Origin of the sequence: Pengzhenrongella phosphoraccumulans, from assembly GCF_045689905.1 — a bacterium.
GTDB lineage: Bacteria > Actinomycetota > Actinomycetes > Actinomycetales > Cellulomonadaceae > Pengzhenrongella > Pengzhenrongella phosphoraccumulans.
This window is the reverse complement of sequence record NZ_CP144210.1, coordinates 3,084,613-3,141,565: the sequence shown is the minus strand read 5'-3', so window position 1 is coordinate 3,141,565 and position 56,953 is coordinate 3,084,613. Positions and strand designations below refer to the sequence as shown.

Sequence of the window (56,953 nt, the reverse complement as noted above, 5' to 3'; positions counted from 1 at the left end):
GCCGACTACCTCGAGAAGTACGGCGACGACATGGAGCAGCTCGGCTCCTGGTACGACAAGGCTCAGCTCACGATCGCCGTGAACGAGGACTCGCCGCTGAAGTCGATCGCCGACCTCAAGACGCAGGGCGACGTCGTCGGCAACCGGCTCGTCGGCATCGAGTCCGGCGCGGGCCTGACCCGCATCACGAAGGACGAGGTGATCCCGACCTACGGCCTGGACAACATCGAGTTCGTCGAGTCCTCGACGTCGGCGATGCTCGCGGAGCTGAGCGGCGCGGTCGACGAGGGCCGCGACATCGCCGTCACGCTGTGGAGCCCGCACTGGGCCTACGACGCGTACCCGATCCGCAACCTCGAGGACCCCGAGGGTGCGCTCGGCGGTGCGGAGAAGATCGAGATGGTCGGCCGCACCGACTTCGGCAAGGACTACCCGCAGCTGACCGCGTGGCTCGCGAAGTTCACGCTGACGGACGAGCAGCTGTTCTCGCTCGAGAACCTCATGTTCAACGAGAACAAGGGCAAGGACAACGAGGGTTCCGCGACGAAGTGGCTCGCAGACAACCCGGCGTTCGTCACGGACCTCAAGGCAGCAGCCGACAAGGCCTGACCGCAGTCGATCTACCGCCTGTCGGTCGAGCGCGAGGGATTCCTCGAGCCCGGCCGACAGGTCTTTGTGCGCCCGCGGCAACCCGGCTCGGGTCCGCGCGCGGAACCGGTCGTCGCTAGCGGGGTTCGCGGGCCGAGCGGGCGATCAGGTCGAGCGCGACGTCCGCGGAACGGGCCGCGGCGACGTCCAGCTCGACGTGGAAGTCCTGGCCCGCTTGCGGGCCGCACAGGTCCGAGATCGCCCGGAGCGTCAGGAACGGCACCTCGAACAGGTGGCAGGTCTGGGCGATCGCCGCCGACTCCATCTCGGTCGCCAGCGCCTCGGGGAACCGTGCGCGCGCCCCGGCCACGGACGTGCCGTCGATGAAGGCGTCACCGGAAGTGATCTGACCGCGCAGCAGACGGCCGCCAGTCAGGTCCTGCGCCCGCGCCAGCAGGTCGGGGTCGCCGGCGTAGCTCACGGGCATCCCGGGGACCTGCCCGAGCGCGTACCCGAACAGCTGGGCGTCGGCGCCACCGAAGACGCACGTCGTCCCGGCGACGACGTCGCCCACCTGGACGTCGGCATGCAGCCCGCCCGCCGTACCGGCGCTCAGGACGAAGCCCGGCCGGCACCGCGTGAGCGCCAGCGTGGTCGCCACGGCCGCATTCACCAGACCGATCCCGCTGGTCACCAGCAGCACGTGGCTCGACCCGAACGCGGCGAGGCGCCACGTGGCCTTGCCGAGCGCGCTCGCCCGCCCGAGGGAGTCGGCGCGTTCCTCGAACGGCGCCAGCTCCTGCGGCATGGCGGTCAGGACGACGGCGTCGACCCCGATCAGATCGGGAGAGATCATGCGGTGACCTGGCTCCATCCGGCCCGGGCGTCCAGGAACACCTGCGAGGCCGCCTGGGCGCCCGCCAGCGTGTGGCTCGCCGCCCAGCCGCACTGGACCTCGTTCGCGGCGGGAACCTCGGTCGCGTGCGTCACGTCGACCAGGGTCGCCGCGAGCAGGTCGAGGAACTCGTCGTAGGTGTGCTCGCCCGACATCAGGACGTAGAAGCCGGTCTGGCAGCCCATCGGAGACACGTCGATGACGGCGCCCGAGTGGTTGCGGATGTGCTCGGCCATGAGGTGCTCGAGCGAGTGGACCGTCGGCATCGGCAGGCGGTCCGCGTTCGGCTGGCAGAACCGCACGTCGTACTTGGTCAGCACGTCGCCGTGCGGCAGCGTCTTGGTGTCCGCGACCCGCACGAACGGCGCGACGACGGTGCGGTGGTCGAGGTTGAAGCTCTCGACGTTCATCCTGGCTTCAGTCATGGTGCTGCTCCCCTGTGGGTGTGCCGGCGGTGGGTGTGCCGGCGGTGGGTGGCGTGACGAGAGACCGGCGCAGGTCCGGCTCGAGGTAGATCAGGGTGGCGAGGGGCTCGGCGGTCCGCACGCGCCGCTCGGCGTCGTCGATGGCCGTGGTGATCCCCTGCGCGGTCGCCCCCGCGGAGATCTCGATCTTCGCCGCCACGAGCAGCTCGTCGGGTCCCAGGTGCATCGTGCGCAGGTGGATGACCGACTCCACACCGGGGCCCACCAGCGCGGCGGCGATCGCCGCGACAACGGCCGGGTTCGCGGACTCGCCCAGCAGCATCGACCGCGTCTCGATCGACAGGATGCCGGCGATCGTCACCAGCAGGAGCCCGATGCACGCGGTACCGGCCGCGTCCCAGCGACCGTCACCGGTCGCGACGGTCATCCCGACGCCGCCGAGGGCGAACACCAGCCCGACGAGCGCCCCGGCGTCCTCCAGGAGCACCACCGGCAGCTCGGGCGCCTTGGCGGTGCGCACGAACGACACCCAGGACTGCGCACCGCGCACGTGGTTGGACTCGTGCACCGCCGTCCGGAACGAGTAGCCCTCCATCCCGATGGCCGCGATCAGCACGACGAACGGGACCCATACCCAGGTGTCGATCGGGTGCGGGTCGGCGAACTTGTGCCACGCCTCGTACAGCGCGAACATCCCGCCCATGCTGAACAGCACGATCGACACGATGAACGCGTACAGGTACCGCTCGCGTCCGTAGCCGAACGGGTGCGCCTCGTCCGGGGCCTGGCGCGAGCGCTTGCCCCCGACGAGGAGGAGGGCCTGGTTGCCCGAGTCGGCGAGCGAGTGCACCGATTCCGCGAGCATCGAGCTCGAGGACGTCAGCAGGAAGGCGATGAACTTCGTGATCGCGATCCCGACGTTCGCCCCGAGCGCCGCGATGATCGCGCGGTTGCTCCCGCCCGCCGACATCAGGCGCCGGCCGGGTGGACCGGCCGCGCGTCGTCCACCAGCAGGACCGGGATGCCGTCACGCACGGGGTAGGCGAGCGGGTTGACCGGGTCGGTCGAGACCAGCTCGGGCTGACCGTCCGGGCCGACGCCGTCCACGAGCGTCGCGCCCGTGGCCGGGCAGCGCAGGATGGCGCGGAGCCAGGGCTCCAGGGTCGGGGCGGACACGGTCGAGGCGTCGGACATCGTCACTCCTTCTCGTCGGAACCGGTGCCACCGGAGCGGATCAGGCTCAGCACGTCGTCGCGCACCTTCTCCATGACATCCTCGTCCGCCGCCTCGACGTTCAGGCGCAGCAGCGGTTCGGTGTTGGAGGCGCGCAGGTTGAACCACCAGCGCGGCTGGGACTCCCAGTGGCTGATCGTGAGGCCGTCGAGCTCGTCGACCGTGACGGGCCCGGCGCCGTGCTCGGTCACGTAGGCCTTCACGACGCGGGCCCGCGCGGCCGGGACGTCGTCGACCAGCGAATTGATCTCGCCGGACTCCGCGTACGGCTGGTACGCGTCGGCCAGCGCCGACAGCGGCGCCGCCTGGTGGCCCAGCGCGGCGAGCACGTGCATCGCGGCGAGCATGCCGGTGTCCGCGAAGAAGAAGTCGCGGAAGTAGTAGTGCGCGCTGTGCTCGCCGCCGAATACGGCGCCGTACTCGGCCATCTCGGCCTTGATGAACGAGTGGCCCACGCGCGTGCGCACGACCGTCGCCCCGGCGCGGGTCAGCAGGTCCGGGACGACCTTCGAGGTGATGAGGTTGTAGATGACCGTGGGCTGGCGGCCCGCGGCCTGCTCGCGGGCGGCCTCGCGGAGTCCCACCAGGGCGGTGATGGCCGACGGCGTGACGGCGTCGCCGTTCTCGTCGATGACGAAGCACCGGTCGGCGTCACCGTCGAACGCGATCCCGAGGTCGGCGCCGTGCGCGACGACGGCAGCCTGCAGGTCGACCAGGTTCTTCGGGTCGAGCGGGTTGGCCTCGTGGTTCGGGAAGTTGCCGTCGAGCTCGAAGTACAGCGGCACGATCTCGAGCGGGAGCGCCGACAGCCCGGCGCCCGTCCCGAGCACCGCGGGGACCGTGTGGCCGCCCATGCCGTTGCCCGCGTCGATGACCACCTTGAGCGGGCGGATGCCGCTGAGGTCGACGAGCGAACGCAGGAACGCCGCGTAGTCGCCGAGCAGGTCGCGCTTCGTCACGACACCGCGTGTCGCGGCGTCGACCTGCGGGACCTCGTGCGCGAGGTACCAACCGGTGAGCTCGCGCACCGCGGCCAGCCCGGTGTCCTGGCCGACCGGACGCGCACCTGCGCGGCACAGCTTGATGCCGTTGTACTTGGCCGGGTTGTGGCTCGCCGTGAACATCGCGCCGGGCACGTCGAGCGCGCCGGCCGCGTAGTAGAGCCCGTCGGTCGAGCACAGCCCGATCAGGACGACGTCGACCCCGCGTGCGGTGAGCCCGTCCGCGAACGCCGCGACGAGCGCGGGCCCGGACTCGCGCATGTCGTTGCCGATCACGACGACGGGCCGGGTGACGTCGTGCGGCGACGCGCCGGAGGCCGCCTGGGCGGCGTCGGGCAGGACGACCGCATCGGCGTAGGCGGCGCCGATAGCGCGCGCGATGCGCGGGTTGAGCTGGTCGGGGACCACGCCCCGCACGTCGTAGGCCTTGATGAGCGCGTTCAGGTCGGGGGTCACGCTGTCGACTGGCACGCCGGACAGTTTACCGATCCGGCGGCCATGCTGATTCGGGTGCGTCAGACCTTTGCGGTCATCTTCGTCGCGCTGCCGAGAACGGCGTCCAGCGACATCGGCGTGCCGTCGCCGTCGACCTCGAACCAACCCTTGTGCTCGCACGTGTGACACGACACGAAGACCACCGGGGTGCCGTCGGTCAGCGTCATCTCGAGGTGGGTCAGCGCGGTGCCGGCGCACACGCCGCAGCACGTCGTGCCGGGCGCGGTGCGCGGCGCCACCGTGGCGATCGAGCCGAGCGGGAGCGCGGCGACCTGCGCGCGACGACCGCGGGCACGCTGCGTGGGGATGCCTCGCGCAGTGGAGCGCGCGGTGCGGGCGGCGGCGACGGCGCCGTCGGGCGTCGCAAACGTCGTGGGGAGGGTCGGTGCGCCGGAGCGATCCGTGGCGGGAGTAGACATGTTTCTCCTAGATTCCATCCCCGCGCAGCACGCGGAGATGCCCACGACGGCCGACTTCGGCCAGGACTGGTTCCGGGGCGACGCGGTGACGCGGCCTCCCCGCCTCGCGCACGGCATCCGCCAGCGCAAGAAGGTCGTCGTGGCTCGGCCCGACCTCGACGAAGTCGGGGGTCAGACGCACGACCTCCCACCCCCGAGGCGCAGTCAGCCGCTCCGCGTGATCCGCACAAAGGTCATAGGAATGAGGTTCGGCGAGATGGGCCAGCGGCCCGAGCACCGCGGTCGAGTCCGCGTAGACATACGTCAGCGTCGCCACAGCACCTCGGGTGCATGCTGGGCGTGAACACTGCCGGACGGATATCACATCAATAGCGTACTCGCCTGAGGGGTTCACCCAGTCCGCCGCCTCGGGTGAATGCCCAGGTCCGGCGAACCGCACCCGCACTAGGCTTGAGGCCATGAATCCCCTGCCCGCTCCGCGTGAGCCGGCGCGCCCCGTGCGGCGCCGCGACCGGCGTGGCCGCGGTCCGCGCGGCCCGCTGCTGCCGGCGGGCGTTCCCGCCCATCGCACGCGCGCAGAACGGTTCGACCACCTCGTCCTGCAGGCCGTCGCGCGCCTCGAGAAGCGTTGGGCGCAGCAGCTGGACGGCACCGAGTTCGCGGTCGAGGACGTGCCGCCGTCGAACCCCGCGCCGTGGGAGCACGGCGGGGTGCCGCTCGGTCGCTACTTCCCGGCCGACGTCGGCCTGCCCCCGCGGATCGTCGTCTACCGGCGCCCGGTGGAGACCCGAGCGATGGACCTGGCCGACCTCGAGGACCTGGTGCGCGACGTCGTCGTCGAGCAGGTCGCGCACCTGCTCGCCCGCAGCCCGGACGAGGTCGACCCGGACTACCACGAGGGGCGCTGATTTCTTCTCTTGGGAGCTTCGGCGCGACAGTTCTGACGATACTGCCCGAGGACTTGACCTAAGAACTGGCGCCCGCCGTCGATCGGGACTGGTGTCAGCGTTCGACCCTGAGGCGATCGGCAGCGTAGACATGTCACGCGTATCAGGGCCGCTCGACACCCGAGCACCGTCACCGTCACCGGCTGGGCCGCCAACCCCAACACCACCGATCCCATCGCCGTCCACGTCGACCTCGAATGCAACGGCCAAGCAGTCACCGCCAACTTCCCCGACCCGACTCAGGAACGGAATCGTCGAGATCGCAGCCCAGTACGTTGGTGTGCCATATCTCTGGGGCGGTTCAACTCCCGCAGGCTTCGACTGCTCTGGGCTCACGTCCTACGTCTACGCACAGTCCGGCGTGCACCTGCCTCGGACCTCCGAGCTCCAGCACTACGCCGGGACCGTCATCCCGCGCGCTCAGGCGATCCCCGGCGACCTGATCTGGAGCCCCGGGCACGTGGCCATCTTTGCTGGTGGCAACCTGCAGATCGATGCGCAATCGGGCCGAGGAGTGACCTTTCGCGCGATCTACAGGCAAGCCCGGTGTTCATTCACATCGGCTGAACGGGCGAACTCCTCGTTTACCAAACGCGTCCGGACAGGCTCATTCCGCGCCGCGCCGCGCAGCGTGGAGGTGCAGGGGCCTTCCGAATGGGGGAACCGCGATGAAGTGGACGCGGACCACCACGAGGGGGCGCGCAACCTCTTCAGCGCGGTCGCGGTGCCCCGACGTCGGCGCCATGTGGTGTCCGGTCAAATCGCCGGACGGAGCCCGTGCCCGGTACGAGGACGTGGCGCAGCAGGGTTCGTGCGGCACCGGATCTCCCTGCGAGCAGCGCAGCCGGGAGCAGGGTCAGGGCATGGAGCCGAGATGTGGGATGCAGCCGTGCGGCGCGCTCTGCTCGCCGCCAACCCCGTGCCCTCGCCTGCGATGCGGCGAGATCGAAATAGGCGCGCTCACCCACAAAGCGTGAGCCATCCAGCGCCTTCTCAGCTGATGCGCTTGCCTTGTGACGCCGATAGTGAAAGCAGATCGTCGGCTCAACCAGGAGGCTTCCCCCTGCAGCAACGATGTCGATCACCAAAGCCAGGTCCTGAATGATCGGCATACCGTCGCGAAAGGGTGTCGCCACGAGCACGTCCCGTCGGAACGCCAATGACGGCCAGTACAGCCAGTCTCCCCGCAGCAGACTCACCGCGAGATCCTCACCCCCGACCAGCAAAGGCACGCTCGTTCGCGCCATCTTTCGTCGTTTCTTCACCGAGTCAGCGAGCGTGCGGACAACCTCCCCGCGCTCGTCGATGATCCGCACCCCGGGCTGGACCACTGCGGCCGAGGGAACCCGTCGGTGCGCAGCCAGGACGACGTCGACATAGTTCGGGAGGAGCACATCGTCGCAACCGAGGATCACGACGACGTCCCGCGTAGCCAGCGCGACGCAAGACCGGTAGTTCTCCGTGATCCCTTGGTTCGTCTGATTGCGAACATACGTGACCCGCGCGTCCGTGATTTCAGCGAAGTACGCCGGCACCGACTCGTCCGGGTAGGCGTCGTCGATCACAGTCAGGTGCCAGTCGGGACTGTTCTGGCTCAGGACACTTCGGACGGTCTCCCTCAGCATCTCCGGGTCTCCCCAGTAGGGCACAAAGATGTCGAGCGACATGGGGTCCTCTCAGATCGGCAGCATCCACTGTACAAGCGGACCAGCACGCGCCGATCGCCGAGTCCTGGCGAGCCAAGCCCCGCCGTGGTGCGGCTCTCAAACGCCGTACCCTGAGCGCCGTGTCCAGTCACCCCACACTCCGCGTCGCGATGACCGTCGAGCAATGCTGGCAGCGGGTCCCGGGGGGCACCGCCACCTACATCGTGGAGCTCGCGCGGGCCCTGCGCGCTTTCGACGACCTGAGCATCATCGGCCTGGCGGCCCGGCACCGAGAGCCTGCGCCCGTCGATTGGACGCCGGAAATCCCTGTCCGGTTTGCACAGCTCCCGAGGCGACCGCTCTACGACGCGTGGCAGCAACTGCACTGGCCTCGCGCCGAACGCCTCGCCCGTGGGGCGGACATCGTGCACGCCACTACCTGGGCAATCCCGCCGACCAAGCGGCCCCTCGTCGTCACTGTCCACGACGTCGCCTTCCTCTACGATCGGGAGCACTTCACCCCGCGGGGGAACGCGTTCTTCCGCCGAGCGCTCGCGCACACGCGATCGTCCGCTCAGGCCGTCATCGTGCCGTCCCAGGTCACTGCGGACGACTGCATCGAGGCGGGGATTGAAGCCGCTCGCATCGTGGTAATTCCTCACGGCTCACACGTCACCGTGCCCACTCCGGCTGATCTGGCTGCATGGCGCGAAAAGACCGGCGTATCGCGCGAGTACGTGATGTGGTGCGGAACGGTGGAGCCACGGAAGAACCTGCCGACCCTCCTGGCCGCGTTCGCCCTGATCGCCGCGGACCAGCCCGACCTCGATCTCGTTCTCGTGGGACCCCAAGGTTGGGGTCGCTTGCCCGAGCTGCCGTCCAACCTGCCGCCCGAGCGCGTCCACGTGCTCGGACATCTCAGTCGCCGCGATCTCGATGCCGCCTACGCGGGTGCGCGCGCCTTTTGCTTCCCCTCGATACGTGAGGGATTCGGTCTTCCCGTTCTCGAGGCGATGAAGCACGGCACGCCGGTGGTCACATCGCAAGGAACGGCCTGTGCCGAAGTCGCCGGCGATGCCGCGCTGCTCGTTGACCCGCTCGATGCCGTCGCCATGGCGCAAGCACTGCGGGAGGCCACGGGCGATGCCGGTCGAGACCTACGCCGACTCGGACTCGAGCGAAGCGCGGTCTTCTCCTGGGAGGCCGCGGCTGCCGCGACTGCCGAGGTCTACCGGTCCCTCGGCTAGGCCGAGTTCCCGGCACACGTTCTCCTCGCTGCCCTTGCTCCGGGCAACGATCACGGCAGGCCGAGCGTCCGGGCAGCGCGGACCTCGACCGACGGCGCAGCGGTCCCCGCCGGCACCGGCGTGAGGATCGAGACGAACTCACCGTCCGCCCCAGCGACGGTCGCGAGCAGAGACCACGACAGCGCGACTCGCCCTGGGGGCATCGCGTGCGGCACGAGCTCGATCCCCGCGACGGCCGCGTCACCGGTGAGCGACGCCAGCGGGATGGCCGTCGTCGTTCCCGCCGGGACGCTCACCGAACGCTCGTCGAGGAGGGCGCCGTCCGCCCCGAACGTCCTCAGGGTCCCCGTCGCCGCGCCATCGGCACCCGTACTGCCATCGGCGCCGACACCGGCAAGCAGGACGGTGCCCACCACGCGGGCAGGCAGCGCCACGACGCCACCGGTCCCCGGGGTCGCCGACGCACCCCAGGCCCGTTCGAGCGTCGGCAGGTCATCGAGCTGCCCGGGGAGCCCGGGCCGCGTGATCATCACGGCGGCCACGATCAGGACGTGGGCGTCGACCACCACGGTGTAGGCCCCCGCCGGCAGCCCGCCGAGCGAGACGTCTGTGACCTCCCCCGGGATGAGCTGCACGGAGTCGGCGCCCGGTAGTGCGACCGGACCATCGGCGCCAAGCAGGCTGATCGTCGCGGTCGTCGCGGTATCGCCCGGCGCGAGCAGCCGCAGCTGGGCGACGTCCGGCGCGCCGATCGTCGACTCGGGGACGACGAGCCCCCCGATGACCTGCCGGGTCGCCGGCAGGGTGCCCGCGCTGACGAGGTCCGTGCCGTCGGGGGTGAACCCGTCGAGCCGGTTGTCCTGCACATGCGCCGTGATGAGCCCGCCGGCAGCAGAGACGTGCACCGCGATGCGGCTCTGCTCCGCAGCAACCCCGGCGAGCAGCAGGACTTTCTCGGCACCGGGTGCCACGAGGAAGCTTGCGGCGCCCGCGAGGTCGACCGCACCCGAAGGGCCGAACAGCTCGACGGACACCTGAGCCGCGGTGGCCCCCGGGTTGTTCACGATGAGCTGGGACGTGTTGCCGATCTCCGTGCTGCCGCCCACGAGCCACTGGTCGGCCACCGGCACCTGGCACGACGCCGCAGCGAGGCCGCGCAGGTCACCGGCCGTGGTCACGGACGCCGTCGCGCCGCCGATCAACGGCGCCACGTCACCAACGGGCTCGGCCCGCAACAGCGTCGGCCCCGTCACGCCCGCCGCTCGCTGGGCCGCGGCCCCGGAACCGGCCGGGTCAAGCTGGGCGATCGACGAGCCGCCCGCCAGCGGCGTGAGCGTGCCCGACGACGCCTCGTGCGCTCCGGCGCCCGGGATGGTGAGCACGCGGACCTCGGTGAGGACCGGGACAGGCACCGGATCGAACGCCGAGTCGCCGGTCCCGGCACCCTCGGGCAGGACGAGCGGACCGGCGCACACGAGCGAACGGGCCGACGGCGGCACCTGCACGGTGAGCGGGGAGACCGCGGCGTCGGCAGGCACGGGTGCGGCCAGACCGGCCGCGACGACGGCTCCGCAGGCGGCAAGGACGCCGACCGCCCCTGCGATCCGGGCGATCCGGCCGCGCACCGAGGTGCGGGGTGCCCGCTCACGCGGCGCAGGGTCGGCAGCGGGGTCGACGGCGTCGAGCTCGTCGCCATCCGGGTCGACGTCGGTTAGGTCGTCGCCATCCGGGCCCACGGCGGTTGAGTCGTCGCCATCCGGGACGACGGCGGTTGAGTCGACGACATCAGGGTTCACGGCGGCGGGATCGACGGCGAGGCCCTCGGCATCCGGCTCGACGGGCGGGCGGGCGGTCATCGAGTTCCTCCCTTGCGGCGTCGGGTCGGCACGGCGAGCAGCACGAGCACGAGCACCACGGCGCCCTGCACCGCGAGCCAGGGGGCGCGGTCCGGCGGGGAGTAGGAGACCGTGAGCCGGCCGCCGTCGGCCCCGAGCGCGAACGTCTGGCGCCAGTCGGCCGTCACGGACCGCAGCGGTCGGCCGTCGAGCCAAGCCCGCCAGCCCGGGTCGGCGCGCTCGGCGAGCACGATCAGTCGGGTGGCGTCACCGGCCGGCACCCGGGTGCGGACTGCGAGCGGGAGCGCCTCGAGGGGTTCGGCGGAGACGACCGCACCGTCGGTCCCCGGCACCACGATCCGCGCCCAGGCCGGCCCGGCCGTCGTCGCGGCGTCGGTCATGGCGGCGACCCGCCAGATCACGCCGGTCGAGTTCTCGGTGATGCGCTCCAGACCGGCAGTCGCATCGAGGCGGCCCACGAGGTCCGAGTGCGCGGCTGCCGTCGTCGGGCCCGTCGCGGGCGGCACCAGCACGGCGGCCACGGCGAGGTCGCTCAGCGCGGCGGAGACGTTGCCGGCCGCGGCGGCACTCATCCGCGCGACCAGACCTGCAACCTGCGCCTCGACGGGGTCGCCGGTCGCGACGACGGGGCTGCCCGGCGCGCCGGACAGGACCCGGGCGTCGACGGCCGTCGAGAGGTCGACCAGCTGGGGACCGTCGCCGCGTAGCAGCTGGTAGTCAACCGCGCCGTCGGCGCCCACGGCGAGCGTCAGCACGCGGGACCGGTCGGGCGAGTCCTGAGCCTGCTGGCCGACCGCGGGCACCACGAACCCGTCCCGGGCGACCACCTGCAACGCCCCGGCCTCGGCCGAGTCCGTCAGGCGGACCCGAGCGGTCCACTCCGCGAGCGGCACGAGCGGCGCGAGGACCGCGACGACGGTCAGGACGACCGCGCCGACCTGACGCCAGCCGAACGAGTACGCCGCGATCCGCGTCCGCAGACCGCCGGTGCCGAGGACGGCCGCCACGAGCAGCCCGAGGAGGAGGAGCGAGACGCCGGGACCGGTCCAGCCCCGTACGACGTCGCTCGAGCCGGCGGCGGTCTCGATTCGGCCCGAGGTGATCGCGGCCGCAAGCCCGCACGCGGCGACGAGCCACGCGGCCCGGACCCCGCGGGCGACGGTCCGGCCCCGCAGCAGGGCAAGGAGCGCGAGCAGCACGACGACGCCGCCGAGCACGAACGGCAGGGTGCCGGCCACCGCGGCGGGGAGCCGGTCGAGCACGGCGGTGGGCGGCGTGACCGGCCAGGCGAGCAGCTGCTGCCACGAGGGCGCGGCCGTCGAGGCCAGCGGCACGCCGGGATCGGCCAGCAGGAGCCGCCAACCACCGCTCGAGGCGCGGCTGACCGCCTGCTCGATCGAGGGACCCGCGAGCGCGAGTGCGGGCAGCGCCACGAGCACCAACCGGCCGCGGCGGCCGGGCGCGAGCGCGGCGACGGCAAGCAGCGCGAGCAGCCCGAACGGGAGCAGCACCGGTGCACCGGCGACGGCGAACGCGAAGGCCAACCCCGCGGCGGCGGCCGCACCGATCGAGCCGGTCGCCTCGGCGATGAGGGAGGTCGACGACGTCGCGCTCGGCGCCGTGGTCCGGGACACGTTCGGCGCCGGGGGCACGCGCACCGCGTGGGACGTGCGGGCGCTCGGGGTTGCTTCCTCGGGAGCGGCGGCCTCGTCGTCGCGCACGCGACGCGCGCCGACGAGCCCCGACAGGACGACGTCCTGCCGCTGGACGCCGAGGGCCCGGGCGATGCCCAGGGCGACCCACGGCAGGGCCACGTGCGCGAGGACCGCGCCGACCCGACCGCCGTCGAGCGCAAGGGTGAGGCTCGGGGCAGCGACCCACACGAAGGCCGCCCACAGCCGGACGCTGACCGAGCGGGTAGCCGCTCCGGCCGCGAACCAGGCGCCGAGCCCGGCGAGCACGAGCCCGCCGAGGAAGAGCAGCTCGACCGCGCCGCGGGCTCCCCCGGTCAGGGCCGCGACCGGGACGAGCGCGGTCAGCAGGGCGTCGGCGGGGCCGGCCGCGCCGAGACCAACGCCGACCCACCCGGACGTCGCGGCGTGCCACAGCTCGCCGAGCGACTGCTGCGCGGGGAGCAAGGCGCCGCCCACGAGGGTGCCACCGCGCAGGACGCCGCCGAGCACCGAGCCCAGCACCGCGGCGGTCAGGGCGACCACCGTCACCGCGAGCGCGGCGAGCCCGTACCAGCGCTTGCTCGCAAGGGCCGCAAGCTCGGTCAGCTCGAGCTCGCTGGGTGCCCAGCCGACGCGGCGCAGCTCGACGCGGGACAGGTGGCCGTCGCGCTGTTCGCGCACGACGTCGCGCCAGGTGTTCTGGAGCGGGCGGAGCGTGCGGCGGGAGAGGACCTCGGCCCGACGGGAGACGCCACGCGCCCGCGCCATCCGGCCCGGGTGGAGCAGGGCGGCGACGGGTGCGGAGATCTCCGCGAGCGCGAGCAGCGGGTCCTTCATGACGAGCCGGACCAGCGCCCGGAACACCCCGGCGATCAGGTAGCCGGCGCCGAGGAACGGCAGCAGCAGCACCGGCGCGGACGCGAGGCGGGCGTGCACATGGGCCTGGCGCCGCGCACCGAAGGATCGGCGCGGGTCGGGGTCGGCTGGGGCCGTTACGGGGTCGGCCTGGTCCGAAGTGACGTCGTCCGGGGCTTGCGACGTGAGCTCGGCGGCGGGATCGGCGCCGTCGCCGCGCAGACCGTTGTAGGACGCCTGGGCGTGCCGCACGGCCGCGGTCGGGACGACGATGACCCGGTGCCCCGCGAGCCGTGCGCGCCGGGACAGGTCGAGGCCGTCGCCGAACGGCCCGAGCCGCGGATCGGTGCCCCGAGCGCCTCCCACACGTCGCGGCGGACCAGCGCACCGGCCAAGCCGACGCCGAGCACGTCGTCGCGCCCGTCGTGCTGCCCCTGGTCGACCTCGCCCTCCTCGATGCCGGTCATCCGGCGGCCGAGGCGGGAGGTCGTGACGCCGAGCTCGAGCAGGAGCGCCGGGTCGGTCCAGCTGCGCTGCTTGACGCCGGCCAGCGCCACCGACGGCGAGTGCTCGACCGCACGCACGAGCTCGTCGAGCGCGGCGGGCTCGGGCGCGCAGTCGTCGTGCAGGAGCCAGAGCCAGCCGGTCCGACCGGGGGCCGTCGCGGCGCCGCCCGCGGCCGGCGCGCCGTCGGAGCGGGCGAGCTGGCCCAGGGCTCCGCGGACGGCGTGACCGAACGTGCGCGCGCCGGGCTCGTCGACGACGCGGAGGTCGGTCCCGACCGGGGAAAGAATGCGGGCGGCGAGCTGGGCGACGTCGTCGGCCGGTAGTTCACCCGGGTGGCGCAGTGCGGCGTCCACGATGACGACGCGCGCGGCGATGCGGGTCTGGGCTCCGAGTGCGGTGAGGGTCTCGCGCAGGTACGGGGTGACACCCCGCGTCACCACCACCGCCGTGATCGGGGGTCCCGTCGGAGCCACCGCAGGCGCGGGGGCGCTGAGCATTGCGGGGGTGTCAGTCATGCGTTGTGGAGCACCCCACCGACGGGACGCGTCAAACGACGCGGCGCTTGAGTTTGCGCCGTTCCCGCTCGGACAGGCCGCCCCAGATGCCGAACCGCTCGTCGTGCTCGAGCGCGTACTCGAGGCACTCGCCGCGCACGTCACAGCCGGTGCACACCTTCTTGGCCTCGCGGGTCGAGCCGCCCTTCTCAGGGAAGAACGCCTCGGGATCGGTCTGCGCGCACAGCGCGCGCTCCTGCCAGCCTGCGACGGTGTCGTCAGCCGGGGCACCGAAGAGCGGAAGCACCGGCGCGACGCCGACGGCGCGCTGGTGGTCCGACGGGAAGGGGCCGTCTGCGTCGAGCAGATTCCACATGTTGGTACCTCCAGCTCGCCTTGAACGGAAAAACTCACTAGGGGAATTACACGCGTGTCGTTCGCGGAAGTCAAGCGCTCGGGTGGTAGGTGCGAGCGAGAAATGAGGGTTTCCGGGCACCTAGTCTTGCGGGGTGAACCCACCCTCTTCCGTGGCCGAAGTGCTCGCGCTCGTGACCCGCGAACCGGGCCGTCCTCGCCTGACCTGGTACGGGCAGGGCGGCGAACGGATCGAGCTGTCCGGCGCGGTGCTCGCCAACTGGGTGTCGAAGACGACGAACCTCCTGGTGGAGGAGTTCGACGCCGGCCCCGGGGTGCGGATCGGGCTCGATCTGCCCGCGCACTGGCGGACCGTGGTGTGGGCGCTGGCCGCGTGGCGGTGCGGGGCGTGCGTGGTGGTCGGGGATGAGGCCGGGGCGGCCGACGTCGTCGTGACGGACCGGCCCGGGGGGTTCCCGGCGGTGGAGCAGGTGGTGGCCGTGGCGCTGCCTGGGCTGGCTCGGCGGTTCGACGGAGAGCTACCGGCAGGGGCGGTGGATGCGGCGTCGGCCGTGATGACGTACGGGGATCAGATCGGGTGGGCGCCGGAGGTCGACGGCGATGGATCGGCGATTCACGGAGCCGGGTCGGTTGTCCGCCACGACGAGCTGGTGGCGTGGGCCGGCGGTGGGATGAACACGCCGGACGGGATGCGAGTGCTTCTCGAGGCTGGAAACGATCGAGATGGGGACGTGGTCGCGACGCTCCGCTCCATCCTCGGGGTGCTGGCATGCGACGGCTCGTTCGTGCTGCTCGGACCATCAGTCGCGGCGGAGCTCGCTGCGGACCCGGTTCGTCATGCGCGCCTGGTAGAGAGCGAGAGAGTCAACGCTGGAGAGTGAGCGGAGCCCGCAAGTCGGGCGTAGAACCTGCACTCGCTAGGGAACGTCCGCCTGCACGACGGTCCCGGCTCCCTGCACGGTCAGCGGCCCATCAGACGCCGGGGCGAACGCCGTCTGACCGCGACCGAGAGTCAACGACTGACCTCCCGCACGGGTGTCACTCCCCCAGGTGAAGGTCAGCTCGCCCTCGAGGCAGAGCAGGATCCGCGGACCCCGGCCGGGAACGAGGTGAAGGTCGCCATCGGCGACCTCCGTGACCGAGAGCTGGAAGTCGTCGACAGGGGCGTAGAAGATCTTGCTCGCCGCATTCAGGATCTCCGGCGCGATGCGGGTGGGCGGCGCCGCGACATAGTCGACGCTGCGCAGGAGCTCGGCGACATCGATGTGCTTCGACGTCAGCCCCGCCCGCAACACGTTGTCCGAGCTCGCCATCACCTCGACGGCGAAGCCGTGGAGATACGCATGCACCCCGCCGGCCGGGATGAACATCGCCTCGCCGGGGTGCAGGGTCACCGGGTTGAGCAGGAGCGACGTCACCACCCCGGGATCGCCGGGGAAGGCCCCTGCGAGCGCGACGACGATCCGGTCCGCACGCGGTGACGTCGAGCTGGCGGCGAGCCGGGCGGCGCAGGCGTGCGCGACCTCGAGCACCTCGGCGCGTGTCGGACGGGTCAAAGGTTCAAGCAGCCGGGTGAACACCGAACGAATCCCCTGAGGCGAAGGATCATCGATCAGGACCTGGTGCAGCTGCTGGGCGAGCGGCGCGTCCAGACCCGCCAGCAGCTCTGCTGCGCGACGGGGCGCACGGAACCCGCAGACGGCTTCGAAGCTCGTCAGCGCGTAGACGAGCTCCGGCTTGTGGTTCGTGTCGCGGTAGTTCCGATGCGGCGCGTCGATGGGGATCCCGGCGGCGTCCTCGGCCGCGTGCCCGGCCCGCGCCTGCTCCAGGTGGGGATGCACCTGCAGCGAGAGGGGGGTCTCGGCCGCGATGAGCTTGAGGAGGTACGGCAATGCTGGGCCGAACCGGGCGACGACGTCGGCCCCGAGCGTCGTGACCACATCGGCCGCGATCAGCGAATCGAGCCCCACTCCCCCGAGCTCCGCCGCGCTCCGCGACGGCGCGCTCGAATGGGCACCCATCCACCACTCAGCAACCGGCTCCGCGGTCGACGGCACCCCGAGGAACTCCGGGATCGCCGTCAACGAGCCCCAGGCATAGTGCCGCGCGGGGTTGGTCAGGCTGATCATGACGGATGCCTTCGATCGGGAGGGGGCGGACGTGAGTGCAGAGGACAAGGTCCTACACAATTCCGCGCGCCCCACCACCGGCGGTTCGTCTGACCATTCACGAACCGAGTGACTAGGTTCGCTCTTGTTCGGCGAGGCAGAAACGCAGAAAGTCTCACTCTTTCGGGTGTACGGGCGATAGTGGAGAGAGCAAGGCTTTCTCATCGCTGCCGTGCGCCATCACCGTACCGTGCGGCCGAAATCTCCATCACCACAGCCCCTGAGGTCAGGATCGTCATGCACCTGAAATTCGCCCTCGTGGCACTGCTCGCCCTGACGGGGCTCACCGGTCCCGCTCCACGCGTCGTGGACGCTCTCGCTGGCCCCGGCGCACCGGTGGCGGCAGCACGCGACGCCATGGTCGACACAGCGGTTCCGACGCGGACGGGCGCAGCGGGCGACGGCGGCGACGGCGTCAATCTCGAGGAGAAGAGCATCGTCGTGCCGCCGGTGGAGTCGGCCGTCGCCGAGACGCCGTCCGCGAGCCCGTCCGAGGCCGCCCCGGAGCCACAGGCCAACCCGGATGTGGTGGTCGCCGACCAGCTGGTCTCCGCCGAGCGTGTCGAGAGCGAGGTCGTGGACGCGGCGGGGTTCCAGACGATCGGCGTGACCTGGCCGGAGGGCGCCGAGGTCGGCGACCTCGGCGGTCAGGTCCGGACGCAGACCGACGGCACGTGGTCGGAGTGGATCGATCTGCAGCCCGGCGACGACGCCCCGGACGCCGGCACCGCCGATGCGGCCAACGCAGTGCGCGGCGGGACCGATCCGGTGTCGATCGGCGACGCCGACGCCGTCCAGCTCGCGTTCAACGCGACGCCCGACGGCGGGCCGGCCGGCCTGAGCCTCGCGCTGGTCGGATCGGCCGAGACCTCCGCCAGTGACCGTGTAGTCGGTACGGCCGCGAACGGCAAGGCGACTATCCAGTCGGCCTCGTTCACCACCGGGATGCTCAAGACCGCCGCCGCACCGCGGGTCATCTCGCGCGCCGAGTGGGGCGCACCCGCCCAGGTGTGCGCGCCCGACGTCGCCTCGAAGCTGGTCGGCGCCGTGGTTCACCACACCGCAGGGAGCAACTCCTACTCGTCGGTCGCCGAAGCGATGCAGCAGATCCGCAACGACGCCGCTTACCACATCAGCGGACGCGGCTGGTGCGACATCGGCTACAACTTCATCGTCGACAAGTGGGGAAACATCTACGAGGGCCGGGCCAACAGCATGACTCAGGCCGTGATCGGGGTACACACCGGCGGGTTCAACACCGGCACCCTCGGGTCTCCATGCTGGGGACCTACGACGCGGTGCCGTCGGCCGCGACCCAGCAGGGAGTGGGTCAGATCATCGGCTGGCGCCTTGGTTCGTACGGCCTCGACCCGCAGGAGACGATGAACTACTACACCGGCGCCGGGGAGAACTCGCGGTTCTCGAACCAGAACGTGAGCATCCAGCGCATCTTCGGGCACCGGGACACCGCCTTCACCGCGTGCCCCGGGAACGGCGGGTACGCGGCGCTGCCGAACATCCGCGAGATCGCGGCGCAGACCGCACGCAGCGTGAACTCGGCGCCAGTCGGCGTCGTCGACGCCATCACCACGACGAACAACAGCCTGACAGTCTCGGGCTGGGCCTTCGACCCCGACACGTCCGGGCCGAACGAGGTGCATGTCTACATCGACGGGGTCGGCGTCGCCCTCCTAGCCGACCAGTCGCGCCCCGATGTCGCTGCGGCGTTCGGCATCAAAGACAAGCACGGCTACAGCCACACGCGTTCTCTCTCCGCCGGGAGTCACGGCATCTGCGTGTACTCGATCGACACCGCGGGCGGGGCAAACACGGTTCTGTCCTGTCGCACGGTCACGGTCGGCGCGGTTGCGTCACTCGCAGCACCGTTCGGCGCCCTTGACTCGGTCGTCGCCTCAAGCACAGGGATCCTGCTCAACGGCTGGTCCCTCGACCCCGACACCACGGGTCCGACCGATGTGCACATCTACGTCGACGGGGCCATCACCGTCGTTCACGCAGATCAGAGCCGCGCGGACATCGCGTCCATCTTCGGCAAGGGCGATCGGCACGGTTTCACCTACCAGGCAGCTCTGCCGCCGGGTCGCCACGACGTGTGCGTGCACGCCATCAACACGGGCGCCGGCGCGAACACGCTGCTCGGCTGCAGCACGGTCGTCGTGGTCGACACCGTCCCGATCGGCTCGGTCGACTCCATGACCACAGACAACACCGGGATCTCGGTCAGCGGCTGGACCCTCGACCAGGACACCTGGGCTTCGACCGAGGCACACGTGTACATCGACGGCGTCGGTACCGCCATGTTGGCCGACCAGTCACGACCCGACGTGGCCGCAGCGTTCGGGCGCGGGGACAAGCACGGCTTCAGCCGCTCGTTCCCCGCAGCTCCGGGCTCGCACGGCATCTGTGTGTTCGGGATCAACACGTCGGGTGGCACGAACGTCACCCTCACCTGCCGCACGGTCGTTGTCCCCGACTCCGCCCCGATCGGAGTCCTCGACGCGGTCGTCGCGACCCGCGGCGCCCTGACGTTCAGCGGGTGGACGCTGGACCCCGACACCTGGGCGTCGAACCAGGTCCACATCTACATCGACGGCGTCGGGGTCGCGCTGGCGGCCGACCTGTCGCGGCCGGACATCGCGGCGGCGTTCGGCCGCGGGGACCGGCACGGATTCAGCTACACGGCCCGCGTCGCCCCCGGGCTCCGCTCGATGTGCGTCTACGGGATCAACACCGCACAAGGCCCCAACACGATGCTCAACTGCCGCACCGTCGTCGTCCCCTGAGCGGGGGTTGCGACGGCCCCACCGTCGGGTGCGCCACACTGTGTGACCATGCGCGGAATAATTCTCGCCGGTGGGTCCGGCACCAGGCTGCACCCGATCACGATGGGCGTCAGCAAGCAGCTCGTCCCGGTCTATGACAAGCCGATGATCTACTACCCGCTGTCCACCCTGATCGCGGCCGGGATCCGGGACGTGCTGATCATCACGACCCCCCACGACGCCGACCAGTTCCACCGCCTGCTCGGCGACGGCTCCCAGTTCGGCATCGCCATCAGCTACACCATCCAGGCCGAACCCAACGGCCTGGCCCAGGCCTTCGTGCTCGGCGCCGACTTCGTCGGCAACGACACCGCCGCCCTGGTCCTGGGCGACAACATCTTCTACGGCCCCGGCCTGGGCACCCGCCTGCAACGCTTCCAGACCCTGGAAGGCGCCGCGATCTTCGCCTACCGCGTCGCGGACCCCACCAGCTACGGCGTGGTCGAGTTCGACGAGCACGGCACCGCACTGTCGCTGGAAGAGAAGCCCGCCAAACCGAAGTCCAACTTCGCCGTGCCCGGCCTGTACTTCTACGACAACGACGTCATCGCGATCGCCCGCGACCTGGCCCCCTCCGCGCGCGGCGAGTACGAGATCACCGACGTCAACCGCGTCTACCTCGACCAAGGACGCCTCCAGGTCGAGGTCCTGCCCCGAGGCACCGCGTGGCTCGACACCGGCACCTTCGACTCCCTCATGGAAGCCGGCGACTACGTCCGCACCGTCGAACACCGCCAAGGCCTCAAGATCGGCTCCCCCGAAGAGATCGCCTGGCGCCGCGGCTTCCTCACCGACGACCAGCTCGTCGAACGCGCCACCAAACTCGTCAAATCCGGCTACGGCACCTACCTCCTCGGCCTCCTCGAACAGAACACATGAGCGCCGCCACCCCCGTTGAGAGCTCCCTGCCTGCGGCGGTGGAGCCCTCCCCCGCGTTCCGGCCGCCGGACCCCGAGTCGCGCGCGGCGATCTGGCGCTTCGGCGCGGTGCCGTTCGACCCGCGCCGCAACAGCCTCAACCTCCTGCGGCTGGTCTTCGCGTACCTCGTGCTCATCGCCCACGGCTGGTACATCGCGGGTGCGGGCGTCGGTCCGCACCTCAACGGCGAGAACATCGGCGGCTGGGCGGTCTTCGGGTTCTTCGCCATCAGCGGCTACCTCATCACCGGCAGCCGCCTCGCCAAACCGCTCGGCGAGTACCTGGTGCACCGCATCGCACGGATCTTCCCCGCGTTCCTCACCTGCCTCGCGCTCACGGCGGGCGTCTTTGCACCGCTGAACTGGCTCTGGTTCCACGGCTCGCTGCAGGGCTTCCTCAGCACAGCCACCACACCGGCGAACTACATGCTGTCGAACCTCACCCTGCGGATGAACGTGTACGACGTCGGGCAGACCCCCCTCGGAGTCCCGTATGCAAGCGCGTGGGACGGGTCCCTGTGGAGCCTGTACTACGAGTTCGGCTGCTACCTCGTCATTGCCGTCCTGGCGAGCTTTGCCTGGTTCCGGCGGTCCCCCTGGGGCCTGGGCGCAGTACTCGCGCTCGCGGTTGCGGTCCAGGCCAACGGCGCGCGGGTGATGCCCTACCTGGGGAACCACCCGGATGCGCTCTTCATGATCAAGCTGCTGCCGTTCTTCCTCGGCGGTGGGCTGCTCTACCTCCTCAAGGACCGGATCACCTTGACCTGGCCGCTCGCGCTGGCCTCCGTGCTCGTCGGCGGGGCCCTCGTGCTTCGGTTCGAGTCGTGGGGCGCGCAGGCAGCGGCACCGTTGATCGCCTACGTGATCCTGTGGCTCGGCGCCGTGCTGCCGATGCCCGACCTGATGCGCCGCCATGATGTCTCGTACGGCATCTACATCTACGCGTTCCCGGTCCAGCAGCTGCTCGCGATGACCGGCCTGTACCGCCACGGGCTGGTCGTGTTCGACCTCGTTGCCGCCCTCGCGACAATCCCTCTGGCCATCGGGAGCTGGCTGCTGATCGAACGCCCGGTCATGCGCCGCGCACGCGGACCGCGGCGCACGACCTCAGGCTGAGCGTGTCGGGCGAGGCGACCTAGATCGTCACGCCCGGCTGAGCGTCGATCCAGGTGGCGAGCCGGTCGATCCCCTCGGCCAGACCGAACTGCGGGGTCCAGTCCAGCGCAGCCTTGGCGTGGCTGACGTCCGCCCAGGCGTGCCGCACGTCGCCCTGGCGGTACTGGCCGGTGACGTGCGGGGCGGGCGCGCCGTAGTGGGCCGCGATGAGCTCGGCGGCCGTGGCGATCGTCTGGTGCTCGCCGGAGCCGATGTCGATCGCGCTACCCCCGGGCTCAAGAGCCTGGGTCGCGGCAACCACAGCCCGCGCGACGTCGTCGATGAGCACGAAGTCACGGCGCACCGCGCCGTCCTCGTACAGCGGGATCGACCGGCCGGCCTTGGCGAGCCGGCAGAACAGCGACATGATCCCGGTGTACGGGTTGATCAGGGACTGACCGGGGCCGTACACGTTCTGCAGCCGCACGATCACGGGCTCGACCCCGACGGATCGTGCCCAAGCCGACAGCAAGTACTCCTGAGCGATCTTGGTCGCGCCATAGACGCTCACCGGCGCGGGGCTGGTCGAGGCCGCGGACATCGCCAGCGGCTCGGCGTCGGGAAAGTCCCACTCATGGCGATCGAGCGTCTCGCTGGTGCGCTGGCCAGGGTGGAACGTTGCGCCGGTGCTCAGCTGGCGCCACGCGCCCTCGCCGTAGATCGCCCGGCTGCTGGTCAGAACGATCCGGCGCGGCAGCGCCTCGTGCCGCAGGAGGCCGTCGAGCAGCTGGGTGGTGCCAACGACGTTGACGCTCGCGTGCCGCGTGGCCTCAGCGAGCGACTGCCCGGTGCCCGTTTCAGCCGCAAGGTGCACGACGACGTCCGGGTGCACGGTCGCGAGCAGCGCGTCCCAGGCCGCCGGGTCGGTCACGTCGCCGACGACGAGCTCGGCGCGAGGGTCGAGGCTCGCGGGGCGCTCGGCGGTCGGGTGGATCTGCGGGTGCAGGTTGTCCAGCACGATCACGCGGGCGAACCGGTCGGCCAGCCCGGCCGAGATCGCGGAGCCGATGAAGCCCGCCCCGCCCGTGACGAGGACCGTGTCCCCGGCCGTGCTGACGCCGTCATGTCCGGACCGCTCGCTCACGTCGTACCCCTCAGATCGATGGGACGCCGCGTCGGCGCCCGGTCGATGTTCTCACGATGCCGCGAACGGTTCCGACGCGTCACCGCGCGGCGGTCCCGGGGCGGAACGCGTGCCCGAGCAAGATCCGCACGGCCTCAGGGTTCCGTGCGCGCAGGGCACCGGCTACGAGCGTGATCGCATGCAGCCGCGAGGTCAGGTGCCACTGCGCCGCACGCTCGGCCCGGTGCCAGCCCCGGGCGCGTACCTGGGCCGCCGCGAGGTGGAAGTACGCACGCTCGCCTCGGAACCGGGTGCCGTCGATCGCCTTCGCGGAGGAAGCGCTCGCGGCGTGGCGGCGGTAGTGGAAGCACACCGTCGGCACGAGGAGGAGTGATCCCCCCGCCGTGACGACGTCGATGACGAAGGCCAGGTCCTGGATGATCGGCATGCCGTCCCGAAACGGGGTGGCTGTCAGGACCTCGCGGCGGAAGGCCAACGACGGCCAGTAGAGCCAGTCCGCGCGCAACAGCCCCGCGGCGAGGCTCTCGCCAGCTAGGAGGCGCGGTTCCTTGGCCGCGGGCATCATGAGCCGCTGCTTGACCGTGTCCGCGAGCGTCGAGACAACGGTTCCCCGGCCGTCGATGACACGCACGCCGGGCTGGATGATCGCCGCGTCGGGGAACCGTCGGTGCGCGTTGAGCACGACCTCGACGTACCCGGGCAGCAGGACGTCATCGCACCCGAGGATCGTGACAAGGTCCTGGGTCGCCAGCGCGACGCAGGTGCGGTAGTTCTCCGTGATGCCGCGGTTCGTCGCGTTGCGGACGTAGGTCACCCGCTGGTCGTCCAGCGCCGCGAAGAACGGCGGCACGGAGTCGTCGGGGTAGGCGTCGTCGACCACTGTCAGTCGCCAGTCGCCGTTCGTCTGTGCAAGCACGCTGCGGACGGTCTCCCGCAGAAGGGTCGGCTCGCCCCAGAACGGTACGAAGATGTCGAGAGACATGGCGGGATGGCCTTTCGCTGGTTTCGGCGGGGCCGAGCGTACAAGCCCGCCCGCGGCGCTCGTCCGGCCCGTGTTCGCGAGCCGGCCGCCGATCGTCGACAATGGGGCGCTCGGACGGCGCCCCGCGCCGCGCGTGATCGAGCCGACCGAATGGATTCGCATGACGCCCGAACGACCGCCGCTGCGCGTGTCGATGTCCATGCCCACGCTGGTGCCCGGCGGCATGGGCGGCAGCGAGACGTACGCGCGCGAGCTCATCCGCGCACTGGCCCGCTCGGGCGCGGTGGAGGTGCGCACGCTCGTGTCCGCCGCCGCGGCTGGGTTCACCGAGGGTGTGCCCGAGCGGGTGCTCGCGGGGGTCACCGGCGGTGGGTCCGCGATCGCGCGGCTGCGCACGCTGGTCGAGGCGGGGGTGCTCCATCGGCGCGCGATCCGCCGGATCCAGGCGAGCGCGGACGTCGTGCACGTGCCGTTCACCGTGGCGGTACCCGCGCCGCCGCGCGGCGTGCCGCTGGTCCAGACCCTGCACGACGTGCAGCACCTGGACCTCCCGCACCTGTTCACCCGAACCGAGCTCGCCTACCGCAAGTACTTCTACGAGCGCACCGCGCACCGCGCCGCCGTCGTCGTGACGGTGAGCGAGTTCGCGAAGGAACGGATCGTCCATCACCTCGGCCTCGACCCCGACCGGGTGATCGTCGCGCACCTTGGTGTCGACCTGTCGTCGGTCACGGCCAACTTCGGGGAACGCGAGAACTTCCTGCTGTACCCGGCCCGGGGGTGGCCGCACAAGAATCACGCGCGCCTGATCGAGGCGGTCGCCCTGTTGCGGGTCTCCGACCCAACGCTTCGCCTCGTGCTGACCGGGGGCGCGCTCGACTCCCTCGGTCCGGTTCCGGAATGGGTCGACGTGCGCGGACTGGTCCCCGCGGCGGAGCTGCAGCGGCTCTATCGCACGGCCCGCGCGCTCGTGTTCCCGAGCCTGTACGAGGGCTTCGGCCTGCCGCCGCTTGAGGCGATGGCCGCGGGTTGCCCCGTCGCCGCCTCTCGCGCCGGCTCCCTGCCGGAGATCTGCGGGGACGCGGCCGTGCTGTTCGACCCGCACGACCCGGCGGACCTGGCCCGTGCGGTCGTCGAGACGGCGACGCGGGCATCGGAGCTCCAGCAGCGCGGGATCGCGCGGCTCACCGCGTTCTCTTGGGATCGCTGCGCGGCGATCCACGAGAACGCCTACCGGCGCGCGGCGACACGGTGACGCGATGACCGACCCCGAGCGCTCCCCCGCCCCCGTGACGGTTCCGGTGCTGAGCCGTCGGGGCGCCACGAGCGTCGCGGCCGCGTCGGGCCTGGCAGCGGTCGCGAGCTACGGCGTCCTGGTCATCGCGGCCCGGACGCTCTCCCCCGCGAGCAACGCCGACTTCCTCGCGTTCTGGGCGGCCCTGTTCGGGCTGTTCGGCGTGCTCGGCGGCACCCAGAACGAGGCCACCCGAGCGGTACGGAACGCCTTGCGCCACCCGCTCGCGCGCGGACCGCGGGTGCTCGGCCTCAATCTCCTCATCGGCGCCCTCCTCGCGGGCGCGGTCGGGGTGTCCGCGCCGCTGTGGGCGGGCGCCGTGTTCGCGTGGGACCCCCCGCTCTCGGTCCTGATCCTGTGCCTGGCGATCGTCGCGTTCGCCGGGCACAGCGGGCTGGCCGGCGCGCTCAGCGGTCAGGGACGCTGGACGGCGTTCGCCGGCTTGGTCAGCCTTGAGGCGACCATGCGGTTCGCGATCGTCGGCGTCGTGGCGATCGCGGGGGCGACCATGGCAGGGCTGGAGGCGGCGGCCGCCGCCGCCGCCGCATCCTGGCTCCTGTTGATCGGGGTCTCCTCCTCGGTGCGCGCCGCAACCTCGGCGCGAGCCGACGTGCCCGCCCGGGCCTACCTACGACGCGCCGGCCAAGCGATGGTGGCCGCCGCCTCCAGCGCGATCATCATCGTGGGCTTCCCCGTGCTGCTCCGGCTCACCACCCCGGACGCCGCCTACGCACTCGCGGCGCCGCTGATCCTGGCGGTGTCACTCACGCGAGCGCCGCTGCTGATCCCGCTCGGTGCTTACCAGGGCGTCGCGATCACGCACTTCCTGGCCCACCCGGACGATGGACTGCGCTCCCTGCGCCGCCTTGCGGGCATGCTCGTCGCCGCCGGCGCGGTCGGCGCGGCCGCCGCCTACGTCGTCGGCCCAACACTGATGGTGCTCCTCTTCGGCCGCGACTACAGGGTGGATGGACTCGTGCTCGCCGGCCTCACCCTCTCCGCGGTGATGCTCGCCCTGCTGACCCTGACCGGGGCCGCGACCCTCGCCCTCGACCGCCACACCGCCTACTCCGCCGGGTGGCTCCTCGCGACCGCGACCTCGATCGGGCTCTTGCTGCTGCCGTGCAGCATCGAGCTGCGCACGGTGCTGAGCCTCGCCCTCGGACCGGTCGTCGGCCTCGTCGTGCACTCGGCGGCCCTGCGCAGGGGTGCACCCGGTGCTCGGTAGAGTGCCAGGCATGTCCCCAACCGCTCCTCGCCTGCTCGTGGTGATCCCGGCGTGGAATGAGCAAGACACGATCGTCGACGTCATCACCGAGGTCCGTGCGGCCGTTCCGACCGCCGATGTGCTCGTGGTCAACGACGGGTCGAGCGACCTCACGTCGGATGTCGCCGCCGCCGTCGGTGCCGCCGTGCTCGACCTGCCCATCAACCTCGGCGTCGGCGGGGCGATGCGTGCGGGCTACCTGTTCGCATTCCGGCGCGGGTACGACCGGGTGGTCCAGCTCGACGCGGACGGCCAGCACGACCCCTCGGCGATCGCCGACCTGGTCGACACGCTCGAGCGCGAAGGCGCGGACATCGTGATCGGCGCCCGGTTCGCCGGCGTCGGCGACTACTCCGTCCGGGGACCGCGGCGCTGGTCGATGCAACTGCTGTCGATCGCACTCTCTCGGGTCGCGGGCACCCGGTTGACGGACACGACCTCGGGCTTCAAGGTCTGCGGGCGCAGCGCGATCCGGCTCTTCGCCACCAACTACCCGGCCGAGTACCTCGGCGACACGATCGAGTCCCTGGTCATCGCTGCCCGCGCGGGGCTGGTCGTGCGCCAGGTCGGCGTCCAGATGCGTCCACGGGCGGGTGGTAGCCCGTCCCAGGGGCCGCTGATGTCTGCTGTGTTCCTCGTGCGAGCCGTCCTGGCACTCGTAGTCGCGCTGTCACGGCCGAACGAACCGATCCCCCTCGAGAGGGTGCCCCGATGAGCGGCTACCTGTTCGCGATCGGCCTGTGCGCGGTGATCATCGTCCTGCTGCTCTTCTTGCTCCGGACACGCCGGATCAAAGAGAAGTACGCGGGCATCTGGATCGCCCTCGCACTGTCGGTCGTGATCCTCGGCATCTTCCCGCGGCTTGCCTATGCGTTGTCGCGCGCGGTCGGGGTGCAGAACCCCGTCAACCTGCTCTTCGCGCTTGCCTTCGTGGTGCTCCTGGCGGTCTGCATCCAGCTCAGCTCAGAGATCTCCCACCTTGAGGAGAACACCCGGACGCTGGCCGAAGAGATCGCACTCCTCCGGCTCGACGTGCACCAAGATTCGCAGGAGCGCGCCGAGCCCGCGGTCACTGCGCGAGACGAACCCACTGCTACCTGACGACCTCGTAGATCCGGTAGGTCGCTCCCTCCTCGGGCACCACCTTGACCTCTGCCAGGCACCCCTGGGTGACAGGCTCGGAGGCCACGACGTAGCGCACGTTCCCCTGGGCGAACGGAGCGCACGAGTCAAAACGGAGCATCAGGACGTCGGCGAACTGCAGCTCGATCTCCGGCGCGTCCTTGTCGGCGGTCCAGTTCACGTGGGCGTACCGGTTCCAGGAGCCAGCGTCCGATCGGTCCGGGTCGATGGCGTCCCACATCTGCGTCGAGGGGAAGCCCTGGACCCCGCTGTAGGACTCGACCCCGGCCTCGCGCACGGTGGCGATGATGTTGCCGTCGTCCAACGCGAGCCAGCGCCCGGGTGCGTCGGCTTCGATGGCTGTGATCGCCTGCCCTAAGCCTGTGGTGCGCAGGTCGAGGACGCCCCGATACAGGGGCACCACCCCGGCGACCATCGTCAGCGCGACGACGAGCACCAGCACGGACGGCACGGTCGCCCGTCCCCGGGCATACAGCGCGACAGCAATGACGAACATGGCCAGCAGCACGGGCCACCACGGGAACTGCGCGAGGATCCATGGCGCGTGCCGATGGAGGAACACGGCCACGGCGGCGTGGTTGACGACCACGAAGAGCACCGCTACGACCATCGGCCACCAGGCCAGACGGCCTTCCCTGCCTTGCAATCGGTGGACCACCACGGCGAGCAGCAGCAGGGCGACCAATCCCAGACCCACCACGAGCCGGGGCAACGTCGTGCGGTCGAGCCACAACAGGTGCGCCACCGCGTCCCATCCCGGCACGTAGATGAAAGCTGCGAACAGCGCCGTGACGGCGAGCAGAGCGATCAGCGTCCAGTCCACGAACCGCTCGCGGCGCCACTGGGACCCGACGAGCCACAGCGCCGACGGGATGAGGAAGAACCCGACCAGCAAGAAGCTCGAGCCCTCGCTCGCATTCACCACGAACCCGCCCACGTCGGCCGCCCGCAGCCCGAGGCCGAACACGCCGGCATACATCGACTCCCAGGGGAAGGCGGACGATTGACCGGTGAGCCACGACCGATCCCCCGGGTACACGGTCGAGGTGATGGCCTCGACGGTCGCGGCCCGCGATGCGAGGAACACCCCGGTGACCACGCCGGCGCCGAGGCCCGCAACCAGCACCGGGACGATCCGGCGCAACCGGTCCCGCCAGTCCAGCTCACGTGCGGAGCAGACCCATCCGATGCTGAACGCTGCGGCGACCAGCACGCACGGGATCAGGAAGGGCGTATACAGCGTCACAGCCGCCGCAACCGCGACATAGGCGGTCAGTGCCGCGACGGCCCACCGCACGGCCGCACGGGGGGTCCGCAGGCACCACACGACCGCGACGCACACCGTCATTGCGAATGTCAGCGGCCAGAACGTCCCGGCACCGAACCACCACTGCGTGAACGGCGAGAACGCGAACGCCGCAGAGAGCGCCAGCGCGGCGATCGGCCGACGCCACAGGGTCACCAGGAACGCGTAGGCCGCGACCCCGAGCGCGACCAGCGGCAGCCACCAACGCAGCGCAAAAGCATTGTCCAGCGGGAGCACGTAGAAGCCCCAGTTGTGCGGGCGGAAGATCGCCGACCACTCCCGGTACGGCATGTCCCACATGACCGACATGTCGACCCCGCCGGGGAACACGTCGCTGATCCGGGGCAGACCTTGCTGCACCTGGGCGATCACCAGGGGCGTCGTGACGTACCACTCGTCGCTGCGCACGCCGCGCGGCCCGCCGATGATGAGCCGCGGATCCACCCCGGCGAAGAACTCCTTGTAGTACATGCCCGACGACGTCCCGTTGATCGCCGTCACCACCAGCACCAGCAGCACAGCCGCGTAGAGTCCCGCGCCGAGCAGCACCTGCCTAGAGAGCGGTGCGCCGTCGATCCGGGCAAGTATCGCCCGCAGACCGGACATAGACGAGCGCGCGCGGGCGCCGAGGCGATTCATCGTGAGAGTCCTGGTTTCGGTCGTCGAGCGACCGTCGAGATGCCGGACCGCTGAGTGCCACTTCGGCAATGGTGGCACAAGCCCACACGGAGGTGCGTCAGACTGTGTGACCATGCGCGGAATAATTCTCGCCGGTGGGTCCGGCACCAGGCTGCACCCGATCACGATGGGCGTCAGCAAGCAGCTCGTCCCGGTCTATGACAAGCCGATGATCTACTACCCGCTGTCCACCCTGATCGCGGCCGGGATCCGGGACGTGCTGATCATCACGACCCCCCACGACGCCGACCAGTTCCACCGCCTGCTCGGCGACGGCTCCCAGTTCGGCATCGCCATCAGCTACACCATCCAGGCCGAACCCAACGGCCTGGCCCAGGCCTTCGTGCTCGGCGCCGACTTCGTCGGCAACGACACCGCCGCCCTGGTCCTGGGCGACAACATCTTCTACGGCCCCGGCCTGGGCACCCGCCTGCAACGCTTCCAGACCCTGGAAGGCGCCGCGATCTTCGCCTACCGCGTCGCGGACCCCACCAGCTACGGCGTGGTCGAGTTCGACGAGCACGGCACCGCACTGTCGCTGGAAGAGAAGCCCGCCAAACCGAAGTCCAACTTCGCCGTGCCCGGCCTGTACTTCTACGACAACGACGTCATCGCGATCGCCCGCGACCTGGCCCCCTCCGCGCGCGGCGAGTACGAGATCACCGACGTCAACCGCGTCTACCTCGACCAAGGACGCCTCCAGGTCGAGGTCCTGCCCCGAGGCACCGCGTGGCTCGACACCGGCACCTTCGACTCCCTCATGGAAGCCGGCGACTACGTCCGCACCGTCGAACACCGCCAAGGCCTCAAGATCGGCTCCCCCGAAGAGATCGCCTGGCGCCGCGGCTTCCTCACCGACGACCAGCTCGTCGAACGCGCCACCAAACTCGTCAAATCCGGCTACGGCACCTACCTCCTCGGCCTCCTCGAACAGAACACATGAGCGCTGGAGAACGCAACCTGACCTGTGGTCCCCGCGCAACCGCTGAAGCAGCGTCCGTGGACGAACCTCTCGGTCGGGAGGCGTCCAGCCGGTACGCTCCCTGCTCTACCTGGGATCAGGACGGACAAAAGGGATAGGGGCGTAGCAACCGTTCAGCAGGGGAACGATCTACCTCTGCCAACGCCGACCCGCACCACACGAGGTACCCGAACCCAGCGAGCGAACTCCCCGGAACTGAAGAACCGCCAACGCAATCCTCCTGCCCGCCACTTGGGCAGCTCCCTCAACGCGTACGAGTAGACTAAAGACGTCGACCGGAGGCGCTGGTCGAAGCCAGTACGCCCGGAGCGGCTCGGCGACGGCGTAACTCGGCCTAGGGCAGAACCGACTCGGCGACCACGGAGATCGCGAATCAGACAAGACAATCCGGACCACGTACTCGTGCAAATAGGACCAGGCCTGCCCTCACTGCCTGATCAAACCGCCGACGCGACTGCCCATATACGGGAGTCGTCACGCACTACTCACCGACTACTCAACACACCGGGGACTCGGTAGACTACATCTATCCCCTCTCTTCAACTCATTGAGGACAACTCGAAACCATGTTTGCCACCAACACCGGCCCCTCTCATTTCGTCAATGACGTCGTCGTGATAGGTGGCGGCGGGCATGTAGGACTGCCTCTCGCCATCGCCTTCGCGAGCCGAGGGGCACGTGTTGTGATATATGATCTCAGCGATGACGCGGTCGAACGCGTGAATGCCGGCGTGCTACCTTTTCTGGAGCCAGGCGCCGAGCCAATGCTAAAGAAAGCGCTTGAAGAAGGCCTCCTCTCAGCGTCCTCTGATCCCTCCGTCGTGAGCACGGCCGCCAACGTCGTTGTAGTGATTGGCACGCCAGTTGACGAGCATCTCAATCCTGACCCGCAAGCAATTCCGCGCGCTCTCACCCAATGCGAAGCGTTCTTCCGCGATGGTCAACTTCTCGTCCTGCGGAGTACGGTCTATCCAGGCGTCACGGCACTGGTAGAGCGCATGGTGGCCGACCTAGGCCTCGACATCGACGTGGCATTTTGCCCAGAGCGGATTGCCGAACACAAGGCGATGGTGGAGCTTTTCGCTCTGCCTCAGATTGTTTCGGCACGGAGCGATCGAGGCCGTGAACGCGCTGGACAACTGTTCGGTCGCCTCACCGGGACTCTCGTTCAATTAAATCCCGAAGAAGCGGAACTCGCCAAACTCTTTACGAATACTTGGCGCTACATCAAGTTTGCGGCCGCTAATCAGTTCTACATGATGGCGAATGACCGGGGACTCGATTTTGATAATATCAGACTTGCACTCGCGCAAGACTATCCGCGGGCCGCCGATATGCCGAGCGCAGGGTTTGCTGCTGGACCGTGTCTATTCAAGGACACAATGCAACTGGCCGCATTCAGTGACAATCAATTCGCACTCGGGCACGCGGCAATGCTAGTCAATGAGGGCCTGCCCCTCTATCTGGTAAGCCGACTCGAGGAACAATACGACCTAGCCAATATGACCGTTGGCATTCTGGGTATGGCCTTCAAGGGCGGATCAGATGACATCCGATCTAGTCTGTCATACAAACTTCGCAGGGTTCTGTCATTCAAGACCAAACGTGTTTTAACCACAGATCCATTCGTGACGGTCGATCTCGACATTCTCTCGCTTGAGAAGGTTCTGGAGGAATCTGACCTCCTCATCATCGCCACACCGCACGAAGAGTATCGTCACCTCAATACAACTAAACCTGTGGCAGATATCTGGAACTTGATTGGAAAAGGCGTCCGAGTATGATACATAGTATCGGACCACGCGTTTCAGTTATTATTCCTGCCTACAACGAGGGCGAGGATATCGAACCCGCAATTTCACGGTTGTTCGAAGCAGTCCAACTTGCGTGCGAAGTAGTGGTCGTCGTTGACTTTGAGGATGACTCGACTATACCGGTGATCAAACGACTCGCGGCCGATGAACCCCGTCTGCGCGTTGCAGTGGGCACGTACGGGCCCGGCCCCGCCAACGCAATCAGGTTCGGCATTGACGAAGCTCAGTCACCTACCGTTGTGGTCACAATGGCCGATGGCTGCGATGACCCGCGCCAGATCGACGACCTCGTGCGACTAGTGGAGCGGGGGGTTGTAGTTGCCGCGGCGTCGCGGTACATGCCGGGTGGTCAACAGGTCGGCGGGCCGTTGCTGAAGTCATTCCTGTCGCGAAGTGCCGGACGGTCCTTGCATCTATTCGCGCGAATCGGCACGCGAGATGCCACGAATTCCTTCAAAGCCTATGACACTCAGTTCGTGCGCGACGTTGGAATTGATTCACGGGACGGATTCGAAATCGGAATTGAACTGACCTCGAAGGCGCGACGACTTGGCCGTCCTGTCGCCGAGATCCCAACAATTTGGCTAGATCGCACGGTTGGCGAGTCTGGATTCAAACTCGCTAAATGGATCCCCCACTACATTCGATGGTATTTTTTCGCGTATGGGCGGCGAATTGATATTCGAACACTGCGCGCCGAAGCACGGAAGATTGCCGCGTCCTAATCAGGCAGCGTATCCGAAATCCAGACTTGAAGGCGGTTTTCTATCATGGAAAAAGTTCTAGTGAGTGGTTCGGCCGGTTTCATAGGTGGCTACGTTGTCGAGGAACTATTGCGGCGCGGTTATGAAGTAGCAGGAATCGACAACTACTCGAAGTATGGAAAAGTTGTTAAGTCATACGACAATCATCCGAACTACAACCTCACCGTTGGTGACGTGCGCGACAAGAGCCTTATGGTCGATCTTCTCTCAGGCTGCGATCATTTCATTGCGGGAGCTGCGCTTATAGGCGGGATTTCGTATTTCCACACTTATGCCTATGATTTGCTCGCCGAGAATGAAAGAATCATCGCGTCGTCGTGTGACGCAGCTATTGAGGCGCACAAGACAGGCCGTCTTCAGAAGGTCACCTACCTTTCTTCATCGATGGTCTTCGAATCGACGACATCTTGGCCATCAGTTGAAGGTGACGAGCGCAAGGTTGCTCCTCCGCTTTCTTCGTACGGCTTCCAAAAGCTCGCGGTGGAATATTTCGCCCATGCAGCCTGGGACCAGTATAAACTTCCGTACACGATTCTTCGACCGTTCAACTGTGTCGGCGTTGGCGAATCTCGTGCACTTGGAGACGTCGAGATCAACTCTGGAAACGTCAAACTCGCGATGAGCCACGTGGTTCCAGATCTGGTTCAGAAAATCGTAAAGGGTCAGGACCCGGTTCATATTCTCGGGCAGGGCGATCAGATTCGCCACTACACATATGGAGGAGATCTCGCGAGGGGTATTGTTTCGGCGATGGCCCATCCAGATGCGCTCAATAACGACTTCAACCTGTCTACTGCGCAAGGACATTCAGTCGCAGAATTGGTCGAAGTGATCTGGCGCAAGATCAAGGGGCCGGATCTGCCACTCACGCTTAGCCACGACCCTGCATTCATCTACGACGTGCAACGGCGGGTGCCCTCGGTTGTGAAGGCAAAGAGGGTACTCGGGTTTGAGGCCACGACGACGCTTGAGACGATGCTCGATGAAGTCATTCCTTGGATAGCTTCGGCTATGGACGATGGCAGGATCTAGGAAGTCCGCCGGGGTTTGTGCCAAACTGTCGTGATCTGACTCGATTGGGTCCGATTGTCGCTGCACAGGATTGATTGCGCGCGAAACGGAGCAGTAATTCAGTGAATGTCCGCGATCGACTCAGAGCCCCGGGACTCCTGAGGCGACTTTTGCATGAGGTTCTTCGGTTCGGGAGCGTCGGCGCCGTCGGTTTTCTCATCGATGTCGGAATATTCAATCTATTGTGTTTCGGCCCTTGGCCGGTTTTTGCCGAAAACCCATTGCGCGCAAAGGTGGTCTCAGTCAGTCTCGCAACCCTTGTCGCTTGGGTGGGCAATAGGCAATGGACTTTTCGTCATCGCCGAGGGCGCACAGCTAGATATGAACTACTTCTGTTCGTTCTGTTCAGTTTCGGCGGTTTGCTTATCTCGGTCGGGTGCCTATGGTTTTCCCACTACTCGCTCGGCCTCGACAGTCCGTTCGCAGACAACGTTTCGGCGAACGTCATTGGACTTGGACTGGCGACGATCTTTCGCTTCGTCACCTACCGAACTTTTGTCTTCCACGATCCGGGTAAGAAAGTGCAGAGTTTAGTTCATTAGTTGCTGATTTCTGTACTCGCGTCCAGTCAGTCTCGACGGGTTTAGGCAATTCCATACCCAAACCCGCTGCGGCCCAATCTATGCGACGAGGAGGTTGTAGCCCTCGAACCGACCGTTGAGAATCTCTCTACCAATCGAGACTTGTCGTCCGGTTCGTACGCCTCCACGGTGGCCGCAAGTCGTTCGGCCTACGGACAGGAGGAGGCTACGGCGCAACTGTAGAAGGTATGCGTCGGGCGCCGATTGCGAACGGGTCGGGGCTGGTGCCGGGACAGGTTGGTGAGGGTTGATCGCTGATAGGGACACGCCAAGGACCCGCTGGGTGCAGTCGCTAACGTGGTTGCCCACGCTCGTCACCGTGGGATTGTCCAGATTGCCTTGTTGCCGACGAGGGAGTCCACCGATGATTCGTGGTCATGACCACGTCGACGTGATCGTCGGGCTCGACGTCGGCAATAGCGATCAGCACGCGGTCCCGCTGTACCGCGGCGGGAAGGTCGTTTTCGACCGGACAGTACCGAACGATGAGTCCCGGATACGTCAGATCCTGGCCCAGCGGGGCGAACACGAGCAGGTCCTGGTGGTCGTCGACCAGCCGGCCACGATCGGGGCCCTGCCGGTCGCGGTCGCCCTCGACGCGGGCGTGATGGTCGGGTACCAGGCCGACGCCCGGGACGCGGCGATCGTCGCCGAGGCCGCCCGCACGATGCCCCACACGTGGCGCTCGATCGCGTTCGACGACAAGCAGGTCGCCGAGCTTTCGATGTTGTGCGGGTTCGACGACGACCTGCGCGCTCAGATGACGGCCACCTCGAACTGGGCCCGCGGCCTGCTCACCCAGATCCACCCGGCCCTCGAGCGGATCCCAGGCCCGCACTTGGACCACCCCGCGGTTTTGGACCTGTCCAGACCTGGCCGACGCCGGCCGACCTCGCCGCCGCTGGCCCGCGGCGGATCACCGCCCGGCTACGCAAGGGCGCACCGCGCCTGGCCGAGCGCTTGGCTGCCCAGATCGCCCTCGCGCTGGGCGCGCAGACCGTCGTGGTCACCGGCACCACGGCCGCCGGCGTCGTGCTGCCCAAGCTCGCCGCGCACCTGGCCTCCAATGCCGGGCTGGCCCCGGTCACACGCCGGTCGGGGACCTCAATCCGCGGCGAGCACCCCTCACGATCAGGAAGCACGGTCCCCAAACGCGCCCTGTTAATGTCCGCGTTCGCAGCCCCGGCGACCCGATCTCGGCTCGGGAGGGTGGGTCGTAAGAGGGTGCCGCCGCGGAGCATGGCAAACAGGGCGTCGAAGCGGAGGTGGGCGAGGGCGATCAGGGCTTAGTTGTGGAGTTTGCCTTAGGAGCGTTTGCGTTCATAGTAGGCCCGGAGAACCGCGGCGTCGTTGACAACGTGCATCGTGGTCTGCGACGGCCTCAAGGGCCTGCCCGACGCGACAAGCACCGCGTGGGAGCTCGCACTGGTGCAGATCTGCGTGATCCACTATGCCGACGTCGGGGTTATGCCGATGTTGCCGCCGGATCCCCTCCGGAGCAGGGGTTTCGTGCTGGCGAGGTCGGCATAATCGCGTGCGCTGACTGACGCTTGCCTCTCCATCTGGAGAGGAGAACGGTCATGGTCTCTTTGTTGCGGTCGTTCGTGCGAGGGCCGCTGGAGCCTTGCGTGTCGGGGTTCGCCGACGAGCTGGCGCAACTCGGTTGCACCTGTTGCTCGCTGGATCAGCATATGTGTTTCATCGCGCATTTGGACCGGTGGCTGGCAACCGAGCGGCTGGGAGTCGGCGATCTGAGTGCCGCAACCGTCGATCGGTACCTGTGCGAGCGTCGGGCCGCGGGGTGTGTGAACTACCGGTCGATCAAGGCGATGCGTCCGCTGCTGAGCCATCTCGATCCGCTGGGAATGGTGCCGGCGGCAGAGGGGGCGGGCGGGCAGGTGCCCGCGCTGCTCGAGCGCCACCACACCTACTTGATCAGCGAGCGAGGGCTCACGGCGGGCACTGCTCGCTGCTACCTCGACGCGACCAACCGTTCGTGACCAGCCGGCTGTGCGGCGACCAGCTGGATCTGACCGGCTTGACCGCCGCCGATGTGACCGGGTTCGTACTAGCTACTTGTCCCGGTCGGGCCCAGGGCAGCGCGAAGTTGATCGTGACGGCGTTGCACTCGTTGTTGACGTTCGTGCACGTCGAGGGCGTCATCGCGTCGCCGTTGGCCAGCGCGGTGGCTGTGTCAACCTGAGTTGGCCCAACTGTGACGGCTTGACTCGGCTCCACCTGGATTCGTGTTGGGTCATTTGACGTGACATTTCGGCTCGTGGTTCATGGGTGGCGCGGTGAGCGCGATCGGTGTTCGCGCGGTGGTGGTTCGTCGCCGACAGCGCCCTTGAGGATCCCGAAGCGGTCGAGGTCGACTCGGAGCTTGTAGAGGTCGTAGCCGGGCGCGCCGACGAACCGGCTCAGGGACGCGGCGAGGTCGGGGTCGCTCGCGAAGCCGCCCGCTGAGGAACTGCAGCAGCTCGCCGAGCTCGAGGAAGTCGGCGGCATGGGCGAGAGCTGGGGCGAGGGTCGGGTCCAGGTCGTGGTTGGTCATGGTCGTGTCCTGTCCTGGGTCGGGTGGTCTTGGTGGGCTCGGGTGTGGGCTAGGCGGTAGCTCGTGGTCCCGGTCTCGATGATGTGGCCGGCGAACGTGAGGCGGTCCACGATCGCGGTGCAGAGCCGGGGATCGGTGAACGTCTTGGTCCAACCGCTGAAGGGCTCGTTGGAGGCCACCGCGATCGCGTTGCGTTCCTCGCGTTCGGTCAGGACCTGGAACAACAGCTCGGCCCCGCGCCGGTCCAGGCCGAGGTAGCCGCGCTCGTCCAGGCAGAGGAGATCGACCCGCCCGTAGCGGGCGATGACCTTGGACAGGGTCCGGTCGTTCTCCGCTTCGGCGAGCTCGTTGACCAGGTGGCTGGCCAGGACGTAACGGACCCGGTAGCCGGCTTCGGCCGCGGCGATGCCCAGCCCGATGAGCAGGTAGGACTTGCCGGTGCCGGAGTCGCCGATCAGGCAGACCGGGGACCCGGTGCCCACCCAGGTGCTGGTGGTCAGGGTGGCGATAGTCACGGGGTTGACGGTGTCGTTGGCGGTGAAGTCGAAGTCCTCCAGGCATTTGCTGCGCGGGAGCGCCGCTTCACGGATGCGGCGCACGCGTCGTCATTCGTCGCGGTCGTCGCACTCGGCGAGCAGGACCTCGGCCAGGAACGCCGCATAGCTGGCCTGGTCACGTTCGGCCGCGGCGACGAGCTCGTCGGCGCGGTCGCGGATGGTCGGCAGGTGCAGGACCCGGCATGCCGCGTCGATCCCGGTCAGCGAGGCCGCCTCTGGGGCGCGACCCCGAACAGGCGCGGCGGGACGGTAGTCGCGGCCGGGGCCGGCCTGGGACGCGTGGTTGTGGTGGTGGGCATCAGATCGCTTCTCCTGTCGCGGGGTGGGGCTCGCTGCCCGCGCGGCGGCGCAGCAGTTCGTCGTAGGGGGTCACGCTCGGTGTGGGTCGGTCGTCGGCGGGCAGGTCCGTGGTCGCGGTGGGGCGCTCGGGTAAGGTCAGCACCCCGGATCCATCGGCAGATCCGCGCGGGAGGGGTGCCGCTGCTGCGGCGGCGCGGCGGGCCTCGTCGGCGACCACGTCCGAGGACGCCACGCCCAAGGTGAGCGCGGCCTTCATCCCTGCGATGACGGCGGCCGCGGGCAGTCGGCGGTGCAGGAGTAGGACCTCGATCAGCGTCGTGGTCCCGGCGGTGTCCCCGCCCGCGGTGCGCGCCGCGGCCCAGAACGCCACATGGGTCGCGGTGAACATCCCGGCCTTGCGGGCCTGGGCCAGGGCGGTCGCCCCGGGCAGCGCACCGGGATTGCGGCCCAGGACCTCCAGGTAGTGGTCCAGGTCCAGGACCTCCCCGCCGCGCTCGGTGCACCGCGGGTGGGTCGCGACCTGCCTCGCCCCGTCGAACACGAGGACCTCGGTCGCGCGCAGCAGCACCCGCAGGCGTCGGCCGATCAGCTTGGCGGGCACCGAGTACCGGCACTGGCGCACGGTGATACGCGCGTATCGGTCGACCCGCGGCGTCAACGTCAGCCCGGTCTCGAACACTTCCGTGGGCAGCGCCCGCAGCGGGGGCGCTTCGATCGCGAAGTCGCGCCCGACGCTGTGGGCCCGGTTCTCGATACGCCGGTCGTCGTCGCGGGCGTCGTAGCCCACCAGCTTCTCGTTCAGCTCGGCCAACGAGTTGACCTTTGGCATCGGGACTAGGTGTTCTGGCTCATGACCTTGGTGACGCCTGCGTGGAGGCGTGAGGCCGGGGGCTGGTTCCCGATGGCAGTGTGGGCTCGATGGTAGTTGTAGTGGATGTTCCAGACCGTGATCGCGGCGGCGCGGTCGGCCTCGCAGGTCCAGACCCGGGCGTAGAGGAGCTCTTCGGCCAGGGTCCGGTTGTAGCGCTCGACCTTGCCGTTGTGCCGCGGGGTGAAGGCCCGGATGCGCTGGGGCGGGCCACGGCTGAGACGGTGCGGTGGAACGCGCGGGCGGTGTAGTTGGACCCGTTGTCGGTGATCACCCGGGTCATGCGGATGATGCCGTGGGCGGCGAAGAACGCCCGGGCCCGGTGGAAGAACCCGATGGTCGTGGACGCCTGCTCGTTGGGCAGGTGCTCGGTGTAGGCCAGGCGGGAGTACCCGTCGATGGCGGAGTGCAGGTAGACGTACCCGGCCTTGGCGCCCTTGCCCTTGGCGCGTTGGGCAGCTTTGTCTGCCGCCGAGCCGCGGCCGTGGGCGCGCCACCCGCCGCCGTCGGGGATGCGCCCGACCTTCTTCACATCCAGGTGGACCATGTGCCCCGGGTAGCGGGCCGTGATGCGTCGTCCGGTCCGGTTGGTCGACCCGTCGGGGTCGATGTCGCGGCGTCGGTTGATCCCCAGGCGCACCAGCCAGCGCCCCACGCTCGCCACGGACACCGCGTGCCCGCCGCTGCGCAGCTCGAGGGCGATCTGCCTCGCGGTCCACTTGTCCTGGCGCCGCCAGGTCTCGATCTGGGCCACGAGGTCGGGATCGAGCTGGGTCGGGGACCGGTGCGGGACGCTGGCGCGGTCCGCTAGACCGGCCTCGCCGAGGTCGTCGTACCGGGCCTTCCACTTCGACAAACACTGCCGGGAGATCCCCGCCTCGGCCGCGACATGAGCGATCGGGCGGTGCTCGCACCGCAGCACCAGACGAAGCCTGCCGGCAGGGGTGAACGGGGCATTAGCGTGACACATGACGGGTCTCCTTGGCTCGGATGTGTGGGTCGCACTTCACATCCTGCCGACGGGGACCCGTCCTCGTCTCACAACCCCCGAGTCACCAACCTCATGAGCCACAACAACTAGCCGTCCAACTCCAAAGAACGGTCGTACCGCCAGACCTGAACTGGCCCCGTGAAGAAATCACTGAGAGACCGCCGCTAATCCAGGGAAATCGTCTCAAAGAGTAAATTACCCGGCTCACTGAAAGCCAGATTGCGGTATCCAATACCTAGATCGGCGCCAGATGTAAGGCCCGTCCCTCCCGGGAGCCCGACCACGAGCGGACCGTTGGAGAGCCCTTCAGGAAGCCGATACTCGATGCCGTCAGCCGTCACCATAAACGGCGAGTAATCCTTGATTACTGCTTGGATGAGTTTAAGGCCAATGGGTTCCGAATCAGGAACAAAACGAGCGACTACTATCTCGTCCGATTCCGCTTCGGGAACCATCGCAACTTCATTGGCACGAAGGTGCAGAGTCGACGAATCAACCGACCTACCGCACTGATCAGGCACCTTTGTGAGTGCGACCCATTTCTCGTCCCCAGCGGAAGGCCTGAAATTGCAGGCTAGCGCAAGAATGTAGTTGGGAGATTCCCACAAGGGGTTCCTCCCATCAATCGATACCGTTTGGACTGAACGAATGAACACCTGATCTTCCGGCGAAGATTCGACGGTGTCAGCGTTCCGCTTATCCAAACCCTCCGTATAGGCCGAGTAAGTCTGAAAGATCGGTACAGGTCGCCAATCAAGCCCATACGCCCAAACCAGACTCGTCTCCCAGGGATCAATCGCTACGGGCTTTCCTCTTGCCGCCTCGACAACAGCAGATGGCAATGCATACACATCTCGAGCTCTAGCGGCTGCGTCGTTCAGCGTCCTAGTCTGGTATGCAGGGTCCAGTACCGTCTGTGCGATGCTCTTCCAAGAATCACGCGCCGTGATTGGATTCCAGACGGACCAACTAGACATCGAAAGAACAAGGAGAGAAGCTAAAACCCCAACGGCCAAACGCGGCGACGATCGCTTTGGGGAAACGGAAGTGAACAAAACGGCGGCGAGTGCGAAATACGCGAGTTCATGATTATCATGTCGGGTGAATCCTTGCTTAAATGCGAAGTACATCGACCAAGCGACAATTAACAACACCCCGATCACTATTCGCCGAGACGAGCCCTGAACCGATCGGAAAGCCGCGACAGAGAGAATAGCAAGGGAAGCGGCTGCCAAGGCATAACTAAGTAGGTTCGGCTCAATCTCGTACGACATTGCATCGGAAAATCCCAAGGCGATTCGCATCGAATCAGCGAGCCAACGCACCACATCACGCAGCGACTGCCCCGCGATTGACCAGGCTACAATGAATGATACAACAAATGCCATCACCGAAAGAATAGTCGAACGGACATTTACAGACTTCGAGAAGACCATGGCGATTGCCACGATGCCGAGGAGAGCAATACCCTCCGAGAACTTGACCTGCAGAAGTAGTGCTGAGATAGCTGCGAAGGTCGGCAGGAACCATCCGTTCACTTGGTCTTCCAAGTCCCCCCGGAGGTAAAAGATCGAAAGCGCCGCTCCCGAACAAAACACGAAAAAGCTCGAGAAGCTCAGACCAGCCGTTGAGACCACAATCACAACGACTGCCGAGAGCGGTCCAGCACCCGAGGTGGGGAACACACGACAGAGGCCAAGAAAGACGGCATAGAACGCGATAGCTACAGCGAGTGACACGAAGACAAGGCCCAAAACTACATTCAAGCGACTAGTACTATTCGGAAAATTCAAGAATCCCCATGGTCCGTAAGTGAAGACCAACGAACTGCCGAAACGCAGTTTCTCTCCTGCGGCAATATTCAAGCCAGTAATCCAGCTCGAATCAAGCCCCGCACTCGGAGTCAGTATGGTCCGACACGCCACAAAGAATAGGGACACTATGAGCCAAACCAGAGACTCTGGTCGCCCTGTAAAGTACATTCGAATTCTTGGCTGCAATCCCTCCCGAGTAACCTCGAGTTCGCTCACTGGGCTCGAACGAAGTGCTGATCTCAAATCCATCAGATTACCACCCAAATCCCACAGGAGTGAACTCCTGCGCGTCAACCAATCTTCCTCGCCTGAGCGTCGCCCAAGGCGGAATTAAGACAATCGTCGATCAATCCTTGCTGGCCATCACCACACCAGATAGTCCATCGAATTTGTTACCGTCCTTCGATGGGGATCTGACTCGGCGAAAACCGCGACTCGGTGTCCAATCCTTAGCTCGGAGCCATATCTTCTCAACAAAATGCCAACTCAGCATCGCGAATAGAAGACTACCCACCCAGGAGACCACCAGAAAAACAACAAAGCCATACTTCTGCACATCAGCAGACGCGACAATTTGCTGAACTAGAAATCCGTAGATGTATATTCCGTAGGAATAGTCATTCACTGCGCCGACTCTCCGAAACAGCGGACCGAGGCGGGCAGCGAGCCAAATCACGAAGTACGCCATTGCTGGGTACCCGACGACTGTGTAGCCAGCCATTACCAAGGAGAGTATCCAGATGCAACCGGAGAGTACGCCGAAGCAATCATTCAGCGGGATGCGCTTAGAATAGACCGCCAAAACAGCACCGGTCATAAAGATCATCGTGAACCGAACGTTGAAAAGATCATCAAACCATGGCCCGAAACGGGCCGCCATATCAGGCGCTTCCACCTGCAGAACGGTGAGGACCCACAGTCCAAGCCAGGTTAGGACAATAATTGGACGCGCGCGACGCATGACGCCGAGGAGAGCGAGTGCCCCGACCACTAGATAGCAATGCCACTCATATGCTAAGGTCCAAAGAGAACCGTTGAATACACTTATCGTCGAACTGATGCCGTATGGCGTCCCAATGAATACATCGTGAATTCCCCATTGATTAACGGTCAGAAGAGCGTTTGAAAGAACGTATTGTACGGGACCACCCGCAGAGGACGTCCAGTAGTCCAACACGGGTCTTTGCTCAGACGCCCAGGCGATCGGCCCTACTATCAAGGCGCCGACCGCGAGACACGCCCATAGTCCCGGGAAGATCCGTAGAAACCGATGCCACAGAAACGTAACTGCTTGCGTGCGGATAGCGCTCTTCGTAATCAAGTATCCGCTGATAACAAAAAAGCCAGCTACGGCAATGCCTCCCGCGGAGTCCTGGCCATGCGTCCAAGTGTAGGTCGGATCGCCGCCGAAACCACCCAAGGGAAATGCGTGATCAAATAGCACCAATGAAGCGAACAGCAGGCGGAGAAACCCGAAGGAGTTGTTCTTCCCCCTCAGAGCGCTTCCAATAGTCCCCTCGGCGCTTCCACAGAGGGGCCCCCGTCCTCCGGACTGCTCATGGTCAGATGGAAAGTCGATTCCCCATTGAACCTCGCCAAGCAACTTTGTTCTAGCGCCCACGTCCCAGTCGCTCATGCTCGTCGGCGAAAGAGCCTTGTCAGTTGCCACGACCTAGATCCGAACAGGGCCTGAATCACCTGTTCCATCTGCTCAGTATTCAAGTCAAAGTAGTCCTCAAGACGTACCTTTCGTCCATGCCCAAACAATCGACTAAAGGCGCGAAGAGGCGCTGCGACCCTCCATGACCGGGATCTAAGAATAGCTTGGATTCGGCGAAGCCTATCTAGCCGATCACGACAAACATCAATTGTGCTGTCATTGGGAATGATACATTCTGCCGCCGCCGAATCCCTGCCCGCTAGGCTCGCTACCTCGGCGCGAAGCTGATCTCGCTCCTGAAGAATCTCCCGAACGCGCCGCGCACTACCTGCCGGGAAGAGAATCTGCGATTCATCGAACTTCCTAAAGATGGCCCCGTTGTTGCGCAGCCATTCGTGCTCGTCGTGTTCCGTATGTGAGGTTTCGGCCGCTTCCCACCAACGGTAGATACAGGTCACAGTCGGTGACGAATCGACACCCACAATTGACGCTGCCCTCATCATGAAATCCCAATCTTCCGTCGTCGAAAGTCCTTCATCGAACTGCTGCCCGAGATCATGAAAGACTCCGCGCGGAAACGCGACCGCAGTATTTGGAGTGTGGTTGTCTTTGAGGTGGTCGAGAAAATCGAAGGTCGGAGGATACTGATCGATCAATGGACCTGTCGCACGGCCGGCCGATCGACCCTCAATCTGCACTATCTCGGCGCGTTGCGGCACGGAAACGGTGCGCAGCATCCGTCCCGCCGCGCGCCTCTCCATGGACGCAAAGGTCTCAATCCAGTGGGCGAAAACCAGGTCGTCGTCGTCGAGGATGGCGATGTACCGACCAGTCGCGGCGGAGAACCCGGCATTCAGCGGCGCTGACCTGCTCCCGTGATCGAGGACCACAAGCCGTATGCGCTCACGCAGAAACTGGGGAGTGTCTTCTATCAAGCGCTCAACGGCGATCTGCTGCTCGATGTTTATCTTGTGAGCGACAACTACTACTTCGAAATCCGTAGAAGTTTGCGCGGCGAGGCAGGTAAAGACCTCGCGTAGGCCGTGCGATCGACTCCCCTGCGTTCGGACAACGATTGACAGGAAGGGCCGTTCCGGTTCCCGGTCAATTGTTATTCCGTCCGCGCTGGCCCGCGGGCCAGGCACACAGGCCCACACGAATTGATTGACCATGTCATCACCGGACGCGTCCCTACGCAACGCCGTGAGGTAGCGGTGCAGACTCGTCTTGTCGCCGAGCGCGGGGTGCGTTGACGGGAAGTGCTGGTCGCTCCGCGCTAGTTCAACATTCGACTCGTCGAACTTGTAGAGACCGAACGAGCGCAATGCTTGCTCAAGAGAGTTTCTCGTATAGAACCGCACGTGCGTCATGTCGAGGAGACCGGACTCGGTCACATCCCACCTACCGAACGCAAGTTTGAGCCCAACGTCAAGGTGGGTGATGTTCGGAACACTTACGACGACGAGTGCACCGTGCTCGCCAGCAAGTTTCGCAACGGCGGATACGGGGCTTCCCGCGTCTGACAGGTGCTCAATCACATCAAGCAAGCTAATCGATGCAACCCGCCGGCCGCCGACAATTTTCCGAAGCTCGGCGAGAGTCGCAGCGTGGGCTCCAAGGCGCCCTTGATGCCCCTCGAGACCCCTGTCCTTGAGTGATGCCACGGCTTCGGGATCCATGTCGACACCGACATACACAAGACCCGTGACCCGTTCCAGTTCCTCGGCGAGATGCCCATATCCGCAACCGAGATCCAGATGGATCGCCTCAACCCCGACCAAGGCATCCTCGTTGATGTGCTGCACCAAGAGGCCTAGTGTCCGCCCATAGGCGTTCCTCGGCCCGAACTCGTTGTCGTACTTACCCATGTCGTCCACCTCAGAACCGGTGCGCGGCGTAGTTGCCACCGATAAATTGCCCGACCTTGTGCTCTTCATCGGTCGGGGTCGCGAGAGCGTTGTTGTCCCTTCGTTCCCGGAATGCATTTGCGGCTGCGCGGTGATAGTCCTGACCGTGTGCATCGAAGTCCGCAAGGGTCGATTCGACGAGATCGGGCCGCGACCATTTGTGGGCAAGTATCAATGCGGCTTCGGCCGAGTAGTAGTGCTCGGCATCTGACGGAGGCATCGTCAACTCGGTGCCAACGCGCTTGTCGTGGAAGACGGCCGCCGCAGGCTGATGGACGATGCGCAGCCCTAACTGGCGAACCCGCCAAGCAAGATCGACGTCGTCGCAGTACATGAAGAACGAGTCGGCGTCATACCCCTGCAGTTCCCGGAATACTGCGGCCGAGATTAGCGAGCAGGCTCCAGACGCCCAGGAAGTCTCTCCAGTCGCTTGGTCATAGGACTTCGGATGTTCTATCGGCAACTGCTTCGCCTCTGTCATCCCTACCGCAGTGCGGCGGAAGGGCTCAAGAAGGAAGTCCAGCGTGCGGGGTGAGACGACGATGTCAGGGTTAGTGAGGAAGATGAAGTCCGCCTCTGTGCCTTCCGCAAGCGTGTTGTGCCCGCGTGCCGAGCCGAGGTTCGCCGCGAACCATGTGTAAGTCAGGAACACGTAGGGGCTACAAAGCTCCTGAAGTGCTGCCACGTCGGCGTCCTCCAAGCATCGCAAAGGGGACGAATCACCAATCGCAAGCGTCACGGCGCGAACCGAACCCGACTCAGACATCGATATCTCGGCGGCCCGCACCAAGCTCTCGACCGAACGCCGAAGGTCGGCAACTGCAGTGTTGTACAGGACACTCTGAACCTGGACAAAAGGAACTTCGTCGCGAAGAAGCGGCGTCCGCTCGGGCCAGGGCTGCGAAGTGACAACACTCACGCCGTTCGGTGACACGACAGACCCCCAGGGTCAAGTTGTTGAGGCGTACTACCGCCGGCTGGCTTGATGCTTGCGAAGCAAGCGTAACGGTCGCCCGCCCCAAACAAGAATATGACCCCGGACTAGTGGGGCTCGGGAATGACCAGTTGCGAGGCCTTGGCCCAACGCCTCGCCCAGTCCCCGATCGGCTCGATCCCGATCGCCGTCAGCGCGTCGTGCCCAAGCACGGAGTACGCCGGGCGAGGTGCCGGCCGCACGAACGCCTCGCTCGTGGTGGTGTGCACGATGGCCGGGTCGAGACCGGCCGCGGCGACCGCGGCTTGCGCGAACTCGTGCCAGGAGGCGACCCCGGACGACGTGCCGTGGTAGGTGCCGCTGGGTGCCTTCGCGGCGACGAGTCGCAGGATCAGGTCGGCGAGGTCAGAGGTCCAGGTGGGCTGACCGAATTGGTCGTCCACCACATCGAGGCCCCCACGCTCGGCGGCCACCCGCGCGATCGTCTTCGGGAAGCAACTGCCGCCAGCGCCATAGAGCCAGGCGGTACGCACGATGAGGTGGTCGGGCGCCTCGGCGCGCACGGCCCACTCCCCGGCGCCCTTGGTCCGGCCGTAGGCCGAGCGGGGGGCGAGTGGCGCGCCCTCGCGGTAGGGCGTCGTGCCCGTCCCGTCGAACACGTAGTCGGTCGAGACCTGCACCATGCGGGCGCCATGGGTCTGGGCCGCGCGGGCGAGCATCTGAGGACCGACCGCGTTGATCGTGAACGCGGCGCCCTCATTCTTCTCGGCGGCATCGACCGCCGTGTAGGCGGCACAGTTCGCCACGACGTCGTAGCCGGCCACCGCGGCATCGACCGCCGCCGCGTCGGTGATGTCCAGCTCCGGGCGGTCGGTTGCGGTGACCTCCTCGCCGTGGGCGCGAAGCGCACCGACCAGATCCTGCCCGAGCATTCCCGCCGCACCCGTCACCAACCAGCGCACAACAACTCCCCGTTTCGACGTCGACGAACGGTCAAGGGTAGCCGCGCCGTTAGGCTGTCCCGACCCGCCTGCAACGCTAGGAGAATCACTGTGCAGTTCCGCGAGCTCAAGGTCCCCGGGGCCTGGGAGATCACCCCGAAGCAGTTCGGCGACCCGCGTGGGGTGTTTCTCGAGTGGTTCAAGTCGGGTGCGCTCGCCGAGAAGCTGGGCCACCCGTTCGACCTGCAGCAGTCGAACTGCTCGGTCTCGGCCGCAGGAGTGCTTCGCGGCATCCACTTCGCCGACGTGCCTCCCGGCCAGGCCAAGTACGTCACCTGCGCCAAGGGCGCCGTGCTTGACGTCGCGGTCGACATCCGGGTGGGCTCCCCGACGTTCGGGCAGTGGGACACCGTGCTGCTCGACGACGTCGACCGGCGCGCCATCTACCTGTCCGAGGGCCTAGGCCACGCGTTCATGTCGCTCGAGGACGACTCGACAGTCCTGTACCTGTGCTCGACGGGCTACTCCCCCACCAGCGAGCACGGCATCCACCCCCTAGACCCCGAGGTGGCCATCGCGTGGCCGACGACGGACCGGGCCGGTCGGGCGCTCACCCCGCAACTGTCCGACAAGGACCTGATCGCACCGACACTGGCGCAGGCGCGAGAGCAGGGACTGCTGCCGACGTTCGACGCCGTCCAGGAGTACATCCGGTCGCTGGGCTGACTGCGCTGAAGCCGACATCCCCGCCGGGCTGGCGGACGCGTCGTCAGGCGACGTCGCCCGCCAGCCCCGCCGCGGCCCGCGCCTGGGCCTCCTCGCGACGGCGCGCGATGACCGCGACCAACGCCGCGATCCCCGCGATCGTGAGGTCGCCGACCGTGAAGATCAGGCGGGACGCGACCGCGAGCCCGGTCGCCTGTCCGACCGTCATCACCGTGGCGAGCGCCCCGACGATGACCGCCTCGCGCACCCCGATGCCGGACGGCAAGAATATGGCGAACAGCCCGGCGGTGAACCCGATGGCGATCGTGCCGATGCAGAGCAGCACGACCGACGGGCCAGGGTCGACGAGGGCGTTCGCCAGGAACCACAGGTGGAGACCGAAGAACGCGTACGAGGTCATCGCCCAGCCGAGCGAGCGCGCGACCACCCGGCGACGCAACGTGTGGTCGAGCGGTGGCTTGCGCAGGACGCGAAACACGAGCGACGCGAGCCAGGTCATCACCTTTGGGTGCAGACATAACAGGCCCAGCGGGAGCAGCAGGTACAGCCACAGCAGCTCACGGTTCCCGTCGAGCACCACCGGCAGCGCGGCCACCCCGAGCAAGAGCGAAGCGACCACCCCGACCCCGGCCGCGAACAGGCTCGCCGCGAACACCCGGGCCCGGGCGATGCCGTACCGGCGCCCCAGCTCCATCTGCAGCAGGTAGGCCCAGACCGAGCCGGGAACGTACTTGCCCAGCTGCCCCACCAGGCACACCTGGGCGCCCTTGACGACGCCGACGCGGGGTCCCATGTCGTCGAGCAGCGTCTGCCAGCTCAGCGTGCCGGCCACCAGGCCAAGGATCACGCACCCGAAGGACACGATCGCGGTGAGCGGCTGCACGGTCTCGAGCGCCTGCTGCACCTCGTCCCACTGCCGGATCACCTGCCAGGACGCGGCGCCGACCACCAGGATGATCAGCGCCCAGCGCACGACCACGAGCAGGACCGCCCGACGCGCGCTTCGACCGCCCGCGACTGCGTCGGTCGGGGCGGACTCGGTTGTCGGTGTCGTCACGATCCTTCTCGAAAGTCTCGGCAATCTCGGGCGTCGGATGCGCGGACCACCCCGGTCATCACGGGCAGAACGCTCGGACGAAGGTACACGATCACGGCACCACCACCTGCGTGTGACGCTCCCACCACACGAACGGCTCGCTGAGCACGGTCGGCGCCAGCCCCGAGGTCGGCACCCGGCCTGCCGCATAGACGGCGCGGACCGAGGCGATCGCGTCGTCGTCGACCCCCAACCGCGCCATGCCGACCGCATTCGTGCCGCGCAGCCGCGCGGGATTGCCATAGACCAGCGCGAACGGCGGGACGTCGCGGGTGACGACCGATCCCATCCCGACCATCGCGCCAGGGCCCACGATCCGGCGCTGGTGCACGACAGTGCCGAGCCCGATGTTCGCACCGGTGCCTACCAGCACGTGGCCGCCCATGGTCACGGTGGAGGCGAGCGTGACGCCGTCGGCCAGGACCGTGTCGTGCGCGACATACACCTTGTTCATGATGAAGCAGTCGTTGCCGACCACCGTGGGCTTCTTCCAGCCCTGATGGATGAGCGTCTGCTCGCGGATCACGTTGCGGTGCCCGATGCGAACCCCGACACCGGCCACCTCTGCCTTCCACTGCGCGGCGTGCTCGACACCTCGGACCTCCGGAGGCGTGCCGATGGTCACGCCGGGGCCGATCCAGTTGTCGTCACCGATCTCCAGCGGTCCGTAGAGCACAGCGTGCGGACCGATAACATTGCCAGTGCCGAGAACCACACCGTTGCCGATGACAGCCGTGGGATGAATGGTGTTCATGGTCCTCCGATTTAGCCCAGCCTGACTAGCAGGCTACCGCCGGAGCTTCGACCGACGGTCCCGGCGTACCCCCGGCGCGACGCTGCTACCGTCGAGCGCGCCAATTCCCAGCGAAAGACGAGGTTTTCCCGTGATCCCCATCTCCTCCGTCGTCCTCGGCCCCGAGGTCGAGGCCGAGGTACTCAAGGTCCTGCGGTCGGGCATGATCGCGCAGGGTCCGGTGGTGGCCGAGTTCGAGCGGCGATTCGCCGAGCTCACCGGCGTGCGCCACGCAGTCGCGGTCAGCAACGGAACCATCGCGCTGGTGGCAGCCCTGCAGGTGCTGGACCTGCAGCCGGGCGACGAGGTGCTCACGACCCCGTTCACGTTCGTGGCCACTCTCAACGCAATCCTCGAGGCTGGCGCCACCGCCACCTTCGCCGACATCAGCGAGGACGACTTCAACCTCGACCCGATCGCCGCCGAGAAGGCGATCAACGAGCGCACCAAGGTCCTCATGCCCGTCCACCTCTACGGACAGACGGCCGACGCGGGCGCCTTCACGTCGATCGCGGACCGCCACGGGCTCGCGCTGGTCGAGGACTCCGCGCAATCGCACGGTGCCACGTTCGAGGGCCGTGCCGCCGGCAGCTTCGGCATCGGGTGCTTCTCGTTCTACGGGACCAAGAACATCACGACCGGGGAGGGCGGCATCGTCACCACGAACGACGACGCCGTCGCCGACCGCCTCCGGGTCCTGCGCAACCAGGGCATGCGGGCGCGTTACCAGTACGAGATGGCCGGGCACAACTACCGCATGACCGACCTGCAAGCGGCGCTCGCGCTCCCCCAGATCGACCGGTACGCCACGACCGTCGCGACCCGCCAGGCCAACGCGACCGCGCTCACCGCCGGCCTCGAGGGCATCCCCGGGCTGATCGTGCCGCGTTCCCTGCCGGGCCGCTCGCACGTGTGGCACCAGTACACGGTGCGGATCACGCCGGACGCCGCAGTCGACCGCGCCGAGTTCACCGCAAAGCTCACCGAGGCCGGGATCGGCAACGGCATCTACTACCCGAGCCTGGTCTTCGACTACGACTGCTACCGCAACCACCCCGGCGTTCGCATCAGCGACGTCCCCGTCGCGGCCCGCATCGTCTCCGAGGTCGTCTCGCTGCCGGTGCATCCCAAGGTCAGCGCCGACGACATCGCCGAGGTCATCGCGGCTGTCCGTTCCATCCTGGGGGCCTGACCATGAGCAACTCCCCGCAGATCCTGCTCGTGGGTGCCGGCTCGATGGGCTCCCTGCACGCGCGGGTCACCGCCCAGGCGAGCGGCGCGGACCTCGCCGTGATCGTCGACCCCCGGCAGGAGAACGGCCAGGCCCTCGCCGATCGCTTCGGAGCGACCTGGCGGCCCGAGCTCGGCTCGCTGGCCGGGATCGACGCCGTCATCATCGCGGCCGCGACCGAGGCGCACTTCGGCTTGGCCAAGCAGGTGCTCGAGGCCGGGGTTCCGCTGCTCGTCGAGAAGCCCGTCACGGATCACCTCGAGCAGACCATCGAGATCCTCGAGCTGTCTGCCGCGCGCAGGGTGCCGATCATGTGCGGGCTGCTCGAGCGCTACAACCCCGCCGTGCTGACTGCCCTGAGCGTCGTGCGCGAACCGATCCACGTGACCGGTGTGCGGCACTCCCCCTACGTCCCCCGCATCCGCACAGGCGTCGCGTGGGACCTCCTGGTGCACGACGTCGACCTCGCGCTCCAGGTGCTCGACGGGGACGTAGCGAGCATCGACGCGGTCGTCGGCCACTTCAACCCGTCCTCGGCGCCTGGCGCCGAGGACATGGTGGACGCGCTGCTGAAGTTCGAGTCGGGCGCCTTGGCGTCCATCTCGGCAAGCCGGCTCGGTCAGAACAAGGTGCGCTCGCTGACGATCCACGAGCTCGACCGCATGATCGAGGTCGACCTGCTCCGCCGCGACGTGACCGTCTACAAGCACGTCTCCGGCGAGGCCGCGAGCGACGACGGGCGCGGCTACCGCCAGCAGACGATCATCGAGATCCCCGAGCTGGTCACCTCGCAGGAGCCGCTAGCCGCGCAGCTGGACCGGTTCCTGCAGGTCCTGGCCGGCACCGTCGACGCCGACGCGGAGCGGGCCAGCATCCTGCCGTCCCACCGCGTGGTCGCCCAGGTGAAGGCCGTCAGCGCCGCTTCGGCCTGAGCCTCACCTGCTCGGCCAGCACCGCAAGGTGCTGGTCGAGCACATGCTCCATCGAGAACGACTCGTTCACGACCGCACTGGCACGCACCCCGACCTCGTGCGCCACCGTGCGGTCCTGCAGCACTTCGCACAAGGCCTTGCCGAGCGCGGCTGTGTCGCCGACCGGCGTGAACCAGAGCTGGTCGCGGTTGCGCAGGCCGATCGTCGGGAAGTTGTCCTCGCGCCCCGCGGCGACGACCGGAAGGCCAGCCGCCATGGCCTCGAGCGTGGCCGTGCCCAGACCGATGCCCTGCTCGTGCGACTCGACGTCGGCGGCAGCAAGGTAGTCCGGCACCCGGGACTTGGGGATGGCGCCCACGGAGAGCACCGATCCCTTGACGCCCAGCTCCTCGGCACGCTTCTCGAACAGGTCGTAGTAGACCTTGCCCACCACGACGAGCTTTGCGGTGGGGAACTCCCGGAGCACGGCCGGCATCGCCTCGACGAGAGCGACCCGGTCGCGGAGCGGGATCACGTGCCCGAGCGACAGCACGAGCGGAACGTCGTCGGCCAGTCCTAGATCGCGCCGAGCGGCCGCAGCGTCCCCCCCGGCGGTCCAGGCAGGATCGACCCCCACCGGGATGTAGTCGAGCCCCGAGTAGCACCCTCGGTAGCGGGCCTTGATGTACTCGTCCATCAGGACGTCCATGACGACGATCCGCGGCCGATAGATCCGGAGCGCCGGCGCCACCATCACCGCGTCGAGCCCGCGGAAGACGCCGTGGTAATGCGCCTTGGGGTTCTCGAGCCGGGTGTGCACGCTCAGCAGGGCCGGCACGCCGCGCTTGCGGGCGTACAGCCCGGTGGCCCAGGTCAGGTCGAAGAACTGACCGTGCTGGTGGATCACGTCCGGACGGAACTCGTCGAGGATCCCGGCAAGGTGCGACCAGAGGCTCGGCCGGCTGGCGAACGAGATGTCGAAGCTCACCGCGAACCGGGTCTCGGGCAACGAGAACGACGGCAGCCGCACGATCGTCAGGCCGTCGCGCTCCTCGCGGGCGGGCGCGTCCCCATACTGCGCCGTGACCACGAGCACGTCGTGCCCACGGGCAGCGTAGCCGCGCGCCAGCGAGTCCGACAGGTGCGAGCTCCCCCCGGTCCGCGGCGGGAAGAAGTTGTTGACGACGACGATCCTCATGCGTTCCCCTGCGTTGTCACCGGGACGAACGTGGGGGTGCCGTCGGCCGCGAACTCGATGGTCGACATCACCCGGGCCGGTACCCCTGCCACGACGGTCCGTGAAGCCACATCCCGGGTGACCACCGCACCGGCCGAGATCACCGCCTCGTCGCCGATCGTCACCCCCATCATCACGACGGCGCCCGCGCCGACGAACACGCGGTCGCCGATCACGACCGGGGCACGGTCGACCTCGGCGTACCGCCGGCCGGACACGCACCGCTTGGCGCTCGAATGCGTGTAGATCTGCACGCCGGCGCTGATGTCGCAGCCGGCGCCGATGGTCAGGCCGCCCGACCCGTCCACCACGGTGAACGCACCGATCCAGGTGCCCGCCCCGATCGAGGGCTCGCCGACGATCCACGCGTGCTCGTGGAAAGGGTTCGGCGGCAGAGTCCCCGGCGGGCGGGTCGCCATCAGCCGCCGATCTTGATGAGGTCCGTCATGCCGGCGTGCACCTCGATCGTCGGCTCGAAGCCGAGGATCTCCTTGGCGCGGGTCACGTCAGCGGCGCGGCGGCTGACCAGGACGTCGCGGGGCTTGAAGATCGGCTCGACGTCGGCGCCCACGGCCTCGATGAGGATGCGCGCGAGGTCCGCGATCGTGGTGTCGATGCCGGTGCCGACGTTGATCGGCATGTTCGCCTTCTCGGCCGTGAGCGCGAGCACGATGGCGCGCGCGATGTCGTGGACGTGGATGAAGTCCATCGACTGCTCACCCTTGCCGTCAATGACCGGCGCATCGCCGTTCTTCAGGCGGTTGACGAAGTGGTTGATGACCGAGGTGTAGTAAGCGGTCGTCTTCTGGCCCGGGCCGTACACGTTGAAGAACCGCAGGGCGATCCAGGAGAGGTTGGCGCGGCGCTCGTAGTAGCCGAGCAGGTCCTCGCCGGCGCGCTTGGAGATGCAGTACGGGGTGAGCGGCGAGAGCTCGTCGTCCTCGTGCATCGGGAGCTTCTTCGGGTCGCCGTACACCGAGGCGCTCGACGCGAACACCAGGCGCTCGACATCGTGGTCGGCCGCGGCGGCGAACACGTTGTGGTTGCCGATCATGTTGATGTCCATGGACTCATAGGGGTCCGACTGGCTCTTGTTGATCGAAACAGCTGCGAGGTGGATGACGTGGCTGCAGCCCTTCATCGCCTGGTGGACGGCTCCGCCGTAACGGACGTCCTGGTCGATGAGCTCGACGTCGCCGGTCTCGGCGAGTTTCGCCACCGCGTCCCGGTCACCGCGGAACATGTTGTCGAAGATGCGCACCTTGTAGTCGCGCTCGAGCAGCATCGGGACGACGTGCAGACCGATGAAACCTGCTCCACCGGTGATAAAGACGGTCTTCTTGGGGGCCATGACGGCGTACTCCTTGAGTTGGTGGTTCGCCGCTCAGCGGCGGTTGGTCGATGCGGACACGACGGTGCGGACCGCTGCTGCGACCCGCGCCACCTGGGCGTCGGTGAGATTGGCGTGCATGGGGATGGCGAGGTGCCGGGCGAACAGGTCGGCCGAGACGGGGCAGTGCTGCTTCAGGCCGTAGATGGGCTGGAGGTGAGAGGCATAGGTCCCGAAGTTGCACTGGATGCCCTGCGCGCGCAGCTCCTTCGCGACGGCGCCGCGATTGACCGTCGGGTCGAGGGTCAGCACATACGACTGCCACGGGTGCTCGCGGTCAGGGGCCTCTGCAGGCAGGGTCAGGAGCTCGAGGTCGTCCAGCAGCTCGCGGTACCCCGCAGCGGCACGGCGGCGAGCCGCGAGCAGCACCGAGAGGCGCTTGAGCTGGACCGACATGATTGCTGCCGAGATGTCCGAGAGACGGTAGTTGTAGCCGGCCTCGTTGAAGGACGGCACCGGCAGATCGGTGGAGGCGGCCCGGGCGAGTGCCGGCTCGATCCCATAGGTGTGGAGCTTGCGGGCATGATCGGCGAGGTCCTTGCGGTCGGTGGTCAGTGCCCCGCCCTCGCCCGCAGTGATGCCCTTACGTCCGTGGAAGCTGAAGGTGGCCACGTCGGCCAGGCTTCCGGCCGGACGGCCCTTGTAGGTGGCGCCGGCGGAGCACGCTGCGTCCTCCATGACCCACAGACCGTGCCGATCAGCGATCGCGCGCAGCTCGTCGTAGTCCGCGGGCTGCCCGAAGACATCCACGGCGAGGATGCCGACCGTGCGGGGCGTAATCGCAGCCTCGACCGCGGCCGGGTCGACGCTCCAGATGTCCGGGCGGACGTCGGCGAACACAGGGGTCGCACCCGTCCACACCACCGAGTGCCCGGTCGCGGGGAAGGTGTAGTCACCGACGATGACCTCATCGCCGACGCCGGCACCGAGCACCTCGAGACCGAGGTGGAGCGCAGCGCCACAGTTGGAGGTCGCCAGGGCGTGCTCCGTACCCATGGCCTCGGCGAACTGCTCCTCGAACGCCTTGCACGATGGACCAGCTCCCGAGAGCCAACCGGAGGCGAACACGCCCGCGATGGCCTCCAGCTCTTCCGTACCGACAGTGGGCTGGCCGAGCGCAACGACGTCAGACATACATCTCCCTTGGGTGGCGAGGACATCATAGGCGGGACTCGATGCCGGCCGGGCCACCGCTATCATCACGAGGTCCTCCCTACAGCTAGGAACCCGATGCAGAACGACCTCGCCAGCCCGGCGACCCAGGCTGAGAGCAGCACACCGCTTCTGCGCCGCTTCCTGACGAGCCCCTTCGTGCAGTTCGTGATCGTGCTGGGGTGCTCCTTGTTGATCTGCGCCCCGTTCCTCGTCGACCGGATCAAGGACACCCCAGGCATCAGCCCCCAGGACGAGCTGTCCTACATCGACACCCTGGTCCGGATCCAGAACGGCCAGTGGGTGCTGCACCAGGGCGACACGCTCGACCCCGAGACCCTGCAGGAGCTCGGCTGTCGCGGCGTCACCGAGTCGGCGCTGATCCCGAACGCGAAGGTGTGCGCGGGGTCGCACTCGGACGTGGTGTTCTACAACACCGCGGACATCGACCCGCCGGTCTACCACTGGAGCGTCGCCATCCTGGCGCACATCCCGTTCGACCTCGGTGCCACCCGCAACATGATCACCGCCGCCCGCATGCTCGGCATCCTGTGGTGCTCGCTGACGATGACTGCGATCTTCTTCCTGGCCCGACAGCTCGGGGCGAGCATCGTGCCGGCCGCGGCGGCCGGGCTCACCGTTCTGTGGCTCTCCGTGACCAACATCCAGTTCCAGTACGTCACCCCGCACTCGACCGGGGCGCTCGTCGGTGCGGTCGTCGCGCTCGTCGTGGCTGCCCGGTTGCGCGACCGCGTGGGGTGGTGGCTCGTGACGCTCGCCGGGCTGCTTGCCGCCACCGTGAAGCTGACCAACCTCGTCGTCGTGATGGCCGCGGCCGCTGCGTTCCTCGCGGCCTACGCCTGGTCGACTGCGGACGGAGGGCCGCGTCCGCGACGGCGCTTGTGGGACATGGCCAACATCGGCGCCACAAGCGTGCTTGCCACCCTCGCGTGGGTCGTGGTCCGGCGGCTGACGAGGTCGTCCGACGTCGAGCCGTACGCCTGGGCGGTGGTCGACCACCTCACACCGGCGCAGGTGCTGGAGAACGTCGCCGCGTTCGTGCAACCGTGGGGCTACGGGGTCGCGCGCGGGTTTGCGGTGATGCTCTCGGTGGCCGTGTTCGGTACCGCGACCTGGCTGGTCTTCCGCCGGAGCGCACCGGTGGTGCACCGCCAGCTGGCCATCG

General features: G+C 67.6%; 53 protein-coding genes and 3 pseudogenes (2 of these 56 running past the window's edge). 26 read left to right on the top strand and 30 right to left on the bottom strand.

Going from position 1 to position 56,953, the window contains the following annotated elements; all coding sequences use genetic code 11:
• Positions 1 to 609, top strand: the 3' portion of a protein-coding gene (locus VTA80_RS14480) for a glycine betaine ABC transporter substrate-binding protein (RefSeq protein ID WP_407341797.1). Its footprint begins 309 nt before the window's first position; 609 of the gene's 918 nt are visible here — the last part of the coding sequence; its start codon lies off the left edge, out of view; its stop codon occupies positions 607 to 609.
• 115 nt (positions 610 to 724) lie between these two features.
• Here VTA80_RS14480 and mtnN read toward each other — a convergent pair whose 3' ends face one another.
• Genes mtnN through VTA80_RS14445 form a run of 7 tightly spaced genes read right to left on the bottom strand, consistent with a single transcriptional unit; the run spans position 725 to position 5,420 of the window.
• A complete protein-coding gene (gene mtnN, locus VTA80_RS14475; RefSeq protein ID WP_407341796.1) occupies positions 725 to 1,444 on the bottom strand; it encodes a 5'-methylthioadenosine/S-adenosylhomocysteine nucleosidase in 720 nt (239 codons plus the stop codon).
• On the bottom strand, positions 1,441 to 1,908 hold the full coding sequence (locus VTA80_RS14470) for an S-ribosylhomocysteine lyase (protein ID WP_407341795.1): 468 nt from the start codon (positions 1,906 to 1,908) through the stop codon (positions 1,441 to 1,443). Before VTA80_RS14470 ends, mtnN begins: the two co-directional genes overlap by 4 nt.
• Complete coding sequence (locus VTA80_RS14465; protein ID WP_407341794.1) at positions 1,901 to 2,878, bottom strand: cation diffusion facilitator family transporter; 978 nt, start codon at positions 2,876 to 2,878, stop codon at positions 1,901 to 1,903. The genes VTA80_RS14470 and VTA80_RS14465 overlap by 8 nt, the downstream gene beginning before the upstream one ends.
• Positions 2,878 to 3,102 carry a Trm112 family protein gene (locus VTA80_RS14460; RefSeq protein WP_407341793.1) on the bottom strand — a complete coding sequence of 75 codons (225 nt, stop codon included), beginning with the start codon at positions 3,100 to 3,102 and terminating at the stop codon, positions 2,878 to 2,880. Before VTA80_RS14460 ends, VTA80_RS14465 begins: the two co-directional genes overlap by 1 nt.
• 2 nt (positions 3,103 to 3,104) lie before the next feature.
• Entirely contained in the window at positions 3,105 to 4,613 is a 1,509-nt protein-coding gene (locus tag VTA80_RS14455; protein WP_407341792.1) for a phosphomannomutase/phosphoglucomutase, read from the bottom strand.
• Between the two features lie 44 nt (positions 4,614 to 4,657).
• Complete coding sequence (locus VTA80_RS14450; protein WP_407341791.1) at positions 4,658 to 5,056, bottom strand: hypothetical protein; 399 nt, start codon at positions 5,054 to 5,056, stop codon at positions 4,658 to 4,660.
• A 7-nt stretch (positions 5,057 to 5,063) separates the two neighbouring features.
• Positions 5,064 to 5,420: a DUF3499 domain-containing protein gene (locus tag VTA80_RS14445; protein ID WP_407345779.1), complete on the bottom strand. Its 357-nt coding sequence runs from the start codon at positions 5,418 to 5,420 to the stop codon at positions 5,064 to 5,066.
• 94 nt (positions 5,421 to 5,514) lie between these two features.
• On the opposite strand from VTA80_RS14445, the gene VTA80_RS14440 reads away from it, so the two are divergent.
• Positions 5,515 to 5,964, top strand: coding sequence for a metallopeptidase family protein (locus VTA80_RS14440; RefSeq protein ID WP_407341790.1), 450 nt, complete (start codon positions 5,515 to 5,517; stop codon positions 5,962 to 5,964).
• 130 nt (positions 5,965 to 6,094) lie between these two features.
• A pseudogene (locus VTA80_RS14435) lies at positions 6,095 to 6,484 on the top strand (C40 family peptidase); the annotation flags it as partial.
• 229 nt (positions 6,485 to 6,713) lie between these two features.
• Here VTA80_RS14435 and VTA80_RS14430 read toward each other — a convergent pair.
• Entirely contained in the window at positions 6,714 to 7,670 is a 957-nt protein-coding gene (locus tag VTA80_RS14430; RefSeq protein ID WP_407341789.1) for a glycosyltransferase family 2 protein, read from the bottom strand.
• A 119-nt stretch (positions 7,671 to 7,789) separates the two neighbouring features.
• Here VTA80_RS14430 and VTA80_RS14425 point away from each other — a divergent pair, with 119 nt between their 5' ends.
• Complete coding sequence (locus tag VTA80_RS14425; protein ID WP_407341788.1) at positions 7,790 to 8,896, top strand: glycosyltransferase family 4 protein; 1,107 nt, start codon at positions 7,790 to 7,792, stop codon at positions 8,894 to 8,896.
• A gap of 50 nt (positions 8,897 to 8,946) precedes the next feature.
• On the opposite strand, the gene VTA80_RS14420 is transcribed toward VTA80_RS14425, so the two are convergent.
• From VTA80_RS14420 to VTA80_RS14410, 3 genes are all read right to left on the bottom strand, one after another.
• Positions 8,947 to 10,752 carry a DUF5719 family protein gene (locus tag VTA80_RS14420; protein WP_407341787.1) on the bottom strand — a complete coding sequence of 602 codons (1,806 nt, stop codon included), beginning with the start codon at positions 10,750 to 10,752 and terminating at the stop codon, positions 8,947 to 8,949.
• A gap of 2,665 nt (positions 10,753 to 13,417) precedes the next feature.
• Entirely contained in the window at positions 13,418 to 14,302 is an 885-nt protein-coding gene (locus VTA80_RS14415) for a glycosyltransferase family 2 protein (protein WP_407341786.1), read from the bottom strand.
• A gap of 31 nt (positions 14,303 to 14,333) precedes the next feature.
• Complete coding sequence (locus VTA80_RS14410; protein ID WP_407341785.1) at positions 14,334 to 14,657, bottom strand: WhiB family transcriptional regulator; 324 nt, start codon at positions 14,655 to 14,657, stop codon at positions 14,334 to 14,336.
• Between the two features lie 133 nt (positions 14,658 to 14,790).
• On the opposite strand from VTA80_RS14410, the gene VTA80_RS14405 reads away from it, so the two are divergent.
• Complete coding sequence (locus VTA80_RS14405; RefSeq protein ID WP_407341784.1) at positions 14,791 to 15,537, top strand: TIGR03089 family protein; 747 nt, start codon at positions 14,791 to 14,793, stop codon at positions 15,535 to 15,537.
• A gap of 36 nt (positions 15,538 to 15,573) precedes the next feature.
• Here VTA80_RS14405 and manA read toward each other — a convergent pair whose 3' ends face one another.
• A complete protein-coding gene (gene manA / locus VTA80_RS14400) occupies positions 15,574 to 16,785 on the bottom strand; it encodes a mannose-6-phosphate isomerase, class I (protein WP_407341783.1) in 1,212 nt (403 codons plus the stop codon).
• Positions 16,786 to 17,061: 276 nt separating this feature from the next.
• Here manA and VTA80_RS14395 point away from each other — a divergent pair, with 276 nt between their 5' ends.
• Genes VTA80_RS14395 through VTA80_RS14380 form a run of 4 tightly spaced genes read left to right on the top strand, consistent with a single transcriptional unit; the run spans position 17,062 to position 21,700 of the window.
• Positions 17,062 to 18,210: an N-acetylmuramoyl-L-alanine amidase gene (locus VTA80_RS14395; protein ID WP_407341782.1), complete on the top strand. Its 1,149-nt coding sequence runs from the start codon at positions 17,062 to 17,064 to the stop codon at positions 18,208 to 18,210.
• Positions 18,102 to 19,628, top strand: coding sequence for a hypothetical protein (locus VTA80_RS14390; protein WP_407341781.1), 1,527 nt, complete (start codon positions 18,102 to 18,104; stop codon positions 19,626 to 19,628). Before VTA80_RS14395 ends, VTA80_RS14390 begins: the two co-directional genes overlap by 109 nt.
• A 48-nt stretch (positions 19,629 to 19,676) precedes the next feature.
• The gene (rfbA, locus tag VTA80_RS14385) at positions 19,677 to 20,546 is read left to right on the top strand and encodes a glucose-1-phosphate thymidylyltransferase RfbA (RefSeq protein ID WP_407341772.1); all 870 of its coding nucleotides are present in this window, start codon (positions 19,677 to 19,679) and stop codon (positions 20,544 to 20,546) included.
• A complete protein-coding gene (locus VTA80_RS14380) occupies positions 20,543 to 21,700 on the top strand; it encodes an acyltransferase family protein (protein WP_407341780.1) in 1,158 nt (385 codons plus the stop codon). Before rfbA (VTA80_RS14385) ends, VTA80_RS14380 begins: the two co-directional genes overlap by 4 nt.
• Positions 21,701 to 21,719: 19 nt before the next feature.
• On the opposite strand, the gene VTA80_RS14375 is transcribed toward VTA80_RS14380, so the two are convergent.
• Both VTA80_RS14375 and VTA80_RS14370 read right to left on the bottom strand, forming a co-directional pair.
• Positions 21,720 to 22,823, bottom strand: a complete 1,104-nt coding sequence (locus VTA80_RS14375) for an NAD-dependent epimerase/dehydratase family protein (protein WP_407341779.1) — start codon at positions 22,821 to 22,823, stop codon at positions 21,720 to 21,722.
• A gap of 79 nt (positions 22,824 to 22,902) precedes the next feature.
• The gene (locus tag VTA80_RS14370; protein WP_407341778.1) at positions 22,903 to 23,805 is read right to left on the bottom strand and encodes a glycosyltransferase family 2 protein; all 903 of its coding nucleotides are present in this window, start codon (positions 23,803 to 23,805) and stop codon (positions 22,903 to 22,905) included.
• Between the two features lie 160 nt (positions 23,806 to 23,965).
• Here VTA80_RS14370 and VTA80_RS14365 point away from each other — a divergent pair, with 160 nt between their 5' ends.
• The 4 genes from VTA80_RS14365 to VTA80_RS14350 are packed head-to-tail and all read left to right on the top strand — an operon-like array spanning position 23,966 to position 27,467.
• A complete protein-coding gene (locus VTA80_RS14365; protein ID WP_407341777.1) occupies positions 23,966 to 25,060 on the top strand; it encodes a glycosyltransferase family 4 protein in 1,095 nt (364 codons plus the stop codon).
• Positions 25,061 to 25,064: 4 nt separating this feature from the next.
• Complete coding sequence (locus VTA80_RS14360; RefSeq protein WP_407341776.1) at positions 25,065 to 26,327, top strand: hypothetical protein; 1,263 nt, start codon at positions 25,065 to 25,067, stop codon at positions 26,325 to 26,327.
• A 10-nt stretch (positions 26,328 to 26,337) separates the two neighbouring features.
• Positions 26,338 to 27,081, top strand: a complete 744-nt coding sequence (locus VTA80_RS14355; protein WP_407341775.1) for a glycosyltransferase family 2 protein — start codon at positions 26,338 to 26,340, stop codon at positions 27,079 to 27,081.
• Complete coding sequence (locus VTA80_RS14350; RefSeq protein WP_407341774.1) at positions 27,078 to 27,467, top strand: DUF2304 domain-containing protein; 390 nt, start codon at positions 27,078 to 27,080, stop codon at positions 27,465 to 27,467. Before VTA80_RS14355 ends, VTA80_RS14350 begins: the two co-directional genes overlap by 4 nt.
• Here the strand turns inward: VTA80_RS14350 and VTA80_RS14345 are convergent.
• Positions 27,460 to 29,454: a hypothetical protein gene (locus VTA80_RS14345; RefSeq protein ID WP_407341773.1), complete on the bottom strand. Its 1,995-nt coding sequence runs from the start codon at positions 29,452 to 29,454 to the stop codon at positions 27,460 to 27,462. The genes VTA80_RS14350 and VTA80_RS14345 overlap by 8 nt on opposite strands.
• A 112-nt stretch (positions 29,455 to 29,566) precedes the next feature.
• Here VTA80_RS14345 and rfbA (VTA80_RS14340) point away from each other — a divergent pair, with 112 nt between their 5' ends.
• The 9 genes and pseudogenes from rfbA (VTA80_RS14340) to VTA80_RS14300 all read left to right on the top strand — a co-directional run bounded on the left by rfbA (VTA80_RS14340) (position 29,567) and on the right by VTA80_RS14300 (position 36,908).
• Positions 29,567 to 30,436, top strand: coding sequence for a glucose-1-phosphate thymidylyltransferase RfbA (gene rfbA, locus VTA80_RS14340; protein ID WP_407341772.1), 870 nt, complete (start codon positions 29,567 to 29,569; stop codon positions 30,434 to 30,436).
• Positions 30,437 to 31,041: 605 nt separating this feature from the next.
• Positions 31,042 to 32,259, top strand: a complete 1,218-nt coding sequence (locus VTA80_RS14335; RefSeq protein WP_407341771.1) for a nucleotide sugar dehydrogenase — start codon at positions 31,042 to 31,044, stop codon at positions 32,257 to 32,259.
• Positions 32,256 to 33,014, top strand: coding sequence for a glycosyltransferase (locus VTA80_RS14330; protein WP_407341770.1), 759 nt, complete (start codon positions 32,256 to 32,258; stop codon positions 33,012 to 33,014). Before VTA80_RS14335 ends, VTA80_RS14330 begins: the two co-directional genes overlap by 4 nt.
• A gap of 45 nt (positions 33,015 to 33,059) precedes the next feature.
• Positions 33,060 to 34,085 (top strand): NAD-dependent epimerase/dehydratase family protein, encoded by a 1,026-nt coding sequence (locus VTA80_RS14325; RefSeq protein WP_407341769.1) that lies wholly within the window; start codon positions 33,060 to 33,062, stop codon positions 34,083 to 34,085.
• A gap of 101 nt (positions 34,086 to 34,186) precedes the next feature.
• Positions 34,187 to 34,666, top strand: coding sequence for a GtrA family protein (locus VTA80_RS14320; protein ID WP_407341768.1), 480 nt, complete (start codon positions 34,187 to 34,189; stop codon positions 34,664 to 34,666).
• Positions 34,667 to 35,069: 403 nt separating this feature from the next.
• Positions 35,070 to 35,887, top strand: a pseudogene (locus tag VTA80_RS14315) (transposase); the annotation flags it as partial.
• A gap of 183 nt (positions 35,888 to 36,070) precedes the next feature.
• Positions 36,071 to 36,235, top strand: coding sequence for a transposase (locus tag VTA80_RS14310; protein WP_407341767.1), 165 nt, complete (start codon positions 36,071 to 36,073; stop codon positions 36,233 to 36,235).
• Positions 36,236 to 36,333: 98 nt separating this feature from the next.
• Entirely contained in the window at positions 36,334 to 36,705 is a 372-nt protein-coding gene (locus VTA80_RS14305) for a hypothetical protein (RefSeq protein WP_407341766.1), read from the top strand.
• A complete protein-coding gene (locus tag VTA80_RS14300; RefSeq protein ID WP_407341765.1) occupies positions 36,702 to 36,908 on the top strand; it encodes a hypothetical protein in 207 nt (68 codons plus the stop codon). Before VTA80_RS14305 ends, VTA80_RS14300 begins: the two co-directional genes overlap by 4 nt.
• An 80-nt stretch (positions 36,909 to 36,988) precedes the next feature.
• Here VTA80_RS14300 and VTA80_RS14295 read toward each other — a convergent pair whose 3' ends face one another.
• From VTA80_RS14295 to rfbD, 9 genes and pseudogenes are all read right to left on the bottom strand, one after another.
• Entirely contained in the window at positions 36,989 to 37,213 is a 225-nt protein-coding gene (locus VTA80_RS14295) for a hypothetical protein (protein ID WP_407341764.1), read from the bottom strand.
• 42 nt (positions 37,214 to 37,255) lie between these two features.
• The gene (gene istB, locus VTA80_RS14290; protein WP_407341763.1) at positions 37,256 to 37,858 is read right to left on the bottom strand and encodes an IS21-like element helper ATPase IstB; all 603 of its coding nucleotides are present in this window, start codon (positions 37,856 to 37,858) and stop codon (positions 37,256 to 37,258) included.
• A 256-nt stretch (positions 37,859 to 38,114) separates the two neighbouring features.
• Positions 38,115 to 38,945: a Mu transposase domain-containing protein gene (locus tag VTA80_RS14285; protein WP_407341762.1), complete on the bottom strand. Its 831-nt coding sequence runs from the start codon at positions 38,943 to 38,945 to the stop codon at positions 38,115 to 38,117.
• 5 nt (positions 38,946 to 38,950) lie between these two features.
• Positions 38,951 to 39,954: pseudogene (locus VTA80_RS14280) on the bottom strand (IS481 family transposase).
• 185 nt (positions 39,955 to 40,139) lie between these two features.
• On the bottom strand, positions 40,140 to 41,840 hold the full coding sequence (locus tag VTA80_RS14275; RefSeq protein WP_407341761.1) for a hypothetical protein: 1,701 nt from the start codon (positions 41,838 to 41,840) through the stop codon (positions 40,140 to 40,142).
• Between the two features lie 295 nt (positions 41,841 to 42,135).
• Positions 42,136 to 43,458, bottom strand: a complete 1,323-nt coding sequence (locus VTA80_RS14270) for an acyltransferase family protein (protein ID WP_407341760.1) — start codon at positions 43,456 to 43,458, stop codon at positions 42,136 to 42,138.
• Positions 43,422 to 45,317, bottom strand: coding sequence for a methyltransferase domain-containing protein (locus VTA80_RS14265; protein ID WP_407341759.1), 1,896 nt, complete (start codon positions 45,315 to 45,317; stop codon positions 43,422 to 43,424). The genes VTA80_RS14270 and VTA80_RS14265 overlap by 37 nt, the downstream gene beginning before the upstream one ends.
• A 10-nt stretch (positions 45,318 to 45,327) precedes the next feature.
• Complete coding sequence (locus VTA80_RS14260; protein ID WP_407341758.1) at positions 45,328 to 46,041, bottom strand: hypothetical protein; 714 nt, start codon at positions 46,039 to 46,041, stop codon at positions 45,328 to 45,330.
• A gap of 356 nt (positions 46,042 to 46,397) precedes the next feature.
• A complete protein-coding gene (gene rfbD, locus VTA80_RS14255) occupies positions 46,398 to 47,252 on the bottom strand; it encodes a dTDP-4-dehydrorhamnose reductase (protein ID WP_407341757.1) in 855 nt (284 codons plus the stop codon).
• Positions 47,253 to 47,342: 90 nt separating this feature from the next.
• Between rfbD and VTA80_RS14250 the strand changes: the two genes are divergently transcribed.
• Positions 47,343 to 47,957 (top strand): dTDP-4-dehydrorhamnose 3,5-epimerase family protein, encoded by a 615-nt coding sequence (locus tag VTA80_RS14250; RefSeq protein WP_407341756.1) that lies wholly within the window; start codon positions 47,343 to 47,345, stop codon positions 47,955 to 47,957.
• Between the two features lie 43 nt (positions 47,958 to 48,000).
• Here the strand turns inward: VTA80_RS14250 and VTA80_RS14245 are convergent, their stop codons facing one another.
• Positions 48,001 to 49,014 (bottom strand): lysylphosphatidylglycerol synthase domain-containing protein, encoded by a 1,014-nt coding sequence (locus VTA80_RS14245; RefSeq protein ID WP_407341755.1) that lies wholly within the window; start codon positions 49,012 to 49,014, stop codon positions 48,001 to 48,003.
• 91 nt (positions 49,015 to 49,105) lie between these two features.
• Entirely contained in the window at positions 49,106 to 49,807 is a 702-nt protein-coding gene (locus tag VTA80_RS14240) for a UDP-N-acetylglucosamine acyltransferase (RefSeq protein WP_407341754.1), read from the bottom strand.
• A gap of 130 nt (positions 49,808 to 49,937) precedes the next feature.
• Between VTA80_RS14240 and VTA80_RS14235 the strand changes: the two genes are divergently transcribed.
• The gene (locus VTA80_RS14235; RefSeq protein ID WP_407341753.1) at positions 49,938 to 51,038 is read left to right on the top strand and encodes a DegT/DnrJ/EryC1/StrS family aminotransferase; all 1,101 of its coding nucleotides are present in this window, start codon (positions 49,938 to 49,940) and stop codon (positions 51,036 to 51,038) included.
• A gap of 2 nt (positions 51,039 to 51,040) precedes the next feature.
• The gene (locus VTA80_RS14230; RefSeq protein ID WP_407341752.1) at positions 51,041 to 52,009 is read left to right on the top strand and encodes a Gfo/Idh/MocA family protein; all 969 of its coding nucleotides are present in this window, start codon (positions 51,041 to 51,043) and stop codon (positions 52,007 to 52,009) included.
• Here VTA80_RS14230 and VTA80_RS14225 read toward each other — a convergent pair.
• Genes VTA80_RS14225 through VTA80_RS14210 form a run of 4 tightly spaced genes read right to left on the bottom strand, consistent with a single transcriptional unit; the run spans position 51,990 to position 55,749 of the window.
• A complete protein-coding gene (locus tag VTA80_RS14225) occupies positions 51,990 to 53,186 on the bottom strand; it encodes a glycosyltransferase family 4 protein (RefSeq protein ID WP_407341751.1) in 1,197 nt (398 codons plus the stop codon). The two genes, VTA80_RS14230 and VTA80_RS14225, sit on opposite strands and share 20 nt — an antisense overlap.
• The gene (locus tag VTA80_RS14220) at positions 53,183 to 53,644 is read right to left on the bottom strand and encodes an acyltransferase (protein ID WP_407341750.1); all 462 of its coding nucleotides are present in this window, start codon (positions 53,642 to 53,644) and stop codon (positions 53,183 to 53,185) included. The genes VTA80_RS14225 and VTA80_RS14220 overlap by 4 nt, the downstream gene beginning before the upstream one ends.
• Positions 53,644 to 54,576, bottom strand: coding sequence for an NAD-dependent epimerase/dehydratase family protein (locus VTA80_RS14215; protein WP_407341749.1), 933 nt, complete (start codon positions 54,574 to 54,576; stop codon positions 53,644 to 53,646). Before VTA80_RS14215 ends, VTA80_RS14220 begins: the two co-directional genes overlap by 1 nt.
• Positions 54,577 to 54,609: 33 nt before the next feature.
• The gene (locus VTA80_RS14210; protein ID WP_407341748.1) at positions 54,610 to 55,749 is read right to left on the bottom strand and encodes a DegT/DnrJ/EryC1/StrS family aminotransferase; all 1,140 of its coding nucleotides are present in this window, start codon (positions 55,747 to 55,749) and stop codon (positions 54,610 to 54,612) included.
• 96 nt (positions 55,750 to 55,845) lie between these two features.
• Between VTA80_RS14210 and VTA80_RS14205 the strand changes: the two genes are divergently transcribed.
• Positions 55,846 to 56,953, top strand: the 5' portion of a protein-coding gene (locus VTA80_RS14205) for a hypothetical protein (RefSeq protein ID WP_407341747.1). Its footprint extends 233 nt past the window's final position; 1,108 of the gene's 1,341 nt are visible here — the first part of the coding sequence; its start codon is at positions 55,846 to 55,848; its stop codon lies beyond the right edge, outside the window.

Bases quoted from the DNA above. Each gene is read 5' to 3' on its own strand.
- VTA80_RS14380 (WP_407341780.1), top strand. From the start codon at position 20,543: ATGAGCGCCGCCACCCCCGTTGAGAGCTCCCTGCCTGCGGCGGTGGAG.
- VTA80_RS14430 (WP_407341789.1), bottom strand. From the start codon at position 7,670: ATGTCGCTCGACATCTTTGTGCCCTACTGGGGAGACCCGGAGATGCTG.
- VTA80_RS14285 (WP_407341762.1), bottom strand. From the start codon at position 38,945: ATGCCAAAGGTCAACTCGTTGGCCGAGCTGAACGAGAAGCTGGTGGGC.
- VTA80_RS14360 (WP_407341776.1), top strand. From the start codon at position 25,065: ATGACCGACCCCGAGCGCTCCCCCGCCCCCGTGACGGTTCCGGTGCTG.
- VTA80_RS14370 (WP_407341778.1), bottom strand. From the start codon at position 23,805: ATGTCTCTCGACATCTTCGTACCGTTCTGGGGCGAGCCGACCCTTCTG.
- VTA80_RS14330 (WP_407341770.1), top strand. From the start codon at position 32,256: ATGATACATAGTATCGGACCACGCGTTTCAGTTATTATTCCTGCCTAC.
- VTA80_RS14450 (WP_407341791.1), bottom strand. From the start codon at position 5,056: ATGTCTACTCCCGCCACGGATCGCTCCGGCGCACCGACCCTCCCCACG.
- VTA80_RS14240 (WP_407341754.1), bottom strand. From the start codon at position 49,807: ATGAACACCATTCATCCCACGGCTGTCATCGGCAACGGTGTGGTTCTC.
- VTA80_RS14215 (WP_407341749.1), bottom strand. From the start codon at position 54,576: ATGGCCCCCAAGAAGACCGTCTTTATCACCGGTGGAGCAGGTTTCATC.
- VTA80_RS14350 (WP_407341774.1), top strand. From the start codon at position 27,078: ATGAGCGGCTACCTGTTCGCGATCGGCCTGTGCGCGGTGATCATCGTC.
- VTA80_RS14295 (WP_407341764.1), bottom strand. From the start codon at position 37,213: ATGCCGCCGACTTCCTCGAGCTCGGCGAGCTGCTGCAGTTCCTCAGCG.
- VTA80_RS14220 (WP_407341750.1), bottom strand. From the start codon at position 53,644: ATGGCGACCCGCCCGCCGGGGACTCTGCCGCCGAACCCTTTCCACGAG.
- rfbA (WP_407341772.1), top strand. From the start codon at position 29,567: ATGCGCGGAATAATTCTCGCCGGTGGGTCCGGCACCAGGCTGCACCCG.
- VTA80_RS14420 (WP_407341787.1), bottom strand. From the start codon at position 10,752: ATGACCGCCCGCCCGCCCGTCGAGCCGGATGCCGAGGGCCTCGCCGTC.
- VTA80_RS14210 (WP_407341748.1), bottom strand. From the start codon at position 55,749: ATGTCTGACGTCGTTGCGCTCGGCCAGCCCACTGTCGGTACGGAAGAG.
- VTA80_RS14335 (WP_407341771.1), top strand. From the start codon at position 31,042: ATGTTTGCCACCAACACCGGCCCCTCTCATTTCGTCAATGACGTCGTC.
- VTA80_RS14470 (WP_407341795.1), bottom strand. From the start codon at position 1,908: ATGACTGAAGCCAGGATGAACGTCGAGAGCTTCAACCTCGACCACCGC.
- VTA80_RS14355 (WP_407341775.1), top strand. From the start codon at position 26,338: ATGTCCCCAACCGCTCCTCGCCTGCTCGTGGTGATCCCGGCGTGGAAT.
- mtnN (WP_407341796.1), bottom strand. From the start codon at position 1,444: ATGATCTCTCCCGATCTGATCGGGGTCGACGCCGTCGTCCTGACCGCC.
- VTA80_RS14395 (WP_407341782.1), top strand. From the start codon at position 17,062: ATGCACCTGAAATTCGCCCTCGTGGCACTGCTCGCCCTGACGGGGCTC.
- VTA80_RS14410 (WP_407341785.1), bottom strand. From the start codon at position 14,657: ATGTGGAATCTGCTCGACGCAGACGGCCCCTTCCCGTCGGACCACCAG.
- VTA80_RS14345 (WP_407341773.1), bottom strand. From the start codon at position 29,454: ATGAATCGCCTCGGCGCCCGCGCGCGCTCGTCTATGTCCGGTCTGCGG.
- VTA80_RS14460 (WP_407341793.1), bottom strand. From the start codon at position 3,102: ATGTCCGACGCCTCGACCGTGTCCGCCCCGACCCTGGAGCCCTGGCTC.
- VTA80_RS14265 (WP_407341759.1), bottom strand. From the start codon at position 45,317: ATGGGTAAGTACGACAACGAGTTCGGGCCGAGGAACGCCTATGGGCGG.
- manA (WP_407341783.1), bottom strand. From the start codon at position 16,785: ATGATCAGCCTGACCAACCCCGCGCGGCACTATGCCTGGGGCTCGTTG.
- VTA80_RS14325 (WP_407341769.1), top strand. From the start codon at position 33,060: ATGGAAAAAGTTCTAGTGAGTGGTTCGGCCGGTTTCATAGGTGGCTAC.
- VTA80_RS14440 (WP_407341790.1), top strand. From the start codon at position 5,515: ATGAATCCCCTGCCCGCTCCGCGTGAGCCGGCGCGCCCCGTGCGGCGC.
- VTA80_RS14230 (WP_407341752.1), top strand. From the start codon at position 51,041: ATGAGCAACTCCCCGCAGATCCTGCTCGTGGGTGCCGGCTCGATGGGC.
- VTA80_RS14465 (WP_407341794.1), bottom strand. From the start codon at position 2,878: ATGTCGGCGGGCGGGAGCAACCGCGCGATCATCGCGGCGCTCGGGGCG.
- VTA80_RS14225 (WP_407341751.1), bottom strand. From the start codon at position 53,186: ATGAGGATCGTCGTCGTCAACAACTTCTTCCCGCCGCGGACCGGGGGG.
- VTA80_RS14390 (WP_407341781.1), top strand. From the start codon at position 18,102: ATGCTGGGGACCTACGACGCGGTGCCGTCGGCCGCGACCCAGCAGGGA.
- VTA80_RS14365 (WP_407341777.1), top strand. From the start codon at position 23,966: ATGACGCCCGAACGACCGCCGCTGCGCGTGTCGATGTCCATGCCCACG.
- VTA80_RS14415 (WP_407341786.1), bottom strand. From the start codon at position 14,302: ATGACTGACACCCCCGCAATGCTCAGCGCCCCCGCGCCTGCGGTGGCT.
- rfbA (WP_407341772.1), top strand. From the start codon at position 19,677: ATGCGCGGAATAATTCTCGCCGGTGGGTCCGGCACCAGGCTGCACCCG.